Origin of the sequence: Streptomyces erythrochromogenes (genome assembly GCF_040684695.1) — a bacterium.
Classification (GTDB): Bacteria; Actinomycetota; Actinomycetes; order Streptomycetales; family Streptomycetaceae; genus Streptomyces; species Streptomyces erythrochromogenes_C.
This window is the reverse complement of the sequence record NZ_JBFBGM010000010.1, coordinates 112,776-170,446: the sequence shown is the minus strand read 5'-3', so window position 1 is coordinate 170,446 and position 57,671 is coordinate 112,776. Positions and strand designations below refer to the sequence as shown.

Sequence of the window (57,671 nt, the reverse complement as noted above, 5' to 3'; positions counted from 1 at the left end):
CCCGCGCATGAGCGTCGAGCAGCTGCTGAACGCCACCTACGAGGGCGACGGCTTCCGCTTCTACAGCTACGCCGGCACCTTCTTCGAGTTCCTGTGGACCGAGAAGCCCTCGCTGCTGCGCGAGATGTACACCCACCTGCGCAACAACGACGTCGCGGCGTACGACGCCTGGCGCCACCGGCTCGGCGCGGACACCTACCTCCAGCGCGACTACGACCGCTTCCTGAACGCGCAGATCGCCAAGGTCGACCAGCTCTTCGTGCCGAACACCACCTTCACCCCCAACGAGCAGCTGCGTGACGCGGCGCTCGCCTCCGTGAAGTCGGCGTTCGCCACGGCCACCTACAACACCCCGGACTGCGTGGAGAACGGCGACCCCGGCAAGCGCCGCTTCACCTGTACGGGCCGCATCACCGCGAACCTGAAGAACTGGCGCAGCGACGACCAGAACTTCAAGGACATGTCGGAGACGGTCGACTACTTCATCCTCGACCGGGCGGGCGCCGCCTCCAACAACCTCGCCGACATGAACTGCTCCTTCGGTCCGCCGGAGATCTGGAGCAACAAGGTCGCGGCGACCTCGAGTTACAGCTGTGAAGGACCGCTGCGCAGCTGACGGACACCGGACCGGTCCTGCGCCTGAGGAGGGCGCAGGACCGGTCTGGGCAGGCACTAAAGAATGTGACATATTACTGTCGTGCTCAAGAGACACCACCTGGACGCCGTGATCATCGGCGCCGGCGTCGTCGGAGCGGCCTGCGCCCACTACGCGGCCCGCGCCGGCCTCACCGTGGCCGTGGTCGACCGCGGACCCGTCGCGGGCGGCACCACCGGCGCCGGCGAAGGCAACCTGCTCGTCTCCGACAAGGAGGCGGGCCCCGAGCTCGACCTCGCCCTGCTCTCCGCCCGGCTCTGGACCGAACTCGCCGCGGTGCTGCCGCGGGAGGTCGAGTACGAGCCCAAGGGGGGCCTCGTCGTCGCCCCGGACGAGGCCACCGTGAAGGCCCTGCGGACCTTCGCCGAGGGGCAGCGCGCTGCCGGGGTCGACGCCGTCGAGGTGCCCGCGCACGCCCTGCACGACCTGGAGCCGCACCTGGCCCCGGGCCTGGCGGGGGGATTCCACTACCCGCAGGACGCCCAGGTCCAGCCGGCGCAGGCGGCGGCCCGGCTGCTGGCCGCGTCCGGCGCCGAGACGTACCTCGGCGAGGAGGTGACGGAGGTCCTGCTGGACACCCGGGGCGCCGTACGCGGGGTCCGCACCCCGCGCCGCGAACTCCTGGCCCCCGCCGTGGTGAACGCGGCCGGAACCTGGGGCGGGCACATCGCCCGGCTCGCCGGCACGGACCTGCCCGTCCTCCCGCGCCGCGGCTTCGTCCTGGTGACCGAACCGCTGCCGCGGGTGGTACGGCACAAGGTCTACGCCGCCGACTACATCGCGGACGTCGCCAGCGGCTCCGCCGCCCTGCAGTCCTCGGCCGTGGTCGAAGGCACTCCCTCGGGGCCCGTCCTCATCGGCGCCACCCGCGAACGGGTCGGCTTCGACCGGAGCCTGTCGACCGAGGCGCTGCGCCGGCTGGCCTCGCAGGCGGCGGCGCTCTTCCCCGTCCTGGCCGACGTACGGGTGCTGCGCACCTACCACGGCTTCCGCCCCTACCTGCCCGACCACCTCCCGGCGATCGGCCCCGACCCCCGCCGCCCCGGGCTGCTGCACGCCTGCGGCCACGAGGGCGCCGGCATCGGTCTCGCCCCCGCCACGGGCCTGCTGATCGCCGCCGCCCTGACGGGAACGGCCCCGGCGCTCTCCCCGCACCCCTTCCGGCCCGACCGCTTCGGCGGGGACGGCGCGGCGGGCCCCGAAGGCGGGCCGGCGTGAGGGCCGGGCGGCCGTCGGCCGACGCGCCCCGCGACCACCCCGCGGGTCAGGGCGCGGGCGCGGGCCGGACCGTCCGGCGCCCTGCCCCGGCCCCGCACCACTGTCCGCGGTACGGCGCAGTCCACCCGAGGAGGACCCCCTGATGCGCAGTCCCCGTTCCCTGGTGGGCGGCAGCCCGCAGGCCGGATTCACCGTCGACTTCGACGGGCGTGAACTGCCCGCCCTGGAGGGGCAGAGCGTCGCCGCCGTGCTGTGGTCCGCCGGGATCCTCGCCTGGCGGACCACCCGGGAGGGCGGAGCCCCGCGCGGTGCCTTCTGCGGGATCGGCAGCTGCTACGACTGCCTCGTCACCGTCAACGGCGCGCCGAACCAGCGCGCCTGCCTGGTCCCCGCCCGGCCGGGCGACACCGTCACCACCCAGGAGGGAACCGGCCATGCCGACCTCGCCGTCTGACCCCGCCGAGCGGTCCGCGCCCGCCGAGCGGTCCGCGTCCGCCGGGCAGGGCGCGTGCGGTGGGGCGGATCCGGTGGACCTGGCCGTCGTCGGGGCCGGGCCGGCCGGGCTCGCCGCGGCGGTCACCGCCGCCGGGCTCGGCCTCCGGGTCGCCGTCCTCGACGCGGGCGACCGCCCCGGCGGGCAGTACTACCGCCACCCCGCGCCCGGCCTGGGCGCGGCCCGACCCGAGGCCCTGCACCACGGCTGGGCCGCGTTCGCGACCCGCGAAGCCGCCCTGCGGGCACACGAGTCGGCCGGCCGGATCACCCACCTCCCGCTCCATCACGTGTGGACCGTGACACCGGGCGAGGGCGGGTGGACCCTGCACGCCGTCGCCGGTCACGCCCCCGACGAGCGCGCCGCGGCCGTCACGGCCCGCGCCGTGCTCCTCGCCACCGGCGCCTACGAGCGCCAACTGCCCTTCCCCGGCTGGACCCTGCCCGGAGTGGTCGGGGCCGGCGGGGCGCAGGCCATGCTCAAGGCCGGGCTGGTGCTGCCGGGCAGGCGCGTGGTGGTCGCCGGGAGCGGTCCGCTGCTGCTGGCGGTGGCCGGGTCCCTCGCCGCCGCCGGCGCCACCGTTCCCGCCGTGGTCGAGGCCGCCGCCTACACCGCGTACGCGGGCCGTGTGCCCACCCTGCTGCGCAATCCCGGCAAGCTCGTGGAGGCCGCCGTCCACGGCGGGGCCCTGGCCCGCCACCACGTCCGGCTGCTGACCCGGCACGCCGTCACGGAGGCCCACGGCACCGGCCGGATCGAGGCCGTCACCGTGGCCCGGCTCGACCGCGACTGGCGCCCGCTGCCCGGCACCGCCCGCCGGATCCCCTGCGACGCGCTGGCCGTCGGCCACGGGCTCGTGCCCCAGCTCGAACTCGCCACCGGACTCGGCTGCGCCACCCGGCCCTCACCCGACGGCACCGTCGCCCTCGTCCTCGACGCCGAACAGCGCACCACCGTCCCCGGCATCTGGTCGGCGGGGGAGACCGGCGGCATCGGCGGTGCCCAACTGGCCCTGACCGAGGGCGAGCTGGCGGCCCACTCCGTCGCCGCGGCGCTGCTCCCGGGGCGGCCGGCCCCGGGCGCCGACCGCCACGTCACCCGCCTCGCCCGCCGCCGCGCCCGGCTGCGCGCCTTCGCCGACGCGATGGCCGCCGCCCACCGCCCCGGCTGCGGGTGGACCGGCTGGCTGCGGGACGACGCCGTCGTCTGCCGCTGCGAGGAGGTCCCGGCCGGCCGGATCCGCGAGGCGGCCGAGGACCTCGGGGCGCGGGACGCCCGTACCGTCAAACTCCTCACGCGCGCCGGCATGGGCTGGTGCCAGGGCCGCATGTGCGGACCGGCCGTCACCGCCCTCGCCGGGGCGGAGCCCGCGGCGGACCGGCGCCCCTTCTCCTGCCCCGTCCCGCTGCGCGACCTCGCCGGACTTCCGGCCACCGACCGCTGATCAAGGGTGTCCCGGCTCTTGTGGCCGCGCCGCACCCACTAGTAAAATGTCACACACCACACTAGGGAGCCTCACATGACCAACGCGCACACCCCCGCGCCCCGCACCCGTCCCTGGCACGGAATCATGGTCGCCACCGCGCTCCCCCTGCGCGAGGACCTCACCGTCGACCACGACGCCTACGCCGAGCACGTGGCCTGGCTGATCGCCAACGGCTGCGACGGCGTGGTCCCCAACGGCTCCCTCGGGGAGTACCAGACCCTCACCGACGAGGAGCGGGCGCGCGTCGTGCGCACCGCCGTCGAGGCCGCCGGCGACGGCGCCCGCGTGATGCCCGGCGTCGCCGCCTACGGCAGTGCCGAGGCCCGCCGCTGGGCCGATCAGGCCGCCGAGGCCGGTGCCGGTTCCGTCCTGCTGCTGCCGCCCAACGCCTTCCGCGCGGACGAGGAGACCGTACGCGCCCACTACGCCGAGGTCGCCCGGGCCGGGCTGCCCGTCGTCGCGTACAACAACCCCATCGACACCAAGGTGGACCTGGTCCCGTCCCTGCTCGCCCGCCTGCACGCCGACGGGTCCATCGTCGCCGTGAAGGAGTTCAGCGGGGACGTGCGCCGCGCCTACGAGATCGCCGAGCTCGCCCCGGGCCTGGACCTGCTCATCGGCGCCGACGACGTCCTCCTCGAACTCGCCCTCGCGGGCGCCGTCGGCTGGATCGCCGGCTACCCCAACGCGCTGCCGCGGTCCTGCGCCACCCTCTACCGGGCCGCCGTCGCCGGCGACCTGGAGACCGCGCTGCCGCTCTACAAGTCCCTGCACTCCCTGCTGCGCTGGGACTCCAAGACCGAGTTCGTCCAGGCCATCAAGCTCTCCATGGACCTGGCGGGCCGCCCCGGCGGTGCCACCCGCCCGCCGCGCTTCCCGCTCACCGGCGACACCGAGGCGGCCGTCCGCGCTGCCACCGAGAAGGCCCTGGCCGAGGGCCTCAACTAACCCGCCGGAGGGGACGCCTGATGCGTACGCGCCACGTCTACCACGCGGTGGACTCGCACACCGAGGGCATGCCGACCCGGGTCGTCACCGGGGGAGTCGGGGTGGTCCCCGGCGCCACCATGGCCGAGAAACGGCTCCACTTCATCGAGCACATGGACCACGTACGGACCCTGCTGATGTACGAGCCGCGCGGGCACTCCGCGATGAGCGGAGCCATCCTGCAGCCCCCGACCCGCCCCGACGCCGACTACGGCGTCCTGTACATCGAGGTGTCCGGGCTGCTGCCCATGTGCGGGCACGGCACCATTGGGGTGGCCACCGTCCTCGTCGAGACGGGCATGGTGCCCGTCGTCGAGCCGGTCACCACCGTCCGGCTCGACACCCCGGCCGGGCTGGTGAGCGTCGACGTACAGGTGGAGGACGGGGCGGCCACCGCCGTCACCCTCACCAACGTCCCCTCCTTCAGCGTCGGCCTCGGCCTCAAGGCCGACGTGCCCGGCCTCGGCACGGTCACCTACGACCTCGCCTACGGCGGCAACTTCTACGCCTTCGTCGAACTCGACGCCCTCGGGCTGCCCTTCGACCGTGCGCGGGGGGACGACCTGCTCGCCGCCGGGCTGGCCGTCATGGACGCGGTCAACGCCGGCCCCGACCGGCCCGTCCACCCGGAGAACCCCGCGATCGCCGGCGTCAAGCACGTCTACCTCGCCGCGCCCGGATCCGACGCCCGCCGCTCCCGGCACGCCATGGCCATCCATCCCGGCTGGTTCGACCGCTCGCCGTGCGGTACGGGCACCAGTGCGCGGATGGCCCAGCTGCACGCCCGGGGCCTGCTCGAACTCGGCGCCGACTTCGTCAACGAGTCGTTCATCGGCACCGCGTTCACCGGCCGGCTGGTCGGGCGGACCACCGTCGGCGGCCTGCCCGCCGTGGTGCCGACCGTCACCGGCCGGGCCTGGATCACCGGCACCGCGCAGTACTTCCTCGACCCGTCCGACCCCTTCCCCGGAGGCTTCCTGCTGTGATGACCGTCCGAACGGTGGACTACCACACCGCCGGCGAGCCCTTCCGGATCGTCGACACCGCCGCCGCGGGCATGCCGCCCGTCCCCGGCGACACCGTCGCGGAGCGCTGCGCCACCGCCATCGGCCCGGGCGGATCGGGGACCGCGCCGCGCCGGGGCGCGCTGGACGACGTACGGCGGATGCTCGTGCAGGAGCCGCGCGGGCACGCCGGGATGTACGGCGGGTTCGTGGTCCCCGCCGACGACGACGGGGCCCACTTCGGCGTGCTGTTCTGGCACAAGGACGGCTGGTCCACGGCGTGCGGCCACGGCACCATGGCCCTCGGGGCCTGGGCCGTGGACAGCGGCCGGGTCCCCGCCCCGGACGACGGGGACGTCCCGGTGCGGATCGACGTACCGTCCGGGCGGGTCACCGCGACCGTCCACCGCGGCGGGGGCCGCACCACCGGGGTCACCTTCCGCAACGTGCCCGCCCGGGTCGGCGCCCGGAAGGTCCCCGTCGCCACCTCGCTCGGACTGGCCGAGGCGGACATCGCGCACGCCGGCGCCTGCTACGCCTCCGTCCGCGCACGCGACCTGGGGCTGGAGGTGACGCGCGCCGCGCTGCCCGCGCTGGTGCGCGCCGGGCAGGAGGTCCGGGCCGCCCTCGCCGCGCATCCCGCCACCTGGCACCCCGACGGCCCGCTGCTGTCCGGGGTCTACGGGGTGATCCTGTACGAGGAACTGCCCGACACCCCGTTCGGGCCGCACCAGCGCAACGTGACCGTCTTCGCCGACGGGCAGGTCGACCGCTCGCCCTGCGGCTCCGGCACCTCGACGCGGCTGGCGCTGCTGGCGGAGGACGGACGGCTCGGCCCGGGCGAGGACCTGCTGAGCGAGTCCGTCACGGGGACCGTGTTCACCGGCCGGATGCTGGACGGCGGGGTCACCGAGGTGACCGGCAGCGCCTACCGCACCGGTGAACACGCCTTCTGCGCGGACCCGTACGACGCCCTCGGCACCGGGTTCCTGCTGTGACGGGGATCCCCCAGTTCGGCGCCGCGGCCATGGCCGCCGCTCTCGGTCCGGCCGCGGCCGCCGATGCCCTGGCCGCCGCCCTGCGCGGCGGCCTCGACCCGGAGGGCTGCCCGCCGCGCTCCGCGATCGGCGTGCCCGGCGACGGCGAACTGCTGCTGATGCCGGCCGCGTCCGGGGCGTACGCCGGAGTGAAGATCGCCGGTGTCGCGCCGGGGAACCCGGCCCGCGGGCTGCCCCGGATCACCGGTTCCTACCTGCTGCTGGACGGGCCCACCCTGCACCCGCTGGCCCTGCTCGACGGCGCGGCCCTGACCGCCCTGCGCACGCCGGCGGTCTCGGCCCTGGCGCTGCGTCACCTGGTCCCGGCGGGGCGGCCGTTGCGGATGGTCCTCTTCGGCTCCGGGCCGCAGGCCTACGGGCATCTGGAGGCGGCCCTGGCGGAGCGGGAGCTGGCCGAGGTCGTGGTGGTCGCCCGGAACCGGGAGGGAGCCGGGCGGCTCGCCGCGCACGCCCGCGCCCTGGGGGTGCCGGCCGCCCGGACCGGCGGCCCCGAGCAGGTGGCCGACGCCGACCTGGTCGTCTGCTGCACCACGGCCCGCGAACCGCTCTTCGACGGACGGCTGGTGCGGCCGGACGCGGTGGTCGTGGCGGTCGGCTCGCACGAGCCGACCGCCCGGGAGACCGACACCGCCCTCGTGCGACGCGCGGCGGTGTACGTGGAGTCGCGTGCGGCGGCGCTGCGGGAGGCCGGGGACCTGCTCGTCCCGGAGGCGGAGGGGGCCATCGGGGCGGGGCACATCACGGGCACGCTCGCGGACCTGGTGGCCGGACGGCTGCCGGCGGGAGGGGAGCGGGGTTGTCCACAGCTCTTCAAGAGCGTGGGCATGGCCTGGGAAGATCTTGCCGTGGCGGTCGCGCTGTACGAGGCCGCTGGAGTGTGAGCAGCGCAACGTGACATTGTACGCTGTTCGTCTGCTCGTCGGCAGGTGAAAGGGTCTCGGAGGGAACGCAATGGGTGACCTGAAGCAGCACAGTCTCATCAAGGCCCAGGAACGACTCCGCGACCAGGTCGGGCACGCCCTCCGAGCCGCTCTGATAGCGGGTGAGCTGCGCCCCGGCAGCGTCTACTCCGCCCCCGGCCTCGCGGCCGAACTCGGCGTGTCGGCAACCCCGGTGCGCGAGGCCATGCTCGACCTGGCCCGCGAGGGACTGGTCGAGCCGGTCCGCAACAAGGGCTTCCGGATCACCGAGGTCAGCGAGCGCGACCTCGACCAGTACACCGAGCTGCGCACCATGATCGAGGTGCCGACCATCGGCCGCATCACGAAGACGGCCACGGCCGAGCAGCTGGAGGAACTGCGCCCCATCGCGCAGGAGATCGTCACCAGCGCCCGCGAGCACAACCTCATCGGCTACCTGGAGGCCGACCGCCGCTTCCACCTCACGCTGCTGGGCCTCGCGGGCAACGAACGGCTCGTGGAGACCGTCGGCGACCTGCGCAAGCGCTCCCGCCTGTACGGGCTGACCGGCCTGGACGAGGCGGGCAAGCTGGTCTCCTCCGCCGAGGAGCACCTGGAGCTGCTGGACCTGATGATCAGCGGCGACGCCAAGGCGGCCGAGGCCTGCATGCAGCGCCACCTCGGCCACGTCCGCTCCCTCTGGGCGCAGGGTCGCGACGAACCGGTGGGCCGCACCCCGGGCGGCCTGGGCCCGGTCCGCTAGGCCCCTCGATCCGGCCGGACCGGTCATCGGTCATCGGGCGGCAAAGTCCTCGCCCGGCCCGTGACCGGGGTCCGGCCGGAGCGTTTGCCCGGGCGTGACGCTCGACGACCTGTACACCAGCATCGTGGCCGAGGAGATCGAATCCTCGGCCGAGCCCGAACGGCTGCCCCTGCTCACCCGCGCCGAAGCCGACCTGGCGCTCGCCGTGCTCGACGTCGTCGCCGGAGGCTCCATGGACGACGAGGTGCGCTCCACCGCCCGGGCCCTGCGCTCCCGGCTCGGCCTGCGGCTGTGCACGGAGGGTCCGCACGCCGGCTTGACCTCGAGGTAGGTCGAGGTAGGACGCTGGAGCCATGGACATCCAGCCGGCCGACACCGGGAGCACCCCGGCCGTCGGCCCCTCCGCCGACCACCTCCCGCCCGTGCCCGGGCCCGGGCCCAGCCCCACCGATCACCGCCCCGACCGGTGGTCCGGCGAGCTGCTCGACCTCGACGCCTACCTGGCCCGGATCGGGTACGACGGCCCCCGCGAGCCCACCCTCGCCGTCCTGCGCGACCTCCAGCGCGCCCACACCACCGGCATCCCCTTCGAGAACGTCCACGCCGTCCTCGGCCGGGACCTGCCGCTCGACCTGCCCTCCGTCGAGGCCCGCCTGGTCCGCGGCCGTCGCGGCGGGTACTGCTTCGAGCACGTCCTCCTCTTCGCCGCCGCCACCGAACGCCTCGGGTTCCACGTCACCGGCATGATCGGCCGGGTCAGCCTCGGGGCGCCCAAGGTCCTGCCCGCCACCCACGGCCTGCTCGCCGTGACCGCCCGCGACGACGACCGCGAGTGGCTGTGCGACGTCGGCTTCGGGGCCGGTCCGCTCGGACCGATCGAACTGGCCGACGGCGCCCGGATCGCGTACGACGGCTGGCGGCACCGGCTGGAACGGCGGCCCGGCGCCCACGGCATCGACCAGTGGTGGCTGTACCAGACCGCGCCCGGCCCGGCCGGCCCGGACGACGTCCCCGGCCGCGTCCGGACCCCCTGGATCGACCGGCACACCTTCACCCTCACCGCCCAGTACCCGGTCGACTACGCCGTCGGCAGTCATTTCGTGGGCACCAACGCCCGCTCCCCGTTCGTCCGCCGGCTCTTCGCGCAGCGCATGACCCCGGCCGCCCACCGCAGCCTGGACGACCTGACGCTCGTCACCACCCTCCCCGACGGGACGAGCACCACCGAGGAGATCGCGCCGCAGGCCCTGGACGCCACCCTGCGCGAGGTGTTCGGGATCGCCCTCACCCAGGAGGAACTCCGCGAGATCGCCGCCCGCCGCCCGGCCGGCACGGCTTAGGGCGCCTCACGCGCCTCACACGCCTCACGCGCCTCACGCGCCCCAACGGGGCCCGGGGCCGGGGGATTTGGACACGGCTGGATAACGGGGGACCCAACCCCTTGTCAGTGCAATTTCACATTACTATGTTACCGGTCACATCGTAGAGCCGCTGAGCGTGCCCTTCCCTGGAGTGACCCATGACCAAGCGCACCCAACTCGCCCTCGCCACCGCCCTGGTGGCCGCACTCGCACTCGGCGCCTCGGGCTGCTCCGGCACCAAGAAGGGCTCGAACGGCGCGGGCGCCGAGAACCCGGCCGCCGCCAACGACGGCAAGATCCTCGGCGGCACCCCGGTCAAGGGCGGCACCCTCACCGTCCTGTCCAACCAGGACTTCGCGCACCTCGACCCCGCCCGCAACTGGGTCATGCCGACCATGGACTTCGGCACGCGCCTGCTCTACCGCACCCTCGTCACCTTCAAGGCCGAGCCCGGCAAGGCCGGCAGCGAACTGGTCCCCGACCTCGCCACCGACCTCGGCACCCCCTCCAACGGCGGCCGCACCTGGACCTTCACCCTGAAGGAGGGCGTGAAGTACGAAGACGGCACCCCGGTCAGGGCCCAGGACATCAAGTACAACGTCGAGCGCTCCTTCGCCCCCGACCTCACCGGCGGCCCCGACTACGCGGCCCAGTACCTGGCCGGCACCGAGGGCTACAAGGGCCCCCTCCAGGGGCAGCACCTCGACTCCGTCAAGACCCCCGACGACCGCACGATCGTCTTCGAACTGAAGCGCCCCGTCGCCGAGTTCTCCGCCACCGCCACCCTGCCGACCTTCGCCCCCGTGCCCCAGTCCCAGGAGAAGGGCACCCAGTACGACGCCCGCCCGTTCTCCTCCGGCCCGTACAAGATCGAGTCCTACGACCGCGACAAGAAGCTCGTCCTCGTCCGCAACGAGCACTGGGACCCGGGCACCGACACCGTCCGCAAGGCCTACCCGGACCGGTTCGTCGTCGTCATGGGCCTCAAGGGCGGCCAGATCGACGACCGGATCATCGCCGGCGAGGGCGCCGACGCCTCCACCGTGCAGTACGCCGACATGCGCCCCGAGAGCGCCCCCAAGGTACTTCCCAAGCCCGAGGTGAAGTCCCGGCTGCTCGCCGAGTCCCAGGGCTGCACCGAGATGCTCCACCTCAACAACTCCCGCGCCCCGTTCGACGACCCCAAGGTGCGCGAGGCCATGCAGTACGCCGTCGACAAGGAGGCCGTCGTCACCGCGGGCGGCGGACCGGCCCTCAACGAGATCGCCACCGCCTACCTGCCCCCGGCCCTCTCCGGCGGAAAGCAGGCCGACACCCTGAAGATCCCCCCGGCGGGCGACCCGGCCAAGGCCAAGGAACTCCTCAAGGCCGCCGGCAAGGAGACCCTGAAGGTCTCCCTCTCCGTCTCCACCGGCGACAAGGGCAAGGCCGAGGCCATCCAGCAGGGCCTGTCCCGAGCGGGCATCGAGGTCGTCATCGACACCGTCGACCCCGGCGCCTACTACGACGTGATCGGCGACCTGTCCACCACCCCCGACATGACCCTCAGCGGCTGGTGCCCGGACTACCCCTCCGGCTCCACCTGGATCCCCTTCGTCTTCGACGGACGCACCATCAAGCCGAAGGGCAACCAGGGCAACTACAGCCAGTTCCGCGACGAGGAGGTCATCAAGCGCATCGACGAGATCAACGCCATGGCCGACGCCAAGCAGGCCAACCAGGCCTGGATCGACCTCGACGCGACCCTCATGGCCAAGTCCCCCAACGTCCCGCTCCTGCTGGAGCGCAAGCCGCTCCTCGTCGGCACCAACATCGCGGGAGCTTTCGGCCACCCCGTGTGGACCGGCACCATCGACTACGCCACGGTCGGCCTCAAGGACCCCTCCAAGGGCCAGGGCTGAGGGACACCGGAGCCCCCGACCCCATGACCACCACAGCACCGGCCGCCGACGCCGCCCCGGGCGGACCCGCGGCCGTACCCCCGGCCGGGCCCGCGGCGGCGCCCGGCAGCAGCCCCTGGCAGCTCGCCCGGCGGGAACTGCGCCGCCGCCCCGCCGTCCGCGTCAGCCTCTGCATCGTCGTCCTCTTCGTCCTGATGGCCGCCACCGCGCCCTGGCTGGGCGCCCTCGGCGGCTGGTCCCCGCACGAGTTCGACAAGAGTGCCGTCGACCCCTACCTCGGCGGCCAGCCGATCGGAGCCCTCGGCGGGATCGGCCCCGAGCACTGGCTCGGCGTGGAACCCGTCACCGGCCGCGACCTGTTCGCCCGCGTCGTCCACGGCGCGCAGGTCTCCCTCCTGATCGCCTTCGCCGCCACCGCCATCGTGGTCCTCGCCGGCACCGCCGCCGGGATCGCCGCCGGCTACTTCGGCGGCCGCACCGACACGGTCCTGTCCCGGCTCATGGACCTGACCATGTCCTTCCCCTCCCTCATCTTCATGATCGCCATGCTGTCCGTGGCCAAGGACGTCAACCGGCTCGTCCTCATGACCGTCGTCATCGGCGTCTTCGGCTGGCCCGGCATCGCCCGCGTGGTCCGCGGCCAGACCCTCTCCCTCAAACACCGCGAGTACGTCGACGCCGCCCGCGTCGGCGGCGCCGGCCCCTGGCGGATCCTCACCCGCGAGATCCTGCCGGGCGTGGCGGGCCCCGTCATCGCCTACACCACCCTGCTCATCCCCGGAATGATCAGCACCGAGGCCGCCCTCAGCTACCTCGGCGTCGGCGTCCGCCCGCCCACCCCCTCCTGGGGCCAGATGATCGCCGAGTCCGTCGCCTACTACGAGACCGACCCCATGTACTTCGTCATCCCCAGCGTCTTCCTCTTCCTCGCCGTGCTCGCCTTCACCCTCCTCGGCGACGCGCTGCGCGACATCCTCGACCCGAGGGGCGGCCGCAGTTGATCGTCTACCTCGCCCGCCGCCTCCTCGCCCTCGCCGGCGTGCTCCTCGCCATCGCGGCCGTCACCTTCCTCATCTTCTACGTCCTGCCCGCCGACCCGGCCGCGGCCGCCTGCGGCAAGACCTGCAGCGCCGAACGACTGGCCGACGTACGCCTCCACCTGGGCCTCGACCAGCCCCTGTGGAAGCAGTTCGCCGACTTCCTGACCGGCATCTTCACCGGCCGCACCCTCGGCACCGGCCAGTACGCCGTCACCTGCGACTTCCCCTGCCTGGGCTACTCCTACGAGAGCTCCCTGCCCGTGTGGGACCTGCTCATGGACCGCCTCCCGGTCTCCGCCTCCCTCGCCCTCGGAGCCGCCGCGCTGTGGCTGATCCTCGGCCTCGGCGCCGGGGTCGCCGCCGCCCTGCGCAAGGACACCGCCACGGACAAGGCGCTGATGGTCGGCGCCGTCGCCGCCGCCTCCCTGCCCGTGTACTTCACCTCCGTGATGCTCATCTACGGCGTCATCCGCATCGCCGGCCTCCTGCCCTACCCCACCTACCAGGCCTTCACCGACAACCCGCTCGGCTGGGCCTCGAACCTGCTCCTGCCCTGGACCGCACTCGCGCTGCTCTACGCCGCCATGTACGCGCGCCAGAGCCGGGGTTCGATGATCGAGGCGATGGCCGAGCCCTACATCCGCACCGCCCGCGCCAAGGGCATGCCCGAACGGACGGTCGTCGTCAAGCACGGCCTGCGCTCCGGGATGACGCCGATCCTGACCATCTTCGGCATCGACCTCGGCGGGCTGCTCGCGGGCGCGGTCATCACCGAGTCGATCTTCGGACTCCCGGGCATCGGACGCCTCTTCTACGGTGCGCTCGTCAACTCCGACCAGCCCGTCGTCCTCGGCGTCACCCTCCTCGCGGCCTTCTTCATCGTCGTCGCCAACCTCGTCGTCGACCTCCTGTACGCCGTCATCGACCCGAGAGTGAGGTACTGATGGCCGATCCGCTCCTCGAAGTACGCGACCTGCGCGTCACCTTCACCACCCCTCGGGGGACCGTCCGGGCCGTCGACTCCGTCGGCTTCACCGTCGAGGCCGGCCGCACCCTCGGCATCGTCGGCGAATCCGGCTCCGGCAAGTCCGTCACCTCGCTCGCCGTCATGGGCCTGCACCGCGGCGCCGTCGAGGTCGGCGGCTCCGTCGCGCTCGCCGGACGACCCCTCATCGGCCTGGGAGAGCGCGAGCTGGGCAAGATCCGCGGCCGCCGGATGGCCATGATCTTCCAGGACCCGCTCTCCAGCCTGCACCCCTACTACACCGTCGGAGAGCAGATCTCCGAGCACTTCAGGGTCCACTTCGGGGCCGGCCGTGCCGCCGCGCGCAGACGCGCCGTCGACATGCTCGGCGAGGTCGGCATCCCGGAACCGGCCCGCCGGGCGGGGGAGTACCCGCACCAGTTCTCCGGCGGCATGCGCCAGCGCGCGATGATCGCCATGGCCCTGGCCTGCGAACCCGACCTGCTGATCGCCGACGAACCGACCACCGCCCTGGACGTCACCGTGCAGGCCCAGATCCTCGAACTGATCGCGAGGCTCCAGCAGGAACGCGGACTCGGCGTCGTGATGATCACCCACGACCTGGGCGTCGTCGCCCGCGTGGCCCACGAGGTCCTGGTCATGTACGGCGGCCGCGCCGCCGAACAGGCCCCCGTGGACGCGCTCTTCGCCGACCCCGCCCACCCCTACACCCGGGGCTTGCTCGACTCGCTGCCCCGCCTCGACACCGCCGACGACGAACCGCTGCCCTTCATCCCCGGCTCCCCGCCGTCCCTCCTCGCACCCGCCCCCGGCTGTGCCTTCGCACCGCGCTGCCCCCGGGCGGCCGAACGCTGCACCACCGAGCGGCCGGAGCCGGCCGCGTACGGGGACGCGCACGGGCGGACCGTGGCCTGCCACTTCGCCGGGGCCCGCGCCGTCGAGGAGGCGGCCCGATGACCGACACCACGACCGACACCGAGAAGCGGACCACCGCACCACTGCTGTCCGTAACGGACCTCACCATGACCTTCCCCGGCCGGCGGTCCGCGACCGGGCGCCGGGGGGCGCCCGTGCGCGCCGTCGACGGGGTCTCCTTCGACCTGGAGGCCGGCCGGACCCTCGGCCTCGTCGGCGAGTCGGGCTGCGGGAAGTCCACCACCGGACGGATGCTCGTACGGCTGCTGGAGCCCACCTCCGGCCGGATCGCCTTCGAGGGCGAGGACATCAGCCGCCTGTCGCAGGGGGCGCTGCGCCCGCTGCGCAGGAACATCCAGATGGTCTTCCAGGATCCGCACTCCTCGCTCAACCCCCGCCAGACCGTCGCCCGGATCATCTCCGAACCGCTGCTGGTCCAGGGCATGGGCGCAGGGGACGCGCGGCGCCGCGCCGTCGACCTGATGGAACTCGTCGGGCTGATCCCCGAACACATCGACCGCTACCCGCACGAGTTCTCCGGGGGCCAGGCCCAGCGCATCGGCATCGCCCGCTCGCTGGCCACCAGCCCGCGGCTGATCGTCGCCGACGAACCGGTGTCCGCGCTCGACGTCTCCGTCCAGGCGCAGATCGTCAACCTGATGGAGCGGCTGCGCGCGGAACTGGGTCTCGCCTACGTGTTCATCGCGCACGACCTGTCGGTCGTCAAACGGGTCAGCGACCGGGTCGCCGTCATGTACCTCGGCCGGATCGTCGAGATCGGGGACAAGGCGTCCCTCTACGAGGACCCCCAGCACCCGTACACCCGGGCGCTGTTGTCCGCCGTACCGCTGCCCGACCCGGCGGCGGAGCGGCGGCGGGAGCGGATCGTGCTGCTCGGCGACCCGCCGAGCCCGGCCGCCCCACCTCCGGGCTGCACCTTCCACCCGCGCTGCCCCAAGGCCCGGGAGATCTGCCGGACGGAGCGCCCGCTCCTGCGTCCTGCCGCCTCGCGAGAGGTGGCGTGCCACTTCCCGGGTGACTGACGGGGATCACGGGAAGAGGGGACCCGGGGCCGACACGATCGGCCCCGGGTCCTCCGGCCGTTCCCGGGGGCGCGAGACTGTGGCGAAGGACCACGGGCGGAGCCGGAACGGGGCGGGCGGCGGATGAGCGAACAGCGGACGGCGGGTGCCGTCGGCGGGCACGTGGCCACGGCCGTGTGGGCGGCCGTGCTGCTGGGGCTGCACGCGGTGGCGGGGTTCTTCGTGCTGAGCGCTCTGCTCACCCACTCCGAAGGTTCCTGGGACCGCACGGTGACGGGCACCGTGCGGCTGATGGCGGGGCTCGGGCTGGCGGTGGAGCTGCTGGCCCTCGCGGGGACGGCGGCGGCCGTGAACACGGGCCGGCTGCGGCGCTGGTGGTACGCGCCGGTCGCCGCTCTGGCCCTGACCGCCCTGGTCCGCACGGTGTTCGCCCCGCTGCCCTGACCGCCCCGCTGCCCTGACCGCCCCGCCGGTGGGGCGGTCAGGGCAGCGCAGGACCCGGCGCCGGTCGCGGGACGCCTCCCGGCGGTCCCGGCCCTCCCGGCCCTCCCGGCCGTCCCGGCCGTCCGTCAGTTCGCCCCGGCCGGCCGGGGTGCGCCCTGGGGGTCGGCGGGGTGGGGTTGCAGCCAGCCGCGGATGGCGGCCTGGACTCCGGCCTGGAAGCGGGTGTCGGCGTCGAGTTCCTCCAGCATGCGGGTGATCCGGCGGCGGGCGGTGTGCACGTGCACGCCGAGCCGGCGGGCGATGGTCTCGTCCTTCAGGCCGGAGGCGAGCAGCCCGAGGAGTTCCCCCTGCTCCGCGCTGAGGGGGCTGACGGGGCTGCCGACGGGGGTGGCCCGCGCCCACAGGGACTCGAACAGCGGCAGTGCGGCGCCGTGCAGCAGGGAATCGCCGAAGACCAGCGCCGCTCCGTCGGCTCCTGCGTCGTCCGAGGGCGGCGTGGGCAGCAGGCAGGTGCGCCGGTCCACGAGGACCAGGCCGGTGGGCAGATGCTGTCCGATCCGGGCCTGGAGGCCGATGCGGGTGAGGGCGACCAACTCCCGGGCCCGGTCGGGGAAGTCGGTACCGCGCCGGTCGGTGACGGCCCGTACGGTGACGCCGCGGGCCAGCAGACGGCGTATGCGGTCGGCGCCCGCTTCCCCCGCTTCCCCCGTGTCGCCGGCCTCTCCCGCCCCGCCTCCCGCCCCGCCTCCCGCTCCCGCGGACCGGGACGTCGTCAGCGCGCTGCGGCCCAGGACGAGCACTTCCGTCTCGGCGGAGTCGAGCATGGTGTCGAGGCGGGCCGTGACGGCTTCGGTGCCGGTGAGGACCTCGACGCCGGCCGGGGGTCCGGGGGGTAAGGGGGGCGTCGGCGGCAGCTCGTGGGCCAGCCGGTCGGCGTAGCTGCGCAGGGACCTCAGCTCCGCCGATTCGCGGTGCAGGAGGGCCTGTCGGCGCTGGATGAGGGTGCGCAGTACGGCCGCCGGATCGGCGGCCGGATCGGCGGGCGCATCGACGGGTGGGCCAGGGGTCGAGCCGACGACTGGGTCGGTGGCCGGGCCGGCGGCCGCGTGGGTCGTCGCCCTGCTGTCTTCCTGAGTGCGGGCCGGAGTCCGGTCGTTCGGGTCGGTTTCGATCATGCCGGGGATTTTTGCCGCCTTCACAGGGCCCCCACAACTGTGCATGGCCACTTCTGAGGGGCTCCCGGCTCTGGCCGCGAGCCGCCCGCGGCGCTTGCATGGCGGCGACTCACAGCAACGCATCAGGCACTCATGGTTGAGGAGACCCCTTGCCCAAGTACAGCGCAGGTTCGTCGGCTCCGACTCCGACCGCACGACGGATATGGCGCAAAGAGCTCCGATCCGCCGGAGGAATAGCGGTTCTGCTGGCCGCCGCAATGACCTTGCAGGCGTCGCCGGCGTGGGCCGCGGACCCCGGCCCCTCGAACGTCCTGCCCGGCCAGGACACGGCGACCCCGGTGCTCGTCGAGGGCATACGGGAGTCCGTGGACGCCAAGGCCGCCCCGGCCGACGCGGCCCGCAAGCACCTCGCGGCGAACAAGAGCCGCTACAAGATCCCGCGGGCCGGCAGCGACCTCGCCACCCTGTCGGCGACCGCCACCGGCGCCCAGGACGAGACGGTCCGGCTGCAGCAGAAGCACCGCGGAGTCGACGTCCTGGGCGGCCAGTACGTGGTGCGCATGCAGAAGCAGGACGGCAAGCGCGTGGTCACCGGCACCTCGGGGCACTACTTCACGGCCCTGAAGACCGACGTCACCCCCCAGGTCGCCGAGGACGTCGCGGTCCGCCGCGCAGTCGCCGCCACGGCCCGCCGGCTGGGTGTCACCCTCGACAAGAGCCAGGCGCCCCGCTCGGAATCGGGCGATCCGGCGGCCACCGGCATGACCGGCGTCGCCAAGGGCCTCGTCGTCCTGCCCAAGGGCGGCGGGGTGCTCGCCTACCGCGTCACCGTGCACGGCACCGCCCCCGGCACCGGCGCGCCGGTCATGGACGAGGTGTACGTGGACGCCCGCTCGGGCTACCCGGCGCTGCAGTACAGCGCGCTGAAGACGCTGACGGCCCCGAAGGCCGCCACGGGAACGGCCGCTCAGCCCGCGGAGGGTGCGACGGAGGACGGCCCGCCCGCCGCTCCTGCGAACCTGGTCCCCGAGACCGGTTCCGGCGCCCGGCTCGGCGGCGCCGCGGCCTCGCTGGACATCGCCTACGACCCGGCGGCGGGGAACTACCTCCTCGCGGACGCGGGCCGGATGCGCGCCACGTCGAAGAGCCTGCTGTCGACGTGGGACGCCCGCGGCAAGTCGGTGTCGGAGACCTCGGGCAAGTGGCCGTCGGGCATCAAGATGTTCTCCTCCCCGAACACCACCTTCGGCGGGGCGGCGACGGACTCGGGGGCCGTGGACGCCCACTGGAACGCGGGCCAGGTCTACGACTTCTACAAGAAGAACTTCGGGCGCGACAGCCTCGACGGAGCCGGCGGCGCCGTCAACTCCCTCGTCGGCGTGACCTATTACGGCCTGCCCTACGCCAACGCGTTCTGGGACGGCACCAAGATGGTCTACGGCAACGGCGACGACGAGTTCAAGCCGCTGTCCGCCGACACCGACGTCGTGGGCCACGAGATGACCCACGGGGTGATCGAGCACTCGGCGAACCTGGTCTACGCGGGCCAGTCCGGCGCCCTCAACGAGGCCCTGGCCGACTACTTCGGCAACGCCATCGACGTCACCGCGAGCGGCACTCCGATGAACGATCCGGCCGCGGGCCTGATCGGCGAGGACCTGTGCCGCACGAAGGCAGCCGCCGACTGCGCGCTGCGCGACCTCAACGACGGTGCCACCACGTCGAAGAGCTTCCTGGGCGTGTCGTTCGCCACCGACAACGGCGGCGTCCACCTGAACTCGACGATCTTCTCCGGCGCGCTGTGGGACATGCGCGAGGACCTCGGCGGGGAACTCGCCGACAAGATCGTCTACAAGGCCGTCACCGAGTACATGACGCCGATCGACGGGTTCACCGAGGCCCGGGGCGCGGTGATCGCCGCGGCCAAGGCGCTGGGCGCGACCTCCGCCCAGCAGAACACCGTCAAGCGGTCGTTCAACGCCCACGGCATCGTCCCGGGCTGGGAGCAGGCCCTCGGCGTCGACAGCGACACCCTCTTCGGGACGCTGAACACCACCGACTCCGGGGTGGGCGCGGGCGGCGGCTGGTGGACCGCCTCGAAGTCCAACGACGACGGCTCCGAGCCCTACTCGGTCTACGCCGGCCGCCTCGACGGCAAGGGCGCGCCGAAGGTGATCAGCCCCAACGACGGCCGCTACCACACCGCCCCGGCGACGGACGGCAAGACGGTGGTGTGGACGGCGTACGGCGCGACCTCGGTCGACGTGCTCTCCCGTCCGGTGGCGGGCGGCCCGGTCAAGACGCTCTACAGCTCGACGACGGGCGTCGCGGGCCTGCGGGTGGAGAAGAACACGGTCGTGTTCGAGGAGTACGACATCCTCGGCGGCCGTCACGTCGGCTACATGCGGCCCACGGACAAGGCGCCGGTCTTCACCGACGGCAAGAAGTGGAACACCCTGACCGCACTGCCTTCGATCAGCGACAACAGGATCGCCTACGCGAAGCTGTACTCGCAGGGCGGCGCGTACCGCCTGGGCGTGGAGGTGGTCGACCTGGCCACCGGCAAGGCGGTGCTGACCGAGCAGCTGGACGAGCCGGTGAGCCTGGGCCAGACCGGCATCAACGGCAAGAACGTGTTCTGGCTGGCGGACAGCGACGAGAGCGACGGCGGTCTGATGTCGGTCGTCAGCGCCGGCCTGGACGGCCGCGGCGCCTTCATCGTGAGCAGCGAGCAGAAGCCGGGCGCGTTCATGGCCTCCGACCTGACGGTCTCGCAGGACGCGCTGACCCTGGTCGCCCGGACGCCCGACACGCGGTACCGCAACGAGTCGCTGCCGAAGCTGTGGCAGCTGACCACCGACGGCTCCCGCCGCGAACGGGTGTCCTGCAACCGCGGTGAGCAGAACTACCCGGCGGCCGGTACGGGCCGCCAGGTCGCCTGGCTGGACGCGACGACCGGCTCCACGGACCTGGTGGTCCGGGAACGCCCGGCCGGTACCTGCTGATCCCCACCGCTGAGTGACGGGGCCGACGGCTGCAGCCGTCGGCCCCGTCGGGCCGTTGTCGACCGATGCCGCGGACCCCGTCAGGCGAGTTCGCGGCGGAAGAAGTCGAGTTCCAGCGCCATGACCTTCTCGCGGGTGCCGCCCGGAGTCATGTGGGTGACGCCGGGGAGGGCCAGCAGCTGGTGGGGGCGGCCCGCGTCCGTCAGAGCCTGCGACAGTCGCAGGGTGTGCGAGGGGTGGACGTTGTCGTCGGCGAGGCCGGTGACCAGCAGCAGCGGCCGGGACAGCTTGGGGGCGTCCGGCAGCAGCGAGTCCCGTTCGTAGACCTCCGGGTGGTCCTGCGGCAGGCCCAGGTAGCGCTCGGTGTACGCGGTGTCGTAGTGCCGGAAGTCGGTCGGCGCGGCCCCGGCGGCCGCGGCGTGGAAGACGTCGGGGCGGCGCAGCACGGCCATCGCCGACAGATAGCCGCCGTAGGACCAGCCGCGGATGCCGACCCGGCCGAGGTCGAGGTCGCCGTGGCGCGCGGCCAGCGCGTGCAGCGCCGCGACCTGGTCGTCCAGGGTGACCTCGGAGAAGCCGCGGTACATGGCACGGGTGTGGGCGGGCGAGACGTGCGCGGTGCCGCGGTTGTCGACGGTCACCACGGCGAAGCCCTGGTCGGCCCACCACTGGCGGTGCTGCCAGCGGCGCGGGTCGGCGGTGATGTCCTGGGCGCCGGGGCCGCCGTAGCTGTCCATCAGGACGGGCAGTCTCCGTCCGGGGACGTGCCCGCGGGGCAGCACCAGCGCGGTGGGGACGCCGTGTTCGGTGACCCGCTCCAAGGCCGGGGCCACCCGGTACGGCAGCGGCTGCGACAGGTCGGCCGGGGTCAGCTCCCGCCCGTCGGGGGTGCGTACGACGCGCCGCACGCCGTCGGCGTCGGCGGAGGTCAGCAGCAGGAACCCGGCCGAGGCGGTCACGCTGTGGACGCCGGGCCCGTCCGCGAGCGGGACCGCCTCGCCGGTGGCGGTGTCCAGCAGCAGCACCTGCTGTTCGGCCGGGTCGCGCAGTCCGGCCTCGATCAGCAGTCGGCCCTCGTGGACCCCGGCCACCGCGCGGACCTGTACCTCGTCCCCGGTGAGCAGGACCCCGTCCACGGCGAGGGCTCGGGCGGCCCCGCCGGGGGTGTCGGCCGAGGTCAGCATGCGCCCGTCGGGCAGGCGGGCCGGGGTGCCGGGGAGGGGGTCCACCCACTGGGGGTGCGTGGTGCGGGACAGCTCCCGGGTACGGCCGGTGGCCGGGTCGGCGGAGAGCAGCAGCACGGTGCGCTGGAGCCGGTCCTGGACCGTCAGCAGGATCTCCTCGGCCGACTCCCAGCCCGCGTCGGAGACGTAGGGGTGGGCCTCGGCGTCCCACTCGACGCGCACCCGGGTCTCCCCGAGCACCCACAGCTGCACCTCGGCGTTGGGCCCGCCCGCCTCGGGGTAGGCGAAGTCCTCGGCCGGCAGTTCGGGGTGGGCGGGATCGGCGAACCACCGGCGCTGCAGGTCCGATTCGTCGACGCGGGCGGCGAGCAGCGCACTTCCGTCGGGGGACCACCAGTGGCCGCGGGAGCGGCCGAGCTCCTCGGCGGCGGCGAATTCGGCCAGGCCCCAGCGGGCTCCGTCGTCGGGGCTGACCCGGCCGCCCGGGGCGACGTACAGGGCGTCGTCGGCGACGTAGGCGGTGCGCCGGCCGTCGGAGTCGGGCCGGGGATCGAGCGCGGGGCCGGCGGCGGGGATCTCCCTGAGGGTTCCGGCGCCGTCGGCGGTGACCTCGAAGAGCCGTCCGTACAGGGCGAAGGCGGCGCGGCGCCCGTCGCCGGAGAGGGCGTAGGAGCCGATCCCGGCGGCGACGAGCCGGGTCCGCTCGCGCAGCCGGCGCTCGGCGGTGGGGAGGGGGCCGGGCTCGGGGCACAGCTCGCGGGGGTCGGCAAGCCGGATCTCTGCGCCGGTGGTGGTATCGAGCACCCAGAGGCTGTCGAAGGCGTCGGCGGGTCCGGTCGACCGGAGGAACCAGAGCAGCCGGCCGTCGTCCCCGAAGGTCAGTGCCCGCGGGGCGCCGTGGGTGAATCGGGCCGTGCTCGCGGAGAGCCTGAGGAAGTCATCCATGATCGTAGTGTGACATGTGAAATGTCACCGGCACTAGGCTGTTCGAGTGGTGGCCCCAGGGGTGCGGGCTTAGCGTCGGGAGGGTGGACCCGAACGCAACGCCGAGCAGCAAGCCGACCGACGGCAAGGACGGCACGGCCGGAGGAAGCGGCAACGGACTCGCCCTGTTCGTCATCGCGTCCTGCCAGCTCATGGTGGTTCTCGACATCACCATCGTGAACATCGCCCTGCCGCACATCCAGACGGCGCTGAACTTCTCGACCGAGAGCCTCTCCTGGGTCGTCAACGCCTACACCCTCGCCTTCGGCGGCCTGCTGCTCCTCGGCGGCCGCACCGGCGACATCCTCGGCCGCAAACGCGTCTTCATCTTCGGCGTCCTGCTCTTCGGGCTGGCCTCCCTCCTCGGCGGACTCGCCCAGAACGAGGGCCAGTTGATGGGCGCACGGGCCCTCCAGGGCGTCGGCGGCGCCATCGCCTCGCCGACCGCCCTCGCGCTGATCACCACCACCTTCCACGAAGGGCCCGCCCGCAACCGGGCGTTCGGCGTGTTCGCCGGGGTCTCGGCGGCCGGCGGCGCCATCGGACTCCTCGCGGGCGGCATCCTCGTCGAGTGGCTCGACTGGCGCTGGGTCCTCTTCGTCAACGTCCCCATCGCGGTGGTGATCGCCGTACTGGCCTCGAAGGTCCTGCGCGAGTCCGAACGCCACCCCGGACACTTCGACTTCGCGGGCGCGCTGCTGTCCACCCTGGGCATGGTCGCGCTCGTCTACGGCTTCATCCGGGCCTCCCAGGAGGGCTGGCGCGACCCGGTCACACTCGGCTCCTTCGGCGCCGCTGTCGTCCTGCTGACGCTGTTCATCCTCAACGAGCGGCGCTCGCCGCAGCCGATCACCCCGCTGCACATGTTCGCCGACCGCAACCGGGCCGGGACCTACGGGATCATGCTCATGCTCGCCTGCGCGATCTTCGGCATGTTCTTCTTCCTGACCCTCTTCGTGCAGAACGTGCTCGGCTTCAGCCCGATCCAGGCAGGCCTCGCCTTCCTCCCCGTCAGCGCGGTGATCGCGGTGGGCGCGGGGCTCACGGCGAAGCTCCTGCCGAAGTTCGGGCCCAAACCGTTCATGGTGTGCGGCGCTTTGTCCTCGGCGGTCGGGCTGGCCTGGCTGACCCAGATCGACGTCCACTCCACCTACCTCGGCAGCATCCTGGGCCCGATGCTGTTCTTCGCCCTCGGTATGGGCCTGCAGTTCGTCTCGCTGACGCTGATGGCCCTCTCCAACGTCGCCGACCGGGAGTCGGGAGCGGCGTCCGGACTGCTGAACACGATGCAGCAGGTGGGCGGCTCGCTCGGCCTGTCGATCCTGGTGACCGTCTTCGGCACCGCCAGCCGCAACGAGGCCAAGGAGCAGGTGCCGGACTTCCTCGCCACGGCCGGCCCCGTGCAGAGGGCCTTCTTCGAACGCACCGGCCAGCTCCCCAAGCCGTGGGGCGACCAGGTGCTGACCTCGGGCATCAGCACCGCCTTCGTCGTGGCGGCCGCCTTCACCCTGGTCGGAGCGGCCATCGCGCTGTTCGTCATCCAGGTCCGCCCCTCCGACCTCGCACGCCTCCAGGGCAACCACAAACCGGCGGCCGACCGCATCTGAGGTCCGAGCCGCCCGTGGTGGTGCGGACGGCTCAGACCACCGTGACGCCGGTGACCCGGGAGACGAAACCGTTCAGGTTGGCCTCCATGCGCGCGAGGCGCTCGTCCACGGTCAGCGACTCCTCCTGCCGGCCGGCGCGCAGCTTCGGCTGCCGCTTGCCGCGTACGTACAGGGAGCAGGCCAGGTCGGCGCAGATGTACGTGCCGACCGTGTTGCCCTCGCGGCCGCGGGCACCCGCCAGCGGCGCGGCGAGCAGGGTGACGCCGGAGGAGGCGTGGCCCGTCAGGCAGATCTGGCACAGGCTGGACTTCACCGCGCTGGTACGGCCCACGGACGGCACGCGCAGGGAGATCCCCAGCGGACCCTCCTCCCGGGGCAGCACCAGATGGGCGCGCAGCGGCGCGCCCGGGTCCACCCAGCCCAGGAATTCGAGGTCCGCCCAGGGCAGCTCGGCGAAATCGAGGGGCAGGCGCATGCGCGCGGCCTCGCCCTTGGTGCAGTTCACGAAGGATGCACGGATCTGTTTCTCACTGAGTGGTTCCACGGGCATCGACCCTATGGCCTGCCCCGGCCGGACCGCACCCCGATATCCGGCTCGCGGCCGCGCCCGGTGCGGCCGTACGCCGCGCGGGCCCGAGCACGGCGCGCAGCCGGGCCGAGTCCGCCCGGGTGCCCATCCGCAGCGCCAGCCACGAGCCGTCGGCGAACACCAGGTCCACCCGGGCCGGCCTGCGGCGCAGCCGCGGTACGCGGCGCAGCGCGCAGACGGCGGTGTACGACCCGCGGGCCGGGTCGCCGCGGCCCCAGGGCGGCCGGGCGGTGACCGCTGCCCCGCCCCCGGGGCCGTCGCCGCGGCGGACGGTGAACATGCCCGCGGGACCCTCGGTCTCGGCCTGCCAGTGCGTCCAGTGGAAGCCGTGCAGGGCCAGCGCGAAACGGCCGGCCCCGCTCGCCCAGCCACCGCGCAGGGCCGGCCCGTGGAGGAGCCGCCCGGCCAGGCGGGCGGCCCGTGCGAAGGGATCGAGCAGCGCGGCCACGGCGTCGGCGAGGTCGTCGGGCAGCGCGGTCAGGAAGCGGAAGAGGAAGAAGCCGCCGATCCGGCGCCGCAGGGGCACCGGGGCGGGCGAGCCGGGCAGCAACGCGCGCCGCGGTCTGCGTACGTACGGGGACAGACGGCCCGGAATCTCCTCGTCCATCCGGCCATGATGGCCGGGCGGCCGCTACCGGTCCACGCGACGGACCCGGCAGCGCGCCGGACCCTCCGTCCGCAGGGTGATCCCCGCGCCGACCGGGATCTCCGTGTCCACCGCCTCGAACGCGTACGCCCGCAGGATCATCGCCAGCGCGACCACCGACTCCAGCATCGAGAAGTGCTGCCCGATGCAGGCGCGCGGGCCGCCGCCGAAGGGGAACCACGCGTAGCGCGGCCGCCCCGCCTCCGCCTCCGGGGTGAAGCGGTCCGGATCAAAGCGGTCCGGGTCGGGCCAGTGCTCCGGGTGGCGGTGCGTCACCCAGGGCGCCAGGATGACGTCCGCGCCCGCGGGGATGGCGTGCTCCCCGATCCGGGTCGCGGCGACCGCCTTGCGGCCGATGACCGGGGCCGCCGGGTACAGCCGCATGGCCTCCTTGACCACCTGCGAGAGGTACGGGAGCCGGTCCAGGTCGCGGGCCTGCGGCGTGCGGTCGCCCAGGACGCGGGTGATCTCCTCGCGGGCCCGGTCCTGCTGCTCGGGGTGGCGCGACAACAGGTGCAGGGCGAAGCACAGCGAGGTGGCGGTCGTCTCGTGCCCGGCGAGCAGGAAGATCAGTACCTGGTCGCGGAGTTCGGCGGCGTCGAACTCCCCGTCGTCCGAACTCCGGGCGGTGGCCAGCAGCGTCAGCAGGTCCTCGCCGGCGGCGCCTTCACCGGAGGCGCCTCCACCGGCGGCGCCCTCGGCCGGGGAGCCGGCGCGGGCCCGCCGCCGCTGCCCGATGATCCGGTCGCACACCCCGTACAGCTCGTCCATCGCGGCGGCCGCCCGCCGGTTGCCCGGGGTCGGCCAGTGGCGCGGGATGTTGGCGGGGGAGTACCCGCGGCGCAGCACGTAGTCCGTGATCACCGGGAAGCAGCGGGCCACGACGTCCGCGGTGGCTTCCACGTCGGTGCCGAAGAGGATCCGGGCGACCGCCCGCAGGGCGAGGTGCGTCATCTCGTCGGAGACGTCGACGACGCCGTCCACGGCCTCCTCCCAGGCGGCCACGACCGACGCGGTCTCGGCGGCGACGGCCCCCGCGTACCCGTCCACCCGGCGCCGCGTGAACAGCGGCTGCACGAGCCGGCGCTGGCGCAGGTAGTCCTCGTCCTGGCTGGTCAGCAGGCCGTTGCCGAAGGAGTGCCGGACCTCCTGGTAGAAGGCGTTGTCCTTGCGGAAGTTGGCCGCCTGGGAGGCGAGCACCTGCTGGACGCCCTCGGGGGAGAACACGCAGTACAGGTCGGCCCGCATGCCGGGCGGCCCGGCGCAGACCCGTACGACGTCACCGCGCCGCTGCTGCGCCCGCAGATAGGTGCCGAGGGAGTCGGACTTCAGGTCCTGGAGCGATCCGAGCAGCGGGTTCCCGGGGAGCACGGGAACCTCCGCCCCCGCGCCGACTCCGCCTGCGTTCCTCACGAATGACATGCCGATGCCCGTCCCCTCGTCCCCTGCCGGAGCCCGATTCTGCCGCCCGCCCCCGCTCCTGGCGAGACCGCGTGCGCCATCACGCCGCATCGGACCGCCGTCATGCTCGAACGGCTCCCGGCCACTCACGTGACCTCAGAGGATCGGCGGGCGCCCCAGCCGCGTCATGCGCCACACCGTGCGCCACCTCATCGGTTTGCGTGGGCCGCACGACGTCCGTACGCCTTCGAAGAAGCCGCCCCACCACGCCTTCAGACCCGTCAGGGACCGGGTCCGCGTCATGGTGAGCAGGATCCACACACCGAGATGGACCGGAATCAAGGGGAGCGGAAGCCGACGGCGGGCGAGCCAGACCCGGTTGCGCGCGGTGAACCGGTAGTGGACCGCGTGCCGGGCCGGCGAGGTCTTCGGGTGCTGGAGGACGAGACCGGGTTCGTACAGGATCTTCCATCCCTCGTCGAGCGCACGCCATGCCAGATCGGACTCTTCATGCCCGAAGAAGAATTCCCCCGCCCACAGGCCGGTCTGCCGGAGCATGGGCATCGAGAAGGCGTGGCCCCCGCCGAGGAAGGCGGTCACCGGACCGCGGCGCATCGGATCGTCCGCCCGCAGCCGGGGAACCCAGCGTCGCTCGGTCTGCCCGTGCTCGTCGGCGACCCTGAACCCGATGATCCCCAGCTCCGGGTCTTGCGCGAACAGTCGCTGCACCGTGCGGAAGACGTCGTCGGCGATCAGGAGGCCGTCGTCGTCCAGCTCGATGACGACGTCGACGTCGCCCGAGTCGCGCAACAGCTCCAGCCCCACGTTGCGACCGCCGGGGCAGCCCAGGTTCTCTTCCAGCGGGATCTTGGTCGCGTCCGTCGCGACGTCGGTGAGGGGTGTCGCGTTGCCCACCAGAACCACCCGCGTCGCACGGACGTCCTGCCTTTCCACCGACGCGAGCAGAGCCTCCAGCTCCCGTGGGCGGGTGCCCATGGTCACGATGACGACTCCGATGCGCGGCAACGACATGGCGGCAGACTCCAGTGGTCGGTGGAGTGCCGATGCTAGCGTCGCGCGACGTGCCCCTCGCGCTGGCGTACGGCGGCCGGACCGTGTTCGCGTCCATGGAGGCAGTCCGCCCGGACCGTGCGCCCTAGGCCGGGTAGGGGTCCTCCAGCACCGGGATGCACGGTGACAGTGCGGTCTCCACGTCCTCGTGCACCCGTCCCCGGACCATCCGCAGGACGCGTACCTCGTTCTCGCGGCCGCGGTCCTCGTCGTCGCGCACGTGCATCACCCCGTACGAGCCGGGTGCCAGGCGGCCGACCTCGCCGAAGAGGTCCAGGACCTCCGGGTCGCTGTGGTTGCGGAAGCCGCCGAGGTGGAGGAACAGCTCTCCGTTCATCCACCGCAGGTCGAGCAGACCGGGACTGTCGATCTCCCGGATCCGGGCCCCGAGGGTCTCGGAGACGCGGCCGAGGAGGACGTCACCGTCACCGCTGTCGTCGGCGCCGGCGCTCTCCTGGACGTTGATCCAGCCGTGGTACTCGAACACGCCGTCAGAGCCCCCGCCGGTAGCGGAGCTCGCAGAGGGTGACGTCGTCGTAGACGTCGTCCTGCGTCGCGCCGTCGGCCCGGTACCCGGCCCGTTCGTAGAAGCGCCGGGCCCGGAGGTTGTCCTGGAGGACCCACAGCGCCGACGTCCCGAAGCCCCGGCCCTTCATCGCTGCATGGGCCTCGCCGAGGAGCACGCGGCCGACGCCCGTGCCGATCAGGTCCGGCGCCACGTACAGGGCGTAGACCTCGCCCACCCGCCCCGCCACGCCGGACACCTCGCCCCGGGCCGGACCGAAGCAGACCCACCCCACCGGACCGTGTCCGCCGACCGCCACGAGGTCCGCGGACTCGCGCCCGGGGCTGCGGAACCACTGCCGCCGCCGGGCGGCGTCGTCCTCGACCGTCATCGCGTCCAGGTGGTCCTGGGGCACGACACCGGCGTACGCCGCCTGCCAGCCCCGGACCCGGACCGCCGAAACGGCCTCGATGTCCGCCTCTTCCATCTCACGCACCCGCACCATCGCGCCACGGTAGGCCACGCCGCCACCACCGAACCACCGATTACCGCCGGCCCGCCAGCCCGCCGGCCGGCCGGCCGTGCCCGGTGCCGGTGCTCAGATGCGGGCCCGGACCTGCTGGACGGGATGCCCGAGGGCGTCCGCCACGGCGGCCAGCTCGGCGTCGTCGAACCAGAGCCGCTCGGGGTTCCAGACGGCGATCTCGAACCGGGCGAAGCCGCACGGCCATTCGTAGTGCAGCGCATCGAGGGTCGTCGCCCCTGCGCAGCACGGGGTCACGGTGTCGAGCGTGGCGAAACCGTCGTCGCAGTGGTCCTCGAGGAGATCGGCCCACCACTGCGTGTCGATCGACGCCCCGCACAGCGGGCAGCCGATCCGCACCAGGTTGCCCCCGCAGTCGACGGCGGTCACCGCGTCGTGCCACGTGACGTCGATCTCCACGTCCACCCCGTCGACGACGCCGGGAGCCAGCCCCTCGATCAGCGCGCAGGCACGGTCGGCCGCCTCCTCGCCGGGCTGCCACCCCGGATCGGTCGGAATGACCGACAGGACGTCATCGCTCATGGCTCACCACCTGTTCGGACACGACGTAACCGCGTCACGAGGGTAGCGAGGGTGCGCTACGCCGGTTCGACGGGGAGCCACAGCTCGCAGGTGGCGGTGCTGAAGTCGGCCGCGCGCTCCAGGGTGGCGACGATCGACGGACCCGGTCGCAGGCGCCACGGGTTGGAGGGGAACCAGTCGGTCGCGGTCGCCGCCCAGGTCGTCTGCAGGGCCTGCGGGTGCGGCCCGCTGGTACGGAAGACCGCCCACATCCCGCCCGGCACCTCGATGGCGTCGAGGCCGTCCGGGGCCGGTGTGTCCCCGTCGAGGGCGACCCCGTGCAGATAGGTCAGTTCGGTGCCCTCCGCACCGTCGGGGTCGACGTCGTCGGAGACCTGCAGCAGCCCGCCCGGTTCGGTGTCGCCCAGGGCCTTCAGCCGCAGGTGCTCCTCCAGAGGGAGTGCCGCGATGTGCTCCTGGATGTGGGGGTTGACGCCCCGGTGGATGAGCGGGACCCGGGTGGCGTGTCCGACGAGCCGGAAGGCGGGTCGGCTGACGAGGCGGGTGTCCATGGGGATGCTCCCTTCGACGGTCAGGCGGAACCTGAGCTGCGGTTGTGTGCGCAAGGGGCCTCCGGTACGCCGCACTTCACCGGGCCCGGCACCGTGGACCGCGCGGAACGCGCGTCCGAACGCCTCTCCCGATCCGTATCCGTGCCGGACCGCGATGCTGAGCAGGTCCGCCTTGCCGCGGACGACGTCGGCGGCGGCCACGGTCATGCGCCGCCGCCGCACGTACTCCGACAGCGGCATGCCGGCGAGGGACGAGAACATCCGGCGCAGGTGGTACTCGGTCGTACCGAGCGCCCCCGCCAGCCCGGCCACGTCGGGTTCCTCGGCGAGACGCTCCTCGACGAGATCGACCAGCTGGTTGAGTGCAGAGATCACGGGGCCTCCTTTCGACTCCCACCCTGACAGCGGACGCCCCCGCCGCACCCGACTACTGCGGACCGATCCGATCAGGGCGCTCCCCGCGGAGCACCCCCGCACCCCGTGCCCGCCCCTACCGGGCCAGCGCGAACGTGGCGGCCGCGACGGCCCCGCCCAGCGCCGCGCCCGCGAGGACCTGGGCGGGGGTGTGGTCACGGAGCCGCACCCGGGACCAGCCGACGAGGGCGACCACCGGGCAGGCGAGGAGCACCCAGGCCCCGTACGTCAGGGCGAGCATGGCCACGCTCCCGCAGGACACGCCCGCGTGCACACTGATCTTCCACGCGGGGGTGACGGCGAGGAGGGCCGCCAGGGTCAGCAGCATCGCCGCGATCAGCGCGATCATCGTCCGGGGAGCGCCGAAGGCCCACATCAGCAGGGTGCCGGTGGCGACCGACGCGCTGGCGAAGGCCATCACGAGGATGCGCTGCGGCCGTGGCCCGACGTGCCGATCGGCCCAACGGCCCCGGCGGATCCCGTACGTGATGAAGGCCAGCGGGATGCCGGCGGCGAACAGACAGCCGAGCAGCCCCCATCCGACCCCCGCGAGGCCGGCGGTGTGCCAGCCGACGAGCACGCTGTCGGCGATGATCCAGGTCTTGGGATCGAGCCCGTCGGTGACCAGCCGCGCCGCCCGGGACGCGCCGGAGGGGTCACCCCGGTCCTCGGCGCGGCCCATCAGACGCTGTCGAGGAGGCTGCCGAACATCTCCGTGAGCCGGTGCCGCCACTTGTGCCGGCGGTTGCAGTACTGGCTCGGGAACCAGCGCCGCTCCTGCGGAAGCTGCCGGTTGCACCATTTGCACAGGACCGTGCGGCCCCTGCTCGCGAAATCCCCCATGGGCCGAGTCTAACGGCGGTGACCTGCGCCTTCTCCGCACGGGGCCCGGCAGTTGACCGGGCCCCGACCCACGGACCGGCTCAGATGTCCCTGAAGATCTCGATCTGGGCGCCCACCGAGTTGAGGCGTTCGGCCAGTTCCTCGTAGCCGCGGTTGATGACGTAGACGTTGCGCAGGACCGAGGTGCCCTCGGCCGCCATCATCGCCAGGAGCACGACCACCGCCGGGCGGAGGGCCGGCGGGCACATCATCTCCGCCGCGCGCCAGCGGGTGGGGCCCTCGACCAGGACGCGGTGGGGGTCCAGCAGCTGGAGGCGGCCGCCCAGGCGGTTCAGGTCCGTCAGGTAGATGGCGCGGTTGTCGTACACCCAGTCGTGGATGAGGGTCTGGCCCTGGGCGACGGCCGCGATGGCCGCGAAGAAGGGGACGTTGTCGATGTTCAGCCCGGGGAAGGGCATCGGGTGGATCTTGTCGATCGGCGCCTCCAGCTTCGAGGGGCGGACCGTGAGGTCGACGAGGCGGGTGCGGCCGTTGTCCGCCGCGTACTCCGCCGAGCGGTCGTGGTCGAGGCCCATCTCCTCCAGTACCGCGAGCTCGATCTCCATGAACTCGATCGGCACCCGGCGGATCGTCAGCTCCGACTCCGTCACGACCGCGGCGGCCAGCAGGCTCATCGCCTCGACCGGGTCCTCGGAGGGGGAGTAGTCCACGTCCACGTCGATGTTCGGGACGCCGTGGACGGTGAGCGTGGTGGTGCCGACGCCCTCGACCTTGACGCCCAGTGCCTCCAGGAAGAAGCACAGGTCCTGGACCATGTAGTTGGAGGAGGCGTTGCGGATGACGGTGACGCCGTCGTGCCGGGCGGCCGCCAGCAGCGCGTTCTCGGTGACCGTGTCCCCGCGCTCGGTCAGCACGATCGGGCGGTCGGGGGAGACCCCGGCCGCGACCTTCGCGTGGTAGATGCCCTCGGTCGCGGTGATGTCCAGGCCGAAGCGGCGCAGGGCGATCATGTGCGGCTCGATGGTGCGGGTGCCGAGGTCGCAGCCGCCCGCGTAGGGCAGGCGGAAGGTCTCCATGCGGTGCAGCAGGGGGCCCAGGAACATGATGATGCTCCGGGTCCGGCGGGCCGCGTCCGCGTCCATGGCCTCCATGTCGAGGCGGGCCGGCGGGACCAGCTCCAGGTCCACGCCGTCGTTGATCCAGCGGCTGCGGACGCCGATGGAGTTCAGCACCTCCAGGAGGCGGTAGACCTCCTCGATGCGGGCCACCCGCCGCAGGACCGTACGGCCCTTGTTGAGCAGCGAGGCACAGAGCAGCGCGACGCATGCGTTCTTGCTCGTCTTGACGTCGATGGCGCCCGACAGCCGGCGGCCGCCGACCACGCGCAGGTGCATGGGGCCGGCGTAGCCCAGGGAGACGATCTCGCTGTCGAGAGCTTCACCGATTCGGGCGATCATCTCAAGGCTGATGTTTTGATTGCCGCGCTCGATCCGGTTCACTGCGCTCTGGCTGGTGCCGAGGGCTTCGGCGAGCTGACTCTGTGTCCAGCCCCGGTGCTGCCGGGCGTCACGGATGAGCTTGCCGATGCGTACGAGGTAGTCGTCTGCCATGGGGGCACCGTATCTCAGATATGAGATGACTCCTGCGCCGGGTGGGGCGGACGGGTGTGTCGAGCGGCGTGTCGCGGCGTGTCGGGCGGGCGTCGGGCGCGTGTCGCCGCGCCCTGCCGCGCGTTACTGACCGTCAGGTCCCATGGCGGGGCCGCCGTACGCGTGGTGCTCGACGATCCGGCCCAGCAGCCGGGTGAGCTGCCCGCGCTCCGCCGCCGACAGGGGGGCCAGGAGTTCGTCCTGGGCGGTGTCGAGGAGCTGCTCCAGCCGCCGCAGCCGCCGGCGGCCGAGCGGGGTGAGGGTGATGACGTTGCGCCTGCGGTCGTCGGGATCGGGGGCCCGCTCGACCAGTTCGCGCTCGGCGAGTTCGTTGATGACGGCGACCAGGTCGCTGCGGTGGATGCCGGTGCGCTCGCTGAGCGCGGCCTGGCTCGCCGGCCCGGACTCCTCCAGGGCGACCATGGCCGCATAGTGCCATTTGCGGGCATCTGCCCGACTCAAGGCGTCGGTCACCAGGCGCTGCGCGTGGGTGGACGCCTGCCCCAGCAGCCGGCTGGGCAGTTCGCGCAGTCGCGCGGGGACGGCCGCGCCCCCGTTCTCTCCCGTGGTCATGGGGTGATGCTACCGCTTGCGTTAGTGGCACTAACGGTCTAGCTTCGTTTGTGCCACCAACGTTAGTCACCCGAACGATTGAGGGAGGGGCCTGCGATGCCCACGATCGACGTACTCGACTCCACGATGTACTACGAGGACCGGGGCGAGGGCGTGCCCTTCGTCTTCCTCCACGGCAACCCCACCTCCTCCCACCTCTGGCGGGGCGTGCTGCCCCGCATCGAGGGCCCGGTCCGCACCCTGGCCCCCGACCTCATCGGCATGGGCCGCTCCGGGAAGCCGGGCGGGGAGTACCGCTTCGCCGACCACGCGCGCTACCTGGACGCGTGGTTCGACGCCCTCGGGCTCGACGAGGTGGTGCTGGTCGGTCAGGACTGGGGCGGTGCGCTCGCCTTCGACCGGGCCGCCCGCCACCCCGGGCGGGTTCGCGGGATCGCCTTCATGGAGACGATCGTGCGCCCGATGGGGTGGGAGGAGTACCCGCCTGCCGCGCGTGCCCGGTTCGAGGCGATACGTACCCCAGGAGTGGGGGAGGAGATGGTCCTCGACCGGAACGTCTTCATCGAGGACAGCATCCTGAAGACCGTGCTCGACCCCATGAGCGGGACGGACCGCGCCGTCTACGGCGCCCCCTACCCGACCCGCGAGAGCCGGCTGCCCATGCTGCAGTGGGCCCGCTCACTGCCGATCGCCCGGCAGCCGGCCGACGTCGTCGCCGTCGTCGAGCGCTACGACGCCTGGCTGGCCGACAGCCCCGAAGTGCCCAAGCTCCTGCTCACCTTCGACGGCTCGCCCGCACTGATGATCGGCGCCGACGCGGCCGCCTGGTGCGAGCGGAACATCTCGGCGCTGGAGAGCGAGTACTGCGGGCGCGCGGCCCACCTCTGCCCGGAGGACCGCCCCGAGGAGATCGCCGCGGCCGTCAACGCCTGGGCCGCCCGCCACGCCCTCGCCGAGTGACCGGGGCGGACGGGATGGACGGGGCGGACGGGGCGGACCGGGTGGGCCGGGCCTACGCCGCGCCGCGGCGGCCCAGGACCGGTTCGGCCACCAGCCTGGCCAGGCCGCACAGGGTCTGGCCGTGCCGTGCGAACAACTCGTCGCGCGAGTCGTGGTGGCCGAGGTCGGCCAGGACGTACGCCGACAGGTCGCAGGCGGCGCCCGCTCCGTGGCCCGTACCCGTGCCCGTGCCCGAACTCGGGCAGAGGGCCGGCGCCGCGTCCCAGTCGATCGCCGTCCGCGACAGGGCCTCGAACAGGGTCTCCGACCCGGCGTTGGTGAAGCCGCCGGCCTGCGCACCGCCCTGCGCCCCGCCCCCGGGGCGCATCCCGTCGAGGAGTTGCGAGACCGTCAGCCAGGACGCGGGGGCGGGAGCCCCTTCCGACCCCGCCGGGCTCCCGAGCCGGAACTCCGGCCAGGCCAGCAGCACCTGGTCCGGGACGATCCGGCGCAGCCGGGGGAAGCGCGGGTACCAGAACGTGCCGTCCACGAGCAGGCCGCGCACCCGCGTGGGTACCCCGTACGCCCGTGCCACCGCCTCCAGTACGGCCAGCCGCTGGCTGCACGACCCCCGCCCCCGGCGCAGCACCTGCGACACGGGCCGCTCGTCCTGAACGGAGTAGACCGGCCGGACGGCGCCGGAGATCCAGGCATGGGCCCGGTGCAGGACCTCGATCTGCCGCGCGGGGTCCAAGGGAGCCAAGGGAGCCAAGGGGTCCAAGGGGGCCGGGGGGCCCGCCGGGCCCAGCTCGCGCACCAGTGCGGCGACCCGCGGGTCGCGCCAGTCCAGGATCCGGGTCGGCGCGGTGCTCCCCTCCGGCACCGCCCCGCCCCTCACCCCGCCCGACACCCCGACGGCCAACCCGACGGCCATCCCGGCCGTCATCGTCCCGGACTCCGCACCCTCCGCACCGGCTGTCGCGCGGGTCCGGCCCCGGGGCCTGAGCAGCGAGCTCGTCATGGACGCGTCCTCTCGTCAGGCCCTCCCCCCGAGGGCTGGACGCATCCTGACAGAAATTCTGAACACGTTCAATGCCTGATCGTGAGCCGAATGAGGGCATGCGGAAGCGCCCTCCCGACCCCTCGCCCCTCCGGGCGCGGGTGCGTGCCTCGTCGCCGCACCCGGACATGTACTAGAGTTATCTCGACATCGAGATATCTGCCGAAGGCGTACCGCAGCCGCCCCCGCTGGTAAGGGTTACCTAACTTAGCCTTACCTTAGCGGATTGGCCAAGGGGCGTGGCGGCAGGATGCGGTAAACGCGCGAATTCATGCATGAAGGAGACTGTCGTGTCGGCGAACAGCTTCGACGCCCGCAGCACGCTGCAGGTGGGCGACGAGTCGTACGAGATCTTCCGGCTGGACAAGGTCGAGGGCTCCGCCCGCCTGCCCTACAGCCTGAAGGTGCTGCTGGAGAACCTGCTCCGCACGGAGGACGGCGCGAACATCACCGCCGACCACATCCGGGCGCTCGGCGGCTGGGACTCCCAGGCCCAGCCCAGCCAGGAGATCCAGTTCACGCCGGCCCGCGTGATCATGCAGGACTTCACCGGCGTCCCCTGCGTCGTGGACCTCGCCACGATGCGCGAGGCCGTGAAGGCCCTCGGCGGCGACCCGGCGAAGATCAACCCGCTCTCGCCCGCCGAGATGGTCATCGACCACTCGGTCATCGCCGACAAGTTCGGCACGAAGGACGCCTTCGCGCAGAACGTCGAGCTGGAGTACGGCCGCAACAAGGAGCGCTACCAGTTCCTGCGCTGGGGCCAGACCGCCTTCGACGACTTCAAGGTCGTCCCCCCGGGCACCGGCATCGTCCACCAGGTCAACATCGAGCACCTGGCCCGCACGGTCATGGTCCGCAATGGCCAGGCCTACCCCGACACCCTCGTCGGCACCGACTCGCACACCACCATGGTCAACGGCCTCGGCGTGCTGGGCTGGGGCGTCGGCGGCATCGAGGCCGAGGCCGCGATGCTCGGCCAGCCGGTCTCCATGCTGATCCCGCGCGTCGTCGGCTTCAAGCTGACCGGCGAGCTGCCCACCGGCACCACCGCCACCGACCTGGTGCTGACCATCACCGAGATGCTGCGCAAGCACGGCGTCGTCGGCAAGTTCGTCGAGTTCTACGGTGAGGGCGTCGCCGCCACCTCCCTCGCGAACCGCGCCACCATCGGCAACATGTCGCCGGAGTTCGGCTCCACCGCCGCGACCTTCCCGATCGACGGCGAGACCCTGAAGTACCTGCGCCTGACCGGCCGCTCCGAGCAGCAGGTCGCGCTCGTCGAGGCGTACGCCAAGGAGCAGGGCCTGTGGCTGGACCCGGCCGCCGAGCCGGACTTCTCCGAGAAGCTGGAGCTCGACCTCTCCACGGTCGTCCCCTCCATCGCCGGCCCCAAGCGCCCGCAGGACCGCATCGTCCTCGCCAACGCCGCCGAGCAGTTCGCCGTGGACGTGCGCAACTACGTCAGCGACGACGAGGAGGCCGGCAAGGAGTCCTTCCCGGCGTCCGACGCCCCGGCGTCCTCCAACGGTGTGCCCACCAAGCCCACCCTGGTGACCCTGGCCGACGGCACCTCCTTCGAGATCGACCACGGCGCCGTCACCGTCGCCGCGATCACCTCCTGCACCAACACCTCGAACCCCTACGTCATGGTCGCCGCGGCGCTCGTGGCCAAGAAGGCGGCCGAGAAGGGCCTGACCCGCAAGCCGTGGGTCAAGACCACCCTGGCCCCGGGCTCGAAGGTCGTCACCGACTACTTCGACAAGGCCGGCCTGACCCCGTACCTGGACAAGCTGGGCTTCAACCTGGTCGGCTACGGCTGCACCACCTGCATCGGCAACTCCGGTCCGCTGGATGAGGAGATCTCGAAGGCGATCAACGAGGCCGACCTCGCCGTCACCTCGGTGCTCTCGGGCAACCGCAACTTCGAGGGCCGCATCAACCCCGACGTCAAGATGAACTACCTGGCCTCCCCGCCGCTGGTCGTCGCGTACGCCATCGCGGGCTCCATGAAGGTGGACATCACCAAGGACGCCATCGGCACCGACACCGACGGCAAGCCGGTCTTCCTCGCGGACATCTGGCCCTCCGAGGCCGAGGTCAACGACGTCGTGGCGAACGCCATCGGCGAGGACATGTTCAGCAAGTCCTACAGCGACGTCTTCGCGGGCGACGCCCAGTGGCAGGCGCTGTCGATCCCGACCGGCAACACCTTCGAGTGGGACCCGCAGTCCACCTACGTGCGCAAGCCCCCCTACTTCGAGGGCATGACCATGGAGACCACCCCGGTCTCCGACATCGCCGGCGCCCGCGTGCTGGCGAAGCTGGGCGACTCGGTCACCACCGACCACATCTCCCCGGCCGGTGCGATCAAGGCCGACACCCCGGCCGGCAAGTACCTCACCGAGCACGGCGTCGAGCGCCGCGACTTCAACTCGTACGGTTCCCGCCGCGGCAACCACGAGGTCATGATCCGCGGTACGTTCGCCAACATCCGCCTGCGCAACCAGATCGCGCCGGGCACCGAGGGCGGCTTCACCCGCGACTTCACCGTCGAGGGCGGCCCGGTCTCCTTCATCTACGACGCCTCGCAGAACTACCAGGCCGCCGGCATCCCGCTGGTCATCCTGGCCGGCAAGGAGTACGGCTCCGGCTCCTCCCGCGACTGGGCGGCCAAGGGCACCGCGCTGCTCGGCGTCAAGGCCGTCATCGCCGAGTCCTACGAGCGCATCCACCGCTCCAACCTGATCGGCATGGGCGTCCTGCCCCTGCAGTTCCCCGAGGGCGCCTCCGCGGCCTCCCTGGGCCTCACCGGCGAGGAGACCTTCTCCTTCACCGGTGTGGAGGAGCTGAACAACGGCACCACCCCGCGCACCGTCAAGGTGACCACCGACACCGGTGTCGAGTTCGACGCGGTCGTCCGCATCGACACGCCGGGTGAGGCCGACTACTACCGCAACGGCGGCATCATGCAGTACGTCCTGCGGAACCTCATCCGCGGCTAAGGGCGCGCCAGGCGGAGCGATCCGCCGTCTGTCGGCACCATAGGGCCGTACCCCCGACCAGGGGGTGCGGCCCTTGTCGCTTTTCCGCGGCGGTGGTCCCATGTGACGGACAGGTCTCAACTCGGAAAAGCCGGGAACGATCCTTGTGCACGATCTTGCTCAGCCGAGCGGAAGTGGACTATACCTGTGCCCGTCCGGGCCACTGGCGTGATGAGCGGTCCCGGGCCGGGGGATGCCGGGGGGACCTGTGGTGACGCCCGCATGCACGGCAACTGCCGCGATTTCCGGCCTCCTTCACACTCCTGACGAAGGTGAGGACATGAGCATGGGATCCACTGGTGAGGGCTTCGGCCGCCGTGATCTGATCAAGCGTTCCGCAGCGCTCGGACTGATCAGCGTGCCGACGATGAGCTTCCTGTCCGCCTGCGCCTCCGGCGGAGAGGACACCACGAAGGGCCCCGACAAGGGGGCCGTGTCCAAGGAGAACCCCTTCGGCGTCGCCAAGGGCGGAAAGATGGACGTCGTCGTCTTCAAGGGCGGCTTCGGCGACGACTACGCGAAGGCATGGGAGGCCGCCTTCGACAAGAAGTGGGGCACCACCAGCTCCCACCTCGGCACCCAGGAGATCACCGGAAAGCTGCAGACCCGCTTCAACGGCGGCAACCCGCCGGACGTCGTGGACAACTCGGGCGCCCAGAAGATCAAGCTGGACGTGCTCTTCAAGAGCAACCAGCTCGCCGACCTCACCCCCGTGCTGGACGCCCCCTCCCTCGACGACCCGACCAAGAAGGTCCGCGACACGCTCATCGCGGGGACCATCGAACAGGGCACGCAGGGAGGCAAGTTCGTCTCGCTGAACTACGTCTACACGGTCTACGGCTTCTGGTACTCGGGGAAGCTCTTCAAGGAGAAGGGCTGGACGCCGCCCAAGACCTGGGACGAGTTCCTCGCGATCTGCGCCAAGGCCAAGGAGGCCGGCCTCGGCGGCCTCGCCCACCAGGGCAAGTACCCGTACTACATCAACGTCGTCATCATGGACCTGATCGCCAAGAAGGGCGGTCTGGACGCCATGAAGGCGATCGACAACCTGGAGCCGAACGCCTTCGAGGGCAACGCGGCAGCCCTCGCCGCCGTCGAGGCGGTCTACGAGGTCGTCGAGAAGGACCTGCTCCTCCCGGGGACGAACGGCCTGACCCACACCGAGTCCCAGACCGCCTGGAACCAGTACAAGGCCGCCTTCATCCCCTCCGGCTCCTGGCTGGAGAACGAGCAGCTCAAGCAGACGCCCGACGACTTCGACATGCAGTTCCTGCCGGTCCCGGTGCTCGCGGACAGCAAGCTGCCCTTCGAGGCCATCCGGGCCGGCGCGGGCGAGCCCTTCATCGTCCCGGAGAAGGCCGCCAACAAGCCCGGCGGTCTGGAGTTCATCCGTTCGATGCTGTCCCGCGAATGGTCGACGATCTTCGCGCAGCAGGCGAACTCGCTCACCGTGGTCAAGGACGGCGTGGACCCGAGCGTGAAGCTGCGGCCCGGCACCCAGTCGGCGGTGACCGCCCTCAAGGCGGCGGGAACCAACACCTTCAATTACCTTTACCCCGACTGGTACAGCGAGATGGACACGGCGATCCAGGACGCGTCCAACGAGCTGATGGCCAAGCGGATTCAGCCGAAGGAGTGGATCAAGCGGGCCCAGGCGGCGGTCAACAAGGCGGCGCAGGATCCCAACGCCAAGAACAACCGTCGCAGCTGACAGCACGCCCCACCGGTCACCGGCACACCAGGGACGGACACCATGAGCCAAGTAGTCCGGGGCAGGGGACGGACCGGCTTCATCGCCGGCTTCCTCCTCGCACCCCTCGCGCTGTATCTGACCTTCGTCATCTGGCCGTACGTACAGACGTTCGGCTACTCCTTCACCAACTGGACGGGGCAGTCCCCGACGTTCGACTTCGTCGGCATGGACAACTACTCCGCCCTGATGAAGGACGAGGTCTTCCGCGGGGCGCTCTGGAACAACCTGCTGCTCCTGGTGTTCGTCCCCGTCGTCACCATCCTGCTCGCCCTCTTCTTCGCCTTCATGGTGAACGCGGGCGGGCGGGGCGGGGCCGGCGGGGTGCAGGGCGTGGCCGGCTCGCGCTTCTACAAGGTCGTCTACTTCTTCCCCCAGGTCCTCTCCCTGGCCATCCTCGCGGTGCTCTTCGGCGCCGTGTACCGCACCGACGAGGGCGGCCTGCTCAACGGCGTCCTCATCAGGCTCGGCATCGTCGACCGGATGCACCCCATCGAATGGCTCAACGAGCCGAGGCTCGTCCTGTGGTGCCTGCTCCTCGTGGTGGTCTGGCACGGCGTGGGCTTCTACCTCGTCCTGTTCTCCGCGGCCATGCAGTCCGTCCCCAAGGACATCTACGAGGCGGCCCTCCTCGACGGGGCGGGCCGCGCCCAGACCTTCTTCCGGGTCACCCTGCCCCTGCTGTGGGACTCCGTGCAGACCTCCGCGGTCTATCTGGGCATCGCCGCGATGGACATGTTCGTCCTGGTGTCGACCATGACCTCCGGCCAGTTCGGCGGCGGCCCCGACCATCACAGCGAGGTCATGGCCACGGTGCTGATGAGGAACTTCCTCTACTTCGGCAAGAGCGGCTACGCCTGCGCCATGGGTGTGGTCATGCTCGTCCTCACCATGATCCTTTCCGTCATCACGCTGCGCGCCACCCGCCGCGAGCGCATCGAGTTCTGAGCCGGAGACCGTCATGACCACAGTGATCAAGGCTCCGGGCGAATCCGCCGCGGAGCGGTCCGGCGGAGCCGGCACGAGCGGAGAACAGGGCGCCGGACGCTCCGAGGGCATGGTCCTCAACGTCTTCTCCCACGGCTTCCTCGTGCTGTGGGCCGTCCTGATCGTGCTGCCCCTGATCTGGCTGGCGCTCGGCTCCTTCAAGACCGACGCGCAGATCGGCGGCTCGGCCCTCAGCTGGCCCTCCAACTGGAACCTGGATGCCTTCGGGCGGGCCTGGGACAAGGGCATCGGCGACTACTTCGCCAACACCCTCATCGTGATGGTGTTCTCGGTCCCGCTGACGATGCTGCTCGGCTCGATGGCGGCGTACGTCCTGGCCCGCTACCCCTTCCCGGGCAACCGGTTCATCTACTACTTCTTCGTCAGCGGGGCGATGTTCCCCGTCTTCCTCGCGCTCGTCCCGCTGTTCTTCATGGTCAAGCGGTTCGACATGCTGAACACCTACCAGGGCCTGATCCTCGTGTACGTGGCGTACTCGATGCCGTTCACCGTCTTCTTCATGCACTCGTTCTTCCGCACCCTGCCGACGGCGGTGCACGAGGCGGCGGTGATCGACGGAGCCTCCGACACCCGGATCTTCTTCCAGGTGATGGTGCCGATGGCCAAGCCCGGCCTGATCAGCGTCGGGATCTTCAACGTCCTGGGCCAGTGGAACCAGTACATCCTGCCCTCCGTGCTGATGCAGCCCCAGACCGGATCCGACCCCGAGCGCTACCTGCTCACCCAGGGCCTGATCCAGCTCCAGCAGCAGCAGGGCTACGAGACCGACCTGCCCGTGCTCTTCGCCGGCGTGACCATCGCGATGATCCCGATGCTGGTCGTCTACCTCTCCTTCCAGCGGCAGATCCAGGCGGGCCTGACCTCGGCGACGCTGAAGTAGCGGCACCCCGGCGGCCCCGGCGGCCCCGGCGGAGGCGCCCCGGCGGCACGGCGCCGGCCCGGAGGCGGCCGGCCCGCCTCCGGTGCCGCGCGAGGTGCGGTCCGAGGCCTTCCGCAGCTTGTACAGCAGCCCGGACCCCGGGTCGCCGACCTCCTGGCTGATCCGGGGCTCCTGCCCGGTGCCGTCGACGTGCCAGGCCTGCCAGTGGCACACGGGGATCTCCACGCGGACCCTCTGCGACCACACGTCGTGCCCCGGTTCGTAGAACCAGGTGCCGGAGCCCGAGCACCGTCGATAGGGCTCGCCGGGGCGGTCTCCGCGGCGGTGCACGCCCACGCCGGAGGCCTCGACCCGGCCGTCGGCGGTGAAGACCAGTGTCCCGCGCGTCTCGTCGATCCAGGTGCCCGGCATGGTCTGCGGCCCGATCCTCGGCGGCTCGTACGCGAGGCCGACCGCGAGTCCGAGCGCGCCGAACACCGCGGTCCCCACCACCGCCGCCGCGCCCCACAGCGCCACCCGCCGCACCAGGCCATCGCCGAGGGGGAGGGCGATCAACGCCCCCAGGGAGAGCAGGGCCGTGGCCGAGGCCCAGAAGAGCAGCGTGGACTCCGTCTCCGTGTCGTTGTGCGTGGCGTAGATCAGGACGGGCGCCGCCAGCAGGGCGGCCACCGCCGGAGGGGAGGCCACCGCCGCCCACCACGCCGCGCGCCCGCCGAGTCCCCGGACGATCAGGTCGGCCAGTGCGACGGCCGGCACGACGAAGACCAGCGACAGCACGAACGCGATGAAACCGACGAGGGGCATGGTGGCGACCAGGGACCCCCCGATGGTCACCCAGTCGGGAGGCTCGTCCTGCGGTGGCTGCGTCTGCACGTACACCAGGACCACCACGATCGTCAGGACGACCTCCAGGCATCCCACCAGCGTCGAGACCACCAGCACGCGGCCGTACGACCGTTTCTGACGCATGCTCAACCCCCCGTCGTGGCAGGGTGGAACGACGCATCAGCCCGGCCGGCGAATCCTGGATCCATAGTGCCAGCCGGGCTGAACGTGTTCAATTCATTCTTCGGGGCCGCCTCATGAGGGGACCACCGACCAGCTGACCGCCGACACCGACGGGTCCAGCGAGAGGCTGCTGACCGCCTCCTCCAGCGCCCGGCCCTGCGTGCCCTCGGCAGTCAGCAGCGCGGACACGGTCACCCGGCCGGCCGCCGGGCCGTCCTGGCTGCGGATCGAGCGCAGCTGGTAGCCCGGCCGGCCCAGCGCGTCCACCAGCCGGCGGCGGATGTGGGCCTCCTCCGCCTCCAGGCACACCGCCTCGAAGTGGTAGTCGGTGGCCACCTCGGCCCCGCCGCGCGGCTCGCGGTCGAGGCGCCGGCCCAGCGGGCGCAGCAGGAGGTTGGCCCCCACCACACCCGCCGTGCCGCAGACGGCCAGGACGAACAGGCCCGCGCCGGCCAGGCAGCCCACGGCCGCCGAGCACCACAGGGTGGCGGCCGTGTTCAGCCCGCGCACGCTCAGGCCGTCGCGCATGATCACGCCGGCGCCGAGGAAGCCGATCCCGGAGACGATCTGGGCGGCGACCCGGGAGCCGTCGTAGTTCACCTCGGAGACCGCGCTGAGGAACCCGTACTGCGAGAGCAGCACGAAGAGCGCGGCCCCGCCCGCCACCAGGGCGTTGGTGCGCAGACCCGCGAGGCGGGCCCGCCACTGGCGCTCCAGGCCGATGACCGCTCCGAGCCCGAGCGCGGCGGCCAGGTGTGCGGCCATCTGCCATTCGGTGAGCAGCATCGGACGTTCCTCCTCCTCCTACAGCCAGGTGCCGAAGCGGCGGATGTACCAGGTCTTCACGAGCTGGGTGAGCGTGCAGTACGCGAGCAGCACGCCGATCAGCCACGGGAAGTAGCTCGCCGGCAGGGCGACGAAGCCCAGCGAGGACGCCAGCGGGGAGAAGGGCAGCCAGAGCCCGGTCAGCACCGCGAGGACGGTCATGACCATCACCGGCCAGGAGGCGCGGGACTGGATGAACGGGATCTTCCGGGTGCGGATCATGTGGACGATCAGGGTCTGCGAGAGCAGGCCCTCGATGAACCAGCCCGACTGGAAGAGGGACTGGCTCGCCTCGCTGTTGGCGGCGAAGACGTGCCACATGATCAGGAACATCGCGATGTCGAAGATCGAGCTGATCGGGCCGATGGTGACCATGAAGCGGCCGATGCCCTTGGCGTCCCAGTTGCGGGGCCTGCGCAGGTACTCCTCGTCCATCCGGTCCCACGGGGTGGCCAGCTGGGCGATGTCGTAGACCAGGTTCTGGACCAGCAGCATGATCGCGAGCATCGGCTGGAAGGGGATGAAGGCGCTCGCGACCAGGACCGAGAAGACGTTGCCGAAGTTCGACGAGGCCGTCATCTTGATGTACTTGATCGTGTTGCCGAAGGTGGTGCGGCCCTGGAGGACGCCCTGCTCCAGGACGGTGAGGTCCTTCTCCAGCAGGATGATGTCCGCGGACTCCTTGGCGATGTCGACGGCGGTGTCCACGGAGATGCCGACGTCGGCGTCGCGCAGCGCGGCCGCGTCGTTGATGCCGTCGCCGAGGAAGCCGACGGTGTGCCCCTCGGCCTGGAGGGCGCGGACGATCCGGGCCTTCTGGACCGGGTTGACCTTGGCGAAGACGGTCGTACGGGCGGCCAGCGCGCGCAGCGCGGTGTCGTCGAGGGCGTCGGTCTCGGCGCCGAGGACCACGGTCCCGACGTCGATGCCGACGTCCGCGCAGACCCGGGCGGCGACGAGGTCGTTGTCGCCGGTGACGACCTTCACCGCGATGCCCTTGTCGGCGAGGGCCTCCAGGGCCCGGGCGGCGTCGGCCTTCGGCGGGTCGAGGAAGGCGAGGAAGCCGACCAGGGTCAGCCCGTCCTCGTCGGCGACGGAGTAGGTGTCGCGCGGGACGTCGACGGTGCGGGTGGCGACGGCGAGGACGCGCAGGCCCCGGCGGTTGTTGTCCTCCGCGATCCGGGTGACGTGCCACCGCAGCTGCTCGGTCAGCTCCACGGTCTCGCCGCGGTCGGTCATGTGCGTGCACAGGTCCAGGACCTCTTCGACCGCACCCTTGGTGATCATGACGTGTTCGCCGGGCCCGGAGCCGCCCACGAGGGCGTTGCGGGCCAGGACCACGGACATCCGCCGCCGGGCGAAGTCGAAGGGGATCTCGTCGACCATCGAGAACCGTGCGTCGACGACAACCTCCTCGCCCTCGCCCACGCGGTCGATGACCGCCTGGTCCATCAGGTTGCGCAGGCCCGTCTGGAAGTGCGCGTTGAGGTAGCCGTACTCCAGGACCTCGCCGTCCTCGTTGCCGTGGACGTCCAGGTAGCGGTCCAGCACGATCCGGTCCTCGGTGAGGGTGCCGGTCTTGTCGGTGCAGAGCACGTCCATCGCGCCCAGGTTCTGGATCGCGTTGAGCCGCTTGACGACCACCTTGTGCCTGGCCATGGCGACGGCGCCGCGCGCCAGGTTGGCGGAGACGACCATCGGGAGCATCTCGGGGGTCAGGCCGACGGCGACGGCGATGCCGAAGAGGAAGGCCTCGTCCCAGTCGCCCTTGGTCAGGCCGTTGATCATGAAGACGACCGGGACCATGACGAGCATGAAGCGGATCAGCAGGAAGCTGACCTTGCGCACGCCGGTGTCGAAGTTGGTCTGCGGGCGCTCGCCGACCAGGGAGCCGGCCATCGACCCGAAGTAGGTGTCGGCGCCGGTGGCGACGACGACGCCGGTGGCGGTGCCGGAGGTGACCGAGGTCCCCATCAGGGCCAGGTTGTCGGCCTCGACCGGGTCGCTGGTGGCCTGCTGGCCCACGTCCGGCGCCCGGGTGTCGGCCTTGGCCACCGGCAGGGACTCGCCGGAGAGCGCGGCCTGGCTGATCATCAGGTCCTTGGCGGTGAGGAGCCGCAGGTCGGCCGGGATCAGGTCGCCGGCGGCCAGCCGGACCACGTCGCCCGGGACCACCTGGTCCATGGGCACCTCGAAGGTGGTGGGGGCGGAGCCGCTGCCGGCCCGCCGCTGGACCGCGCAGGTGGTGGTGACCAGCTGCTTGAGGGCGTCGGCGGCGCGGCCGGAGCGGTACTCCTGCCAGAAGCGCAGCAGCCCGCTGATCCCCACCATCACGGAGAGGATGACGACGCCCGGGTCCGCCGGGTCCTGCCAGTACATGATGGCGGCCAGGAAGACCAGGACGGCGATGAAGGGGTTGCGGAAGGCCTTCGCCAACTGGACGTACCAGCGCGGGGCGCGCTCGTGGGCGACGACGTTGGCGCCGTGGCGCTCCAGGCGCAGTGCGGCCTCGGCGTGGGTGAGGCCGGCCGCGGACGCGTCCACGGACTGCAGGGCCCGTACGCCCGGGGCGGCGCTGAGGTCCGCGAGGTGCTCGCCGACGAGCCGGGTACGGGACTCCAGCTCGGCGGCCCTGCGCTCGCGGCGGGACCGGCCCGGCGGCGCGAGCTTGGCCGGGGTACGGGGGGTGAGCATGGTCATGGCACATACCTCCCTCCACGGTTCCGGGCAGCGCGGAGCCGCACGGTCACGTGGAGTGATCAGGAGTCGGCGTGCGGCGGCCGCGCGGGCCGTCGGCGATGCCGACGCAAAGGGATGGCGCACGCCGGACGGAGCCGTCCGGTCATGCGGAAGGTGAGGAACGCGAGAGGAACGCAGCAGCGCACGGGATCAGCGGGACACCGCTGCCGTGCGCACTCGTGGAAAGGTCGGCCGGCCGTTCGACGGGTCGGTCGTACGGCGGGTCAGCCGGAGAGAGCGCTGCGAAGACTTCGATCGGGACTCATCCCGAACACCTCCTCGCGTCGCGCTGACATGGCAGGCGCCCGGTCCGGCCGGAAGGGCCGCAGAGGACCGGCGCCACAGCGACCGTAACACGATCCGGTGGGCCGCTCCCTCCCTCTTTCGGCCGGTAGGCCCGTTTCGTCTCGCGTCAGCCTCTTGACGTGCGCAGGGGTAAAGGCTCGACTTAAGGTTCACAAGTTGGAGAGACGCCGGGGTCTCGGAGCGCGAAGCCGCGATGTGTCCCGGCCGGGGGGCGACGGCTTGCCGTCGCTAATGGGCAGGAGTGGATGAGTCGTGCAGACTCCCGGATCGCAGTCGTCGCTGCACCGCGCGAATCTCGAACGGGTCGTACGGGCGGTGCGGCTCGCGGGGTCGCTGACCCAGGCGGAGATCGCCCGTACCACCGGACTGTCGGCGGCCACGGTCTCCAACATCGTCCGGGAGCTGAAGGACGGCGGCACCGTCGAGGTCACCGACACCTCGGCCGGCGGCCGGCGGGCACGGAGCGTGTCCCTCAGCGGTGACGCGGGCATCGTGATCGGCGTCGACTTCGGCCACACCCACCTGCGGGTGGCCGTCGGCAACCTCGCCCACCAGGTGCTGGCCGAGGAGTCCGAGCCGCTGGACGTCGACGCCTCCTGGGCGGACGGCTTCGACCGGGCGGAAGCACTGGTCGGGCGGCTGATCGCGGGCATAGAGGTCGGGCTGGACAAGGTCATCGGCGTCGGCCTCGGCGTTCCCGGCCCCATCGACGTGGAGTCCGGGACCCTGGGCTCGACCGCGATCCTGCCGGGCTGGGCGGGGATCAACCCGCGCCAGGAGCTCTCGCAGCGCCTCGGCGTGCCCGTCTACGTGGACAACGACGCCAACCTCGGCGCCCTCGGCGAACTCGTCTGGGGGAGCGGGCGCGGGGTGAAGGACCTGGCCTACATCAAGGTGGCCAGCGGCGTCGGCGCCGGCCTGGTGATCAACGGCCAGATCTACCGCGGCCCGGGCGGCACGGCGGGCGAGATCGGGCACATCACGCTGGACGAATCGGGCCCGGTCTGCCGCTGCGGCAACCGCGGCTGCCTGGAGACCTTCGCCGCGGCCCGGTACGTCCTGCCGCTGCTCCAGGGCACCCACGGGCCGGAGTTGACGATGGAGCGGGTGGTGGAGCTGGCCCGCGACGGGGACCCCGGATGCCGCCGCGTGATCACCGACGTGGGCCGCCACATCGGCAGCGGGGTGGCGAGCCTGTGCAACCTCCTGAACCCCAGCCGGGTGGTGCTGGGCGGCTCGCTGGCGGAGGCGGGTGAACTGGTCCTGGCCCCCATCCGTGAATCAGTGGGGAGGTACGCGATCCCCAGCGCGGCCCGGCAGTTGTCGGTGCTGACGGGGTCCCTGGGAGGCCGGGCCGAGGTGCTCGGCGCGCTCGCTCTCGTGCTGAGCGAGATGGGCGATTCGACGCTTTTGTCAGATCATGGAAGTGGAGTGCGAGCTCCAGCCGTCTTGCCTTCAGGTAGATAACGAATGGCACCGTTGTCATCTCGTTAAGAATTCACTCCTTGACGGCAAAACGCGGCCGGGGTTGACTCACATCCACCTCGGCCGCGGCGTAGCGGCCTCGTCAGGGAGGTTCAAGTAATGAACACGCGTATGCGCAGAGCCGCCGTAGCCGTTGCCGCCGGTGCCATGGCCGTTTCCCTCGCCGCCTGTGGCAGTGCGAAGGAGGCCGGCGACAAGACGAAGGAGTCCTCCGGCGCTGCCAAGGGCGACGCGATCAAGGTCGGTCTGCTCCTGCCGGAGAACCAGACCGCGCGTTACGAGAAGTTCGACAAGCCGCTCATCGAGAAGAAGGTCGCCGAGCTCACCGGCGGCAAGGGCGAGGTCGTCTACGCCAACGCCAAGCAGGACGCGACCACGCAGAACTCCCAGGTCGACACGATGATCACCAACAAGGTGGACGTCCTGATCATCGACGCGGTGGACTCCAAGGCCATCGCCGGCTCGGTCAAGAAGGCCAAGGACGCCGGCATCCCGGTCGTCTCCTACGACCGCCTGGCCGAGGGCCCGATCGACGCCTACACCTCCTTCGACAACGAAGAGGTCGGCAAGGTCCAGGGCAAGGCGCTGCTGGAGGCGCTGGGCGACAAGGCCAAGGACGGCCAGATCGTCATGATGAACGGTTCGGTCACCGACCCGAACGCCAAGCTCTTCAAGTCCGGCGCGCACTCCGAGCTCGACGGCAAGGTGAACGTCGGCAAGGAGTACGACACCGTCGAGTGGAAGCCGGAGAACGCCAACACCAACATGGCGGCCGCGCTCTCCGCGCTCGGCAAGGACAAGGTCATCGGCGTCTACTCCGCCAACGACGGCATGGCCGGCGGCATCATCACCGCCCTCAAGGCCGCAGGCGTCTCCCCGCTGCCCCCCGTCACCGGCCAGGACGCCGAACTCGCCGGCGTGCAGCGCATCGTCGCGGGCGAGCAGTTCATGAGCGTCTACAAGCCGTACGCCCCCGAGGCCGAGGCCGCCGCGAAGATGGCCGTCGCCCTCGCCAAGGGCGGGAAGCCCGAAGGCACCACCTCCACGGTCGACAGCCCCACCACCAAGGGCGTCCCCTCCGTGCTGATCCCGGTCGTCTCGCTCACCAAGGCCAACATCAAGGACACCGTCGTCAAGGACGGCGTCTACACGGTCGACGAGATCTGCACCGACAAGTACGCGGCCGCCTGCGCCGCCGCCGGCCTGAAGTAGCGGCCCCCGTCGCCTCCCCGCGAGGCGGCCCCACGTGCCTGACCGGCGCCCCACCCCTCCATCCCCGCCACCGGGCGGGGCGCCGGGCAGAAACGTTCCTCCCCCATTCGTCCCGCTCCTGCTCTTTTGCACGACATCCCCGCCGGTCAGGCGGCGAAGGAGATGGTTCATGTGTCCGCTGCGCCCGTGCTGGCGTTGCGAGGGGTCTCGAAGCGGTTCGGCGCCGTTCAGGCCCTCACCGACGTAGAACTCGAGATCCACTCCGGTGAAGTGGTCGCCCTCGTCGGCGACAACGGTGCCGGAAAGTCCACGCTGGTCAAGACGATCGCCGGCGTGCACCCCATCGATGAAGGCGTCATCGAGTGGGAGGGGCGCCCGGTCTCCATCGGCAAGCCCCACGACGCCCAGAACCTGGGCATCGCGACGGTCTACCAGGACCTGGCGCTGTGCGACAACATCGACGTCGTCGGCAACCTCTTCCTCGGCCGGGAGCTCAAGAAGTTCGGCGTCCTCGACGAGGTGGAGATGGAGCGGCGCGCCCGCGAGCTCCTGACCACCCTGTCGATCCGGATCCCCAGTGTCCGGATCCCCATCGCCTCGCTCTCGGGCGGTCAGCGCCAGACCGTGGCGATCGCCCGCTCCATGCTGGGCGAGCCCCGGCTCGTCATCCTCGACGAGCCCACCGCGGCCCTCGGCGTCGAGCAGACCGCCCAGGTCCTCGACCTGGTGGAGCGGCTGCGCGAGCGCGGCCACGCCGTCATCCTCATCAGCCACAACATGGCCGATGTGAAGGCCGTCGCCGACAAGGTGGCGGTCCTGCGGCTGGGCCGCAACAACGGTGTCTTCAACGTCGCCGACACCTCGCAGGAAGAGATCATCTCCGCCATCACCGGTGCCACGGACAACGCCGTGACCCGCCGGGCGGCCCGCACCTCGGAGGCCGGCAAGTGAGCACCCAGAACCCTGCCACCGGTCCACTGGACAAGGGCGCCGTCGCGCAGGAGCACATCGACCCGGTCAACCCGGCGGCCGCGCACGACGCGATCCCGGCCGTCGACCCCCGCCTGCTGGTCAGGGAAGAGGGCCTCGCCGGCTACTGGGGCGAGTTCAAGCGCAAGATGAAGGCGGGCGACCTGGGCTCCCTCCCGGTCGTCATCGGCCTCATCGTCATCTGGTCCATCTTCCAGGGGCTGAACTCGAACTTCCTCTCCCCGGAGAACCTCACCAACATCGCGATCACGATGACCGGCACCGGCATGATCGCCATCGGCATCATCTTCGTGCTGCTCCTCGGTGAGATCGACCTCTCGGTCGGCTCGGTCAGCGGTGTCTCGGGCGCGATCGTCGCCGTCCTCGCCGTCACCCACGGCGTGAACGAATGGCTGGCCATCCTCGCGGCCATCGTCGGAGGCGCCCTGATCGGCTCCATCCACGGCTTCTTCTTCGCCAAGGTCGGCGCACCGGCCTTCGCCGTCACCCTGTCGGGCCTGCTCTTCTGGCTGGGCGCGATGCTGCAGATCCTCGGCAGCAACGGCACGATCAACATCGACTCCGACGGCGTGGTCGGCCAGCTGACCACGTACTTCTTCTCGGACGTGGCCGTCGCCTACGGGCTGGCCGCGCTCGCGGTGGCCGGCTACTTCCTCGCGGCCTTCCTCGACGCGAGGCGCCGCGAGGCCGCCGGGATGCCCTCCCGGCCGCTCGCCGAGATCCTGCTGCGCACCGGCCTGCTCGCGCTGTGCACCTTCGGCCCGGCCGTGCTGTTCAACCAGTACAAGGGCCTGCCGCTCGCGGTGGTGCTCTTCCTGCTGGCCCTGGTCGTCACGGACTTCCTGCTGCGCCGCACGACCTTCGGGCGAAACGTTTTCGCACTGGGTGGCAGCGTCGAGGCCTCCCGCCGCGCCGGCATCAACGTCACCCGGATCCGGATCACGGTCTTCGCGATCTCCAGCACCTTCGCCGCCATCGGCGGCCTGTTCTGGGCCTCCAAGATCGCGGCGGCCAACCAGAGCGCCGGCGCCGGCGACCTGCTGATGAACGTGATCGCGGCGGCCGTCATCGGCGGCACCAGCCTCTTCGGCGGCCGAGGCCGGACCTGGAACGCCCTCCTCGGCGTCATGGTCATCGTCTCGATCCAGTACGGTCTGGCCCTGGAGGGCATCGCGACGCCGATCCAGTACATGATCACCGGCGCGGTCCTGCTGGCCACCGTGGTGATCGACTCGGTCACCCGCAAGACCCAGAAGACGGCCGGACGCGCCTGACCGCGCGCCCGACTGCCCGCCGGTGCGCACCGCGGCGGTAAGAACGGTCACAGTGCCCGGCGCCACCTCGTGTGGCGCCGGGCATCCGTGCGTACAAATGCGGGTACTCCTGTGCGGGTATACGCCCGTATGCGATGTGTGGCCGTGCGGTGGTGTGCACATGTATGACAAAGCTGTAACTCCGCCGGGACGGCCCGATGACCGCGCCCGCGAACGGAACATTAGACTCGACAGACCAGCAAGCAACTGCAAGGAGGCACGGGTGCTGCTGACCCGCATCAAGGGACCGCGCGATCTGGACCGGCTCAGCCAGGAGGAGCTGATCCAGCTCGCGGCAGAGATCAGGTCCTTCCTCGTCGACGCCGTCTCCAAGACCGGCGGGCACCTCGGCCCCAACCTCGGCGTGGTCGAACTGACGATCGCCCTGCACCGGGTCTTCGAATCGCCCAAGGACAAGGTCCTCTTCGACACCGGCCACCAGGCCTACGTCCACAAGCTGCTCACCGGCCGCCAGGACTTCGCCGGCCTGCGCACCAAGAACGGCCTGTCCGGCTACCCCTCGCGCGCCGAGTCCGAGCACGACGTGATCGAGAACTCGCACGCCTCCACCGTGCTCGGCTGGGCCGACGGCCTGGCCAAGGCCAACGAGGTGCTGGGCCGCGAGGACCACCACGTCGCCGCCGTCATCGGCGACGGCGCCCTGACCGGCGGCATGGCCTGGGAGGCGCTGAACAACATCGCCGCCGCCAAGGACCGCCCGCTCGTCATCGTCGTCAACGACAACGAGCGCTCCTACGGCCCCACCATCGGCGGCCTCGCCAACCACCTGGCCACCCTGCGCACCACGGACGGCTACGAGCGCTTCCTGGCCCGCGGCAAGGAGCTCCTGGAGCGCACCCCGGTCGTCGGCAAGCCGCTCTTCGAGACCCTGCACGGCGCCAAGAAGGGCCTCAAGGACTTCATCGCCCCGCAGGGCATGTTCGAGGACCTGGGCCTGAAGTACATCGGGCCCATCGACGGCCACGACATCGAGGCCCTGGAGTCCGCCCTGCAGCGCGCCAAGCGCTTCAGCGGCCCGGTCATCGTCCACTGCCTCACCCAGAAGGGCCGCGGCTACACCCCGGCCCTGGAGCACGAGGCGGACCGTTTCCACGCCGTCGGCGTGATCCACCCGGACACCGGCCTGCCGGTCAAGACCGCGGCCGCCAGCTGGACCTCCGTCTTCGCCGACGAGATGGTCAAGATCGGCCACGAGCGCGAGGACATCGTCGGCATCACCGCCGCCATGCTCCACCCGGTCGGCCTCAACAAGTTCGCCGAGGCCTTCCCGGACCGCATCTACGACGTCGGCATCGCCGAGCAGCACGGCGCGACCTCCGCGGCGGGCCTCGCCACCGGCGGCGTCCACCCCGTCTTCGCGGTGTACGCCACCTTCCTCAACCGCGCCTTCGACCAGGTCCTGATGGACGTCGCCCTGCACAAGTGCGGCGTCACCTTCGTCCTGGACCGGGCCGGCGTCACCGGCGACGACGGCGCCTCCCACAACGGCATGTGGGACATGTCCATCCTGCAGGTCGTCCCCGGTCTGCGCCTCGCCGCACCGCGCGACGCCGAGCAGCTGCGCGCCCAGCTCCGCGAGGCCGTCGAGGTCAAGGACGCCCCGACCGTGGTCCGGTTCTCCAAGGGCGTCGTCGGCCCGGCCGTACCGGCCGTCGGCCGCATCGGCGGCATGGACCTGCTGCGCACCCCGGCCCCCGAGGTCACCCGTCCGGACGTACTCCTCGTCTCGGTCGGCGCACTCGCCCCGATGTGCCTGGAGATCGCCGACCTCCTCGACAAGCAGGGCATCTCCACCACCGTGGTCGACCCCCGCTGGGTCAAGCCGGTGGACGAGGCCCTGGCCCCGCTGGCCGACCGCCACCGCGTGGTCGTCACCGTCGAGGACAACGGCCGCGCCGGCGGCGTGGGCTCCGCCGTCTCGCAGGCCCTGCGCGACGCGGGCGTCGACGTACCGCTGCGCGACTTCGGCATCCCGCAGCGCTTCCTCGACCACGCCCTCCGCAAGGAGATCCTGGCCGAGATCGGCCTGACCGCCCCGGACATCGCCCGGCAGGTCACGGGCCTGGTGGCCAAGCTCGACGGCCGCTACGACAGCGAACCGGCCGCCACCGTCGACTAGGACGGCCGCGAGCCGTTAGATCGCCGCGCGGTTGCACGTCACGGGCCGGGAGATCACTCTTGAGGAGTGGGCCTCCCGGCCCGTTCGCGTGCGTCGACACCTGTTTCGGAGGTGCGTCGGTGAGTAGGGATATGAACAGCCCCTTCCGCACCAAGACGGTGGAGCAGTCCATCCGTGACACGGAGGAGCCGGAACACGCGCTCCGGAAGTCGCTCTCCGCCTGGGACCTGACGGTGTTCGGTGTGGGTGTCATCATCGGCACCGGCATCTTCGTCCTGACGGGCATCGCGGCCCGCAACAACGCCGGACCCGCGACCGCCCTCGCCTTCGTGGCAGCGGGCATCGTCTGCGCCCTCGCGGCGCTCTGCTACGCCGAGTTCGCGTCCACCGTGCCGGTGGCCGGATCGGCGTACACCTTCAGCTACGCCTCCATCGGCGAGCTGCCCGCCTGGATCATCGGCTGGGACCTGGTGCTCGAGTTCGCGCTCGGCACGGCGGTGGTCGCCGTCGGCTGGTCCGGCTACGTACGCCATCTCATGGACACCAACCTCGGCTGGACCCTGCCGACGTCGCTGTCCGGTCCCGACGCCGGCGGTCATTTCGACCTGCTGGCCTTCCTGCTGGTCCTGGTGCTGACGTGGATCCTGGTCGTCGGGACGAAGCTCTCGGCCCGCATCACGGCCGTCGTCGTCGCCATCAAGGTGACCGTCGTCCTGCTGGTCATCGTCGCGGGCCTGTTCTTCATCAAGGCCGACAACTACTCGCCGTTCATCCCGCCGGCCCAGCCGCAGGAGGAAGGCGTCAGCGGCTGGCACTCGCCGCTGGTCCAGCTGCTCTTCGGCTACGAACCCACCAACTTCGGCGTCATGGGCATCTTCACGGCGGCCTCGCTCATCTTCTTCGCCTTCATCGGCTTCGACGTGGTGGCGACGGCGGCCGAGGAGACCAAGAACCCCCAGCGGGACATGCCGCGCGGCATCCTCGGCTCGCTGCTCATCTGCACCGTGCTCTACGTGGCGGTGACCCTCGTGGTCACGGGCATGCAGAAGTACTCGGAGATGTCCGCGACCGCCCCGCTCGCCGAGGCCTTCAAATCGGTGAACCAACCGTTCTTCTCGGGTGCGATCAGTCTCGGCGCGTCCGTGGGTCTGATCACCGTCTGCATGATCCTGCTCCTGGGCCAGACCCGCGTGTTCTTCGCGATGAGCCGTGACGGACTGCTGCCGCGGGTGTTCTCCGTGACCCACCCGAAGTATCGCACCCCCTACCGGGCGACCATGCTGCTCGGCGGGATCATCGCGATCGTCGCGGGCTTCACCAGCCTGGAGAGCCTCGCGGAACTGGTGAACATCGGCACCCTGTTCGCCTTCGTGGTGGTCGCGCTCGGCGTGATCATCCTCCGCAGGACCCGCCCCGACCTGCACCGGTCCTTCCGCACCCCGTGGGTGCCGTTCATCCCCATCGTCTCGATCGCCGCCTCGTTCTGGCTGATGCTCAACCTGCCGGCCGAGACCTGGCTGCGCTTCGGCATCTGGATGGCCATCGGCGTGGTCGTCTACTTCCTCTACGGGCGTCAGCACAGCCGTCTCGGCAAGGTCGGCGCGGACGCCGAGTACTGAACCCGCGCTACACGAACAACACAGCCACGCGAACGCCGGAGCCAGCCGTACGGGTCACCCGTACGGCCGGCTCCGTGTGTGCGCGGGGGACCGTCAGCCCGTGCCCTTGGCGGGGGAGTCCTTCGCGGAGGCGGGGACCTTCTCGTCCTTGCGCAGGGCGTCCCACAGCTGGGTCGCCTGCGGCTCGGCCACGATCACGCGGTTCGGGTCCACCTTGTCGTAGGCGACCGGCAGCATGATGGTCTCCATCGTCTCCGGGTTCACGCCCTTCATGCTCTGCGCGAAGTCGGACAGCGCCGTCAGCGAGGCCAGATCGGAGTCGGTGGTCAGCGACTTGGTGCCGGCGTCCGCGAGCTTGTAGAGCCGCGCCGGGTTGCCGAGGGCGTCCTGCTTCTTGATCTCCGACAGCATCGCCAGCATGAACTGCTGCTGCAGGCCTATGCGTCCGAGGTCGCTGCCGTCGCCGTAGCCGTACCGGGTACGGACGAACTTGAGCGAGTCGGTGCCGTTCAGCCGGTGCGTGCCCGCGTCGAGCTTCAGGCCGCCCTTGGCGCCGCTCATCGGCTTGTCCAGGGTGACGGTGACCCCGCCGAGGGCGTCCACCAGGCCCTTGAAGCCGGCGAAGTCCACCTCGACGAAGTGGTCCACGCGCACGCCGGACATCTGCTCGACGGTGTTGACCACGCAGGCCGGGCCGGCCAGCGAGTAGACGGAGTTGAACATGACCCGCTTCGCGGACGGCACGGTCTTGCCCTTCGCGTCCTTGCACTCGGGCCGGGTGATCAGGGTGTCGCGGGGGATGCTCACCGCGGTGGCCTTGGCCCGGCCCTCGGGTATGTGCACCAGCATCGCGGTGTCCGAGCGGGCCCCGGAGACGGAGCCGTGGTCGAGGTCCCCGTTGGCCCCGGCCCGCGAGTCCGAGCCGAGCACCAGGATGTTCTGGGCGTTCGCGACCACCTTGGCGGGCCGGTTGTCCCCGATCGCCTGGTCCAGGTCGACGCTGTCGATGTTGCCGTTGAGGTGGCTGTACGTCCACCAGCCCGCCCCGGCCGCGCCCAGGATCAGCACGGCGACCAGCAGCAGGGTGATCCGCAGAATGCGGCGTCGGCGGCGCCTGGGGCGCGCGTGCGTTTCCGTCATGGGGGTGAATCTTAGACAGGTATTCGAATGGCCGAAGCCCGCCCCCCGGAGGGAGCGGGCCCGGCCGTCGAACAGCCGCCTGCGACCCGGACTAGGCCGGGACGCTCGCGATGCCGGGGGCGAGGAACTTCTTGCCGTTCACGCGCTCCGAGACGCCCTCACGGTCCAGGTACGGCGTGATGCCGCCCAGGTGGAAGGGCCAGCCGGCACCGGTGATGAGGCAGAGGTCGATGTCCTGGGCCTCGGCCACGACACCCTCCTCCAGCATCAGGCCGATCTCCTGCGCCACCGCGTCCAGGACCCGGTCCCGGACCTGCTCCTCGGTCAGGACGGAGTCGCCCTGGACCAGGAGCGCGGCGACCTCGGGGTCCAGCTCCGGCTTGCCGGAATCGTAGACGTAGAAGCCGCGCTTGCCGGCCTTGACGACCGCAGCGAGGTTCGGGGAGACGGTGAAGCGCTCCGGGAAGGAGCGGTTCAGGGTCTCGGAGACGTGCAGACCGATCGCCGGGCCCACGAGCTCCAGCAGCACCAGCGGGGACATCGGCAGGCCGAGGGGCTCGATGGCCTTCTCCGCCGTGACGACCGGGGTGCCCTCGTCGATGACGTTCTGGATCTCGCCCATGAAGCGGGTCAGGATGCGGTTCACGACGAACGCCGGGGCGTCCTTGGTGAGGACCGCGGTCTTCTTCAGCTTCTTG

The 57,671-nt window shown here is 71.7% G+C and carries 50 protein-coding genes (2 of these 50 cut by a window edge); 31 read left to right on the top strand and 19 right to left on the bottom strand.

The features are described 5' to 3' along the window. The 17 genes from AB0O53_RS17695 to AB0O53_RS17615 all read left to right on the top strand — a co-directional run. On the top strand, positions 1-616 hold the final stretch of the coding sequence (locus AB0O53_RS17695) for a collagenase (protein ID WP_350994173.1). The gene continues 1,769 nt to the left of window position 1, outside the view; only the last 616 of its 2,385 coding nucleotides appear in the window; the start codon falls outside the window, past its left edge; its stop codon occupies positions 614-616. 81 nt (positions 617-697) lie between these two features. Then, positions 698-1,873 (top strand): NAD(P)/FAD-dependent oxidoreductase, encoded by a 1,176-nt coding sequence (locus AB0O53_RS17690; RefSeq protein ID WP_365196526.1) that lies wholly within the window; start codon positions 698-700, stop codon positions 1,871-1,873. A gap of 142 nt (positions 1,874-2,015) precedes the next feature. Continuing rightward, positions 2,016-2,327: a (2Fe-2S)-binding protein gene (locus AB0O53_RS17685; protein ID WP_365196524.1), complete on the top strand. Its 312-nt coding sequence runs from the start codon at positions 2,016-2,018 to the stop codon at positions 2,325-2,327. Further along, positions 2,308-3,810 (top strand): FAD/NAD(P)-dependent oxidoreductase, encoded by a 1,503-nt coding sequence (locus tag AB0O53_RS17680; RefSeq protein ID WP_365196521.1) that lies wholly within the window; start codon positions 2,308-2,310, stop codon positions 3,808-3,810. The genes AB0O53_RS17685 and AB0O53_RS17680 overlap by 20 nt, the downstream gene beginning before the upstream one ends. A 75-nt stretch (positions 3,811-3,885) precedes the next feature. Then, the gene (locus AB0O53_RS17675; protein WP_350994019.1) at positions 3,886-4,800 is read left to right on the top strand and encodes a dihydrodipicolinate synthase family protein; all 915 of its coding nucleotides are present in this window, start codon (positions 3,886-3,888) and stop codon (positions 4,798-4,800) included. Between the two features lie 20 nt (positions 4,801-4,820). Then, complete coding sequence (locus AB0O53_RS17670) at positions 4,821-5,825, top strand: proline racemase family protein (RefSeq protein ID WP_350994017.1); 1,005 nt, start codon at positions 4,821-4,823, stop codon at positions 5,823-5,825. Beyond that, positions 5,825-6,841, top strand: coding sequence for a proline racemase family protein (locus AB0O53_RS17665; protein ID WP_365196517.1), 1,017 nt, complete (start codon positions 5,825-5,827; stop codon positions 6,839-6,841). The genes AB0O53_RS17670 and AB0O53_RS17665 overlap by 1 nt, the downstream gene beginning before the upstream one ends. Before the next feature lie 29 nt (positions 6,842-6,870). After that, complete coding sequence (locus AB0O53_RS17660; protein ID WP_435886657.1) at positions 6,871-7,782, top strand: ornithine cyclodeaminase family protein; 912 nt, start codon at positions 6,871-6,873, stop codon at positions 7,780-7,782. A gap of 70 nt (positions 7,783-7,852) precedes the next feature. Further along, positions 7,853-8,563, top strand: a complete 711-nt coding sequence (locus AB0O53_RS17655; protein WP_136229507.1) for a GntR family transcriptional regulator — start codon at positions 7,853-7,855, stop codon at positions 8,561-8,563. Between the two features lie 94 nt (positions 8,564-8,657). Further along, positions 8,658-8,894 carry a hypothetical protein gene (locus tag AB0O53_RS17650; protein WP_350994012.1) on the top strand — a complete coding sequence of 79 codons (237 nt, stop codon included), beginning with the start codon at positions 8,658-8,660 and terminating at the stop codon, positions 8,892-8,894. A gap of 22 nt (positions 8,895-8,916) precedes the next feature. Next, positions 8,917-9,903, top strand: a complete 987-nt coding sequence (locus AB0O53_RS17645) for an arylamine N-acetyltransferase family protein (RefSeq protein WP_365196511.1) — start codon at positions 8,917-8,919, stop codon at positions 9,901-9,903. A gap of 179 nt (positions 9,904-10,082) precedes the next feature. Beyond that, positions 10,083-11,825: an ABC transporter substrate-binding protein gene (locus tag AB0O53_RS17640; protein ID WP_350994009.1), complete on the top strand. Its 1,743-nt coding sequence runs from the start codon at positions 10,083-10,085 to the stop codon at positions 11,823-11,825. A 23-nt stretch (positions 11,826-11,848) separates the two neighbouring features. Next, positions 11,849-12,826: an ABC transporter permease gene (locus AB0O53_RS17635; RefSeq protein ID WP_350994007.1), complete on the top strand. Its 978-nt coding sequence runs from the start codon at positions 11,849-11,851 to the stop codon at positions 12,824-12,826. Beyond that, a complete protein-coding gene (locus tag AB0O53_RS17630) occupies positions 12,823-13,809 on the top strand; it encodes an ABC transporter permease (RefSeq protein WP_365196508.1) in 987 nt (328 codons plus the stop codon). Before AB0O53_RS17635 ends, AB0O53_RS17630 begins: the two co-directional genes overlap by 4 nt. Next, positions 13,809-14,807 (top strand): ABC transporter ATP-binding protein, encoded by a 999-nt coding sequence (locus tag AB0O53_RS17625; protein WP_365196505.1) that lies wholly within the window; start codon positions 13,809-13,811, stop codon positions 14,805-14,807. Before AB0O53_RS17630 ends, AB0O53_RS17625 begins: the two co-directional genes overlap by 1 nt. After that, entirely contained in the window at positions 14,804-15,808 is a 1,005-nt protein-coding gene (locus AB0O53_RS17620; protein WP_365196502.1) for an ABC transporter ATP-binding protein, read from the top strand. Before AB0O53_RS17625 ends, AB0O53_RS17620 begins: the two co-directional genes overlap by 4 nt. A gap of 123 nt (positions 15,809-15,931) precedes the next feature. Then, entirely contained in the window at positions 15,932-16,252 is a 321-nt protein-coding gene (locus AB0O53_RS17615; RefSeq protein ID WP_365196500.1) for a hypothetical protein, read from the top strand. Between the two features lie 125 nt (positions 16,253-16,377). Here the strand turns inward: AB0O53_RS17615 and AB0O53_RS17610 are convergent, their stop codons facing one another. Continuing rightward, a complete protein-coding gene (locus AB0O53_RS17610; protein WP_350993997.1) occupies positions 16,378-17,427 on the bottom strand; it encodes a hypothetical protein in 1,050 nt (349 codons plus the stop codon). A gap of 257 nt (positions 17,428-17,684) precedes the next feature. Here AB0O53_RS17610 and AB0O53_RS17605 point away from each other — a divergent pair, with 257 nt between their 5' ends. Next, positions 17,685-20,432 carry a M4 family metallopeptidase gene (locus AB0O53_RS17605; protein ID WP_365196498.1) on the top strand — a complete coding sequence of 916 codons (2,748 nt, stop codon included), beginning with the start codon at positions 17,685-17,687 and terminating at the stop codon, positions 20,430-20,432. An 80-nt stretch (positions 20,433-20,512) separates the two neighbouring features. On the opposite strand, the gene AB0O53_RS17600 is transcribed toward AB0O53_RS17605, so the two are convergent. Beyond that, positions 20,513-22,561: a S9 family peptidase gene (locus AB0O53_RS17600; protein ID WP_365196496.1), complete on the bottom strand. Its 2,049-nt coding sequence runs from the start codon at positions 22,559-22,561 to the stop codon at positions 20,513-20,515. An 83-nt stretch (positions 22,562-22,644) separates the two neighbouring features. On the opposite strand from AB0O53_RS17600, the gene AB0O53_RS17595 reads away from it, so the two are divergent. Then, entirely contained in the window at positions 22,645-24,207 is a 1,563-nt protein-coding gene (locus tag AB0O53_RS17595) for an MFS transporter (RefSeq protein ID WP_350993991.1), read from the top strand. 31 nt (positions 24,208-24,238) lie between these two features. Here AB0O53_RS17595 and AB0O53_RS17590 read toward each other — a convergent pair whose 3' ends face one another. The 12 genes from AB0O53_RS17590 to AB0O53_RS17535 form a co-directional block, all read right to left on the bottom strand. Next, positions 24,239-24,751, bottom strand: a complete 513-nt coding sequence (locus AB0O53_RS17590) for an FBP domain-containing protein (protein WP_350993989.1) — start codon at positions 24,749-24,751, stop codon at positions 24,239-24,241. After that, positions 24,735-25,403, bottom strand: coding sequence for a hypothetical protein (locus tag AB0O53_RS17585; RefSeq protein ID WP_350993987.1), 669 nt, complete (start codon positions 25,401-25,403; stop codon positions 24,735-24,737). The genes AB0O53_RS17590 and AB0O53_RS17585 overlap by 17 nt, the downstream gene beginning before the upstream one ends. A 24-nt stretch (positions 25,404-25,427) precedes the next feature. After that, entirely contained in the window at positions 25,428-26,864 is a 1,437-nt protein-coding gene (locus AB0O53_RS17580; protein WP_365196493.1) for a cytochrome P450, read from the bottom strand. Between the two features lie 135 nt (positions 26,865-26,999). Then, positions 27,000-27,875: a glycosyltransferase family 2 protein gene (locus AB0O53_RS17575; protein WP_365196490.1), complete on the bottom strand. Its 876-nt coding sequence runs from the start codon at positions 27,873-27,875 to the stop codon at positions 27,000-27,002. Between the two features lie 124 nt (positions 27,876-27,999). Further along, entirely contained in the window at positions 28,000-28,401 is a 402-nt protein-coding gene (locus tag AB0O53_RS17570) for an Imm7 family immunity protein (RefSeq protein ID WP_365196487.1), read from the bottom strand. 4 nt (positions 28,402-28,405) lie between these two features. Next, the gene (locus AB0O53_RS17565) at positions 28,406-28,924 is read right to left on the bottom strand and encodes a GNAT family N-acetyltransferase (protein WP_365196484.1); all 519 of its coding nucleotides are present in this window, start codon (positions 28,922-28,924) and stop codon (positions 28,406-28,408) included. A gap of 93 nt (positions 28,925-29,017) precedes the next feature. Next, positions 29,018-29,485, bottom strand: coding sequence for a hypothetical protein (locus AB0O53_RS17560; protein WP_350993978.1), 468 nt, complete (start codon positions 29,483-29,485; stop codon positions 29,018-29,020). A 56-nt stretch (positions 29,486-29,541) separates the two neighbouring features. Next, complete coding sequence (locus AB0O53_RS17555) at positions 29,542-30,411, bottom strand: AraC family transcriptional regulator (RefSeq protein ID WP_365196481.1); 870 nt, start codon at positions 30,409-30,411, stop codon at positions 29,542-29,544. Positions 30,412-30,526: 115 nt separating this feature from the next. Next, on the bottom strand, positions 30,527-31,132 hold the full coding sequence (locus AB0O53_RS17550; protein WP_350993974.1) for a hypothetical protein: 606 nt from the start codon (positions 31,130-31,132) through the stop codon (positions 30,527-30,529). Beyond that, the gene (locus AB0O53_RS17545) at positions 31,132-31,293 is read right to left on the bottom strand and encodes a hypothetical protein (RefSeq protein WP_350993972.1); all 162 of its coding nucleotides are present in this window, start codon (positions 31,291-31,293) and stop codon (positions 31,132-31,134) included. The genes AB0O53_RS17550 and AB0O53_RS17545 overlap by 1 nt, the downstream gene beginning before the upstream one ends. Positions 31,294-31,373: 80 nt before the next feature. Next, complete coding sequence (locus AB0O53_RS17540; RefSeq protein WP_350993932.1) at positions 31,374-32,903, bottom strand: helix-turn-helix domain-containing protein; 1,530 nt, start codon at positions 32,901-32,903, stop codon at positions 31,374-31,376. A 123-nt stretch (positions 32,904-33,026) separates the two neighbouring features. After that, entirely contained in the window at positions 33,027-33,515 is a 489-nt protein-coding gene (locus AB0O53_RS17535) for a MarR family winged helix-turn-helix transcriptional regulator (protein ID WP_350993930.1), read from the bottom strand. Positions 33,516-33,611: 96 nt separating this feature from the next. Here AB0O53_RS17535 and AB0O53_RS17530 point away from each other — a divergent pair, with 96 nt between their 5' ends. Next, a complete protein-coding gene (locus tag AB0O53_RS17530; RefSeq protein ID WP_365196476.1) occupies positions 33,612-34,475 on the top strand; it encodes a haloalkane dehalogenase in 864 nt (287 codons plus the stop codon). Between the two features lie 52 nt (positions 34,476-34,527). Here the strand turns inward: AB0O53_RS17530 and AB0O53_RS17525 are convergent, their stop codons facing one another. Continuing rightward, a complete protein-coding gene (locus AB0O53_RS17525) occupies positions 34,528-35,475 on the bottom strand; it encodes a transglutaminase domain-containing protein (RefSeq protein ID WP_435886656.1) in 948 nt (315 codons plus the stop codon). A 329-nt stretch (positions 35,476-35,804) separates the two neighbouring features. Here AB0O53_RS17525 and acnA point away from each other — a divergent pair, with 329 nt between their 5' ends. From acnA to AB0O53_RS17500, 5 genes are all read left to right on the top strand, one after another. Further along, complete coding sequence (gene acnA / locus AB0O53_RS17520; protein ID WP_350994169.1) at positions 35,805-38,519, top strand: aconitate hydratase AcnA; 2,715 nt, start codon at positions 35,805-35,807, stop codon at positions 38,517-38,519. A 325-nt stretch (positions 38,520-38,844) separates the two neighbouring features. Further along, on the top strand, positions 38,845-40,269 hold the full coding sequence (ngcE, locus tag AB0O53_RS17515) for an N-acetylglucosamine/diacetylchitobiose ABC transporter substrate-binding protein (RefSeq protein WP_403140740.1): 1,425 nt from the start codon (positions 38,845-38,847) through the stop codon (positions 40,267-40,269). Between the two features lie 42 nt (positions 40,270-40,311). Next, positions 40,312-41,256: a carbohydrate ABC transporter permease gene (locus AB0O53_RS17510; protein ID WP_350993925.1), complete on the top strand. Its 945-nt coding sequence runs from the start codon at positions 40,312-40,314 to the stop codon at positions 41,254-41,256. 13 nt (positions 41,257-41,269) lie between these two features. After that, positions 41,270-42,196, top strand: coding sequence for a carbohydrate ABC transporter permease (locus AB0O53_RS17505; RefSeq protein ID WP_350993924.1), 927 nt, complete (start codon positions 41,270-41,272; stop codon positions 42,194-42,196). A gap of 364 nt (positions 42,197-42,560) precedes the next feature. Then, positions 42,561-42,833 carry a hypothetical protein gene (locus AB0O53_RS17500; RefSeq protein ID WP_365196471.1) on the top strand — a complete coding sequence of 91 codons (273 nt, stop codon included), beginning with the start codon at positions 42,561-42,563 and terminating at the stop codon, positions 42,831-42,833. Between the two features lie 443 nt (positions 42,834-43,276). On the opposite strand, the gene AB0O53_RS17495 is transcribed toward AB0O53_RS17500, so the two are convergent. Both AB0O53_RS17495 and mgtA read right to left on the bottom strand, forming a co-directional pair. Continuing rightward, positions 43,277-43,990 carry an MgtC/SapB family protein gene (locus AB0O53_RS17495; protein ID WP_350993922.1) on the bottom strand — a complete coding sequence of 238 codons (714 nt, stop codon included), beginning with the start codon at positions 43,988-43,990 and terminating at the stop codon, positions 43,277-43,279. Between the two features lie 18 nt (positions 43,991-44,008). Then, a complete protein-coding gene (mgtA, locus tag AB0O53_RS17490; RefSeq protein WP_350993920.1) occupies positions 44,009-46,729 on the bottom strand; it encodes a magnesium-translocating P-type ATPase in 2,721 nt (906 codons plus the stop codon). A gap of 597 nt (positions 46,730-47,326) precedes the next feature. Here mgtA and AB0O53_RS17485 point away from each other — a divergent pair. From AB0O53_RS17485 to AB0O53_RS17460, 6 genes are all read left to right on the top strand, one after another. Further along, entirely contained in the window at positions 47,327-48,541 is a 1,215-nt protein-coding gene (locus AB0O53_RS17485) for an ROK family transcriptional regulator (RefSeq protein WP_031151165.1), read from the top strand. A 117-nt stretch (positions 48,542-48,658) separates the two neighbouring features. After that, a complete protein-coding gene (locus AB0O53_RS17480; RefSeq protein WP_350993917.1) occupies positions 48,659-49,771 on the top strand; it encodes a sugar ABC transporter substrate-binding protein in 1,113 nt (370 codons plus the stop codon). Positions 49,772-49,933: 162 nt separating this feature from the next. Then, positions 49,934-50,722 carry an ATP-binding cassette domain-containing protein gene (locus tag AB0O53_RS17475; RefSeq protein WP_350993915.1) on the top strand — a complete coding sequence of 263 codons (789 nt, stop codon included), beginning with the start codon at positions 49,934-49,936 and terminating at the stop codon, positions 50,720-50,722. Between the two features lie 26 nt (positions 50,723-50,748). Beyond that, the gene (locus AB0O53_RS17470; protein WP_403140743.1) at positions 50,749-52,035 is read left to right on the top strand and encodes a sugar ABC transporter permease; all 1,287 of its coding nucleotides are present in this window, start codon (positions 50,749-50,751) and stop codon (positions 52,033-52,035) included. A gap of 262 nt (positions 52,036-52,297) precedes the next feature. Continuing rightward, positions 52,298-54,214, top strand: a complete 1,917-nt coding sequence (dxs, locus tag AB0O53_RS17465; RefSeq protein ID WP_350993913.1) for a 1-deoxy-D-xylulose-5-phosphate synthase — start codon at positions 52,298-52,300, stop codon at positions 54,212-54,214. A gap of 131 nt (positions 54,215-54,345) precedes the next feature. Next, positions 54,346-55,833, top strand: a complete 1,488-nt coding sequence (locus tag AB0O53_RS17460; protein ID WP_350993911.1) for an amino acid permease — start codon at positions 54,346-54,348, stop codon at positions 55,831-55,833. Positions 55,834-55,926: 93 nt separating this feature from the next. Here AB0O53_RS17460 and AB0O53_RS17455 read toward each other — a convergent pair whose 3' ends face one another. After that, positions 55,927-56,973, bottom strand: coding sequence for an LCP family protein (locus AB0O53_RS17455; protein WP_350993909.1), 1,047 nt, complete (start codon positions 56,971-56,973; stop codon positions 55,927-55,929). 91 nt (positions 56,974-57,064) lie between these two features. Beyond that, positions 57,065-57,671, bottom strand: partial view of a 3-hydroxyacyl-CoA dehydrogenase NAD-binding domain-containing protein gene (locus AB0O53_RS17450; RefSeq protein ID WP_350993907.1) — the final stretch only. The gene runs 1,523 nt beyond the window's last position; 607 of the gene's 2,130 nt are visible here — the last part of the coding sequence; its start codon lies off the right edge, out of view — the gene reads right to left on this strand; the stop codon is at positions 57,065-57,067.

Bases quoted from the DNA above. Each gene is read 5' to 3' on its own strand.
- AB0O53_RS17610 (WP_350993997.1), bottom strand. From the start codon at position 17,427: ATGATCGAAACCGACCCGAACGACCGGACTCCGGCCCGCACTCAGGAA.
- AB0O53_RS17620 (WP_365196502.1), top strand. From the start codon at position 14,804: ATGACCGACACCACGACCGACACCGAGAAGCGGACCACCGCACCACTG.
- AB0O53_RS17635 (WP_350994007.1), top strand. From the start codon at position 11,849: ATGACCACCACAGCACCGGCCGCCGACGCCGCCCCGGGCGGACCCGCG.
- AB0O53_RS17510 (WP_350993925.1), top strand. From the start codon at position 40,312: ATGAGCCAAGTAGTCCGGGGCAGGGGACGGACCGGCTTCATCGCCGGC.
- mgtA (WP_350993920.1), bottom strand. From the start codon at position 46,729: ATGACCATGCTCACCCCCCGTACCCCGGCCAAGCTCGCGCCGCCGGGC.
- AB0O53_RS17655 (WP_136229507.1), top strand. From the start codon at position 7,853: ATGGGTGACCTGAAGCAGCACAGTCTCATCAAGGCCCAGGAACGACTC.
- AB0O53_RS17535 (WP_350993930.1), bottom strand. From the start codon at position 33,515: ATGACCACGGGAGAGAACGGGGGCGCGGCCGTCCCCGCGCGACTGCGC.
- AB0O53_RS17575 (WP_365196490.1), bottom strand. From the start codon at position 27,875: ATGTCGTTGCCGCGCATCGGAGTCGTCATCGTGACCATGGGCACCCGC.
- AB0O53_RS17530 (WP_365196476.1), top strand. From the start codon at position 33,612: ATGCCCACGATCGACGTACTCGACTCCACGATGTACTACGAGGACCGG.
- AB0O53_RS17675 (WP_350994019.1), top strand. From the start codon at position 3,886: ATGACCAACGCGCACACCCCCGCGCCCCGCACCCGTCCCTGGCACGGA.
- AB0O53_RS17600 (WP_365196496.1), bottom strand. From the start codon at position 22,561: ATGGATGACTTCCTCAGGCTCTCCGCGAGCACGGCCCGATTCACCCAC.
- AB0O53_RS17475 (WP_350993915.1), top strand. From the start codon at position 49,934: ATGGTTCATGTGTCCGCTGCGCCCGTGCTGGCGTTGCGAGGGGTCTCG.
- AB0O53_RS17660 (WP_435886657.1), top strand. From the start codon at position 6,871: ATGGCCGCCGCTCTCGGTCCGGCCGCGGCCGCCGATGCCCTGGCCGCC.
- AB0O53_RS17580 (WP_365196493.1), bottom strand. From the start codon at position 26,864: ATGTCATTCGTGAGGAACGCAGGCGGAGTCGGCGCGGGGGCGGAGGTT.
- AB0O53_RS17645 (WP_365196511.1), top strand. From the start codon at position 8,917: ATGGACATCCAGCCGGCCGACACCGGGAGCACCCCGGCCGTCGGCCCC.
- AB0O53_RS17605 (WP_365196498.1), top strand. From the start codon at position 17,685: ATGACCTTGCAGGCGTCGCCGGCGTGGGCCGCGGACCCCGGCCCCTCG.
- AB0O53_RS17525 (WP_435886656.1), bottom strand. From the start codon at position 35,475: ATGACGAGCTCGCTGCTCAGGCCCCGGGGCCGGACCCGCGCGACAGCC.
- AB0O53_RS17480 (WP_350993917.1), top strand. From the start codon at position 48,659: ATGAACACGCGTATGCGCAGAGCCGCCGTAGCCGTTGCCGCCGGTGCC.
- ngcE (WP_403140740.1), top strand. From the start codon at position 38,845: ATGGGATCCACTGGTGAGGGCTTCGGCCGCCGTGATCTGATCAAGCGT.
- AB0O53_RS17560 (WP_350993978.1), bottom strand. From the start codon at position 29,485: ATGAGCGATGACGTCCTGTCGGTCATTCCGACCGATCCGGGGTGGCAG.
- AB0O53_RS17495 (WP_350993922.1), bottom strand. From the start codon at position 43,990: ATGCTGCTCACCGAATGGCAGATGGCCGCACACCTGGCCGCCGCGCTC.
- AB0O53_RS17545 (WP_350993972.1), bottom strand. From the start codon at position 31,293: ATGGGGGATTTCGCGAGCAGGGGCCGCACGGTCCTGTGCAAATGGTGC.
- AB0O53_RS17640 (WP_350994009.1), top strand. From the start codon at position 10,083: ATGACCAAGCGCACCCAACTCGCCCTCGCCACCGCCCTGGTGGCCGCA.
- AB0O53_RS17615 (WP_365196500.1), top strand. From the start codon at position 15,932: ATGAGCGAACAGCGGACGGCGGGTGCCGTCGGCGGGCACGTGGCCACG.
- AB0O53_RS17680 (WP_365196521.1), top strand. From the start codon at position 2,308: ATGCCGACCTCGCCGTCTGACCCCGCCGAGCGGTCCGCGCCCGCCGAG.
- AB0O53_RS17460 (WP_350993911.1), top strand. From the start codon at position 54,346: ATGAACAGCCCCTTCCGCACCAAGACGGTGGAGCAGTCCATCCGTGAC.
- AB0O53_RS17550 (WP_350993974.1), bottom strand. From the start codon at position 31,132: ATGGGCCGCGCCGAGGACCGGGGTGACCCCTCCGGCGCGTCCCGGGCG.
- AB0O53_RS17665 (WP_365196517.1), top strand. From the start codon at position 5,825: ATGACCGTCCGAACGGTGGACTACCACACCGCCGGCGAGCCCTTCCGG.
- AB0O53_RS17670 (WP_350994017.1), top strand. From the start codon at position 4,821: ATGCGTACGCGCCACGTCTACCACGCGGTGGACTCGCACACCGAGGGC.
- AB0O53_RS17455 (WP_350993909.1), bottom strand. From the start codon at position 56,973: ATGACGGAAACGCACGCGCGCCCCAGGCGCCGCCGACGCCGCATTCTG.
- AB0O53_RS17540 (WP_350993932.1), bottom strand. From the start codon at position 32,903: ATGGCAGACGACTACCTCGTACGCATCGGCAAGCTCATCCGTGACGCC.
- AB0O53_RS17505 (WP_350993924.1), top strand. From the start codon at position 41,270: ATGACCACAGTGATCAAGGCTCCGGGCGAATCCGCCGCGGAGCGGTCC.
- AB0O53_RS17585 (WP_350993987.1), bottom strand. From the start codon at position 25,403: ATGGACGAGGAGATTCCGGGCCGTCTGTCCCCGTACGTACGCAGACCG.
- AB0O53_RS17685 (WP_365196524.1), top strand. From the start codon at position 2,016: ATGCGCAGTCCCCGTTCCCTGGTGGGCGGCAGCCCGCAGGCCGGATTC.
- AB0O53_RS17565 (WP_365196484.1), bottom strand. From the start codon at position 28,924: ATGGTGCGGGTGCGTGAGATGGAAGAGGCGGACATCGAGGCCGTTTCG.
- AB0O53_RS17625 (WP_365196505.1), top strand. From the start codon at position 13,809: ATGGCCGATCCGCTCCTCGAAGTACGCGACCTGCGCGTCACCTTCACC.